The following is a 57,671-nucleotide window of genomic DNA, read 5'->3' as shown; positions in this document are numbered from 1 at the left end:
CTGGGTGGAGCCGGTCACCGACTTCGGCGACATCGACGCCGACACCCGCCTCCTGCTGGCCGACGCCCAGACCTCCGGCGGCCTCCTCGTCGCGGGGGAGATCCCCGGCCATCCGGTGATCGGCGAACTGGTCCCGCGCGGGGCCCACTCCGTCGTGCTGAGGTGAGCCCCGCGCCGGCCGCCGGTCAGAGCTGGGTTCCGGTGTGCTCGTCGATGCCCGCTCGCGCCTGGTAGGAGCGGACCAGCTCCACGGCGGCCGGGCCCCTGGGGCGGCGGCCCGGGCGGATGTCGACGCCGAACGCCTTGGCCTCCTGGATGTGGACGTTGGGGTCGAGGGAGAGGTGGAGCAGTTCGTTGGCCGCGTCGCCGGTGCTGTAGCCGTTCGGGCCCCAGTGGTAGGGCAGGCCCACCTGATGCAGGGTGCGGCCGTGCACGGTCAGCGGCGGCACCCGGTCGGTGACCAGCACCCGTGCCTCGATGACGGCCCGGGCACTGACGATCGTCGCCCAGCCGGTGTGCTCCAGACCGCGCTCGGCGGCCAGTTCCGGCGACACCTCGCAGAAGAACTCCGGTTGCAGCTCCGCCAGATACGGCAGCCACCGCGACATACCGCCCGCCGTGTGGTGCTCGGTGAGCCGGTAGGTGGTGGCCACGAACGGGAACACCTCCGAACCCGGCTCGCCGGCACTGGGCCCGTAGCGGTTGTCCGGGAGCGACCGCGTCACGAACCGCACCGGATTGCGCTGCTGCCCGTACAGCAGGTTCGGGAACGGCGACTCCTGCGGCTCGTAGTGGGTGGGCAGCGGGCCGTCGGTGAGCCCGGCCGGCACGTACAGCCACGCCTTGCCGTCGGCCTGCATCACGAACGGGTCGCCGCCCGACAGCGCCTGACCGCCGGTGGCGTCCGGCGGCGCCTGGTAGGACGGGGCCTTGTCCCTGGCGAAGTCGGCGATGTCGTGGCCGGTCCACTGCCCCTCGTCCTCGTCCCACCACACCAGCGCCTTGCGCTCGCTCCACGGCCTGCCGTCGGGGTCGGCCGAGGCCCGGTTGTACAGGACCCGGCGGTTGGCGGGCCAGGCCCAGCCCCACTGGTTGGCGACCCAGTTCTGCTCCCGGCCCGGCTTGCGGCGGGCGGCCTGATTGACACCGTCGGCGTACACACCGCAGTAGATCCAGCAGCCGCACGTGGTGGATCCGTCCGGTGCGAGCTGCTCGTAGGAGGCCAGCGGGTCGCCCTTGGCGTCGCGGCCGTTGATCTCGGCCAGGACGCTCTCCGCGTCCGGCTCGGCCTGCTCGCCCCTGGTGGGGTAGTCCCAGGTCAGGTCGAGGACCGGCCGGTCCATCGGGTCGGTGGACTCCGCGAGCCTCTGCCGGACGAGCCGACCGAGGTGGAAGGTGAACCACAGGTCGCTGCGCGCCTCGCCGGGCGGTTCGACGGCCTGGTGGTGCCACTGCAGCAGCCGCTGCGTGTTGGTGAAACTGCCGTCCTTCTCGGTGTGCGCGGCGGCCGGCAGGAAGAACACCTCGGTGCGGATGTCCTCCGTGCGCAGCTCCCCGGTCTCGATCTCCGGGCCGTCCTTCCACCAGGTGGCCGACTCGATGAGCGAGAAGTCGCGCACGACCAGCCAGTCCAGGTTGGCCATGCCCAGGCGCTGCATCTTGGCGTTGGCGGAGCCCACCGCGGGGTTCTCGCCCAGCAGGAAGTAGCCCTTGCAGACGCCTTCCCTCTGGGCCGTGACCGTCTCGTAGGTGGAGTGGGAGCCCGTCAGCCGCGGCAGATAGTCGAAGCAGAAGTCGTTCTCGGGCGTCGCCGCGTCACCCCAGTACGCCTTGAGCAGGCTCACCAGGTACGCGCGCATGTTGCCCCAGTAGCCCTTGGTCGCCGCCTCGCCCCGGACGAAGGAGTCCAGATCGTCGCCGTGGTGCGCGTGCGGCATCGGGATGTAGCCGGGCAGCAGGTCGAACAGGGTGGGGATGTCCGTCGACCCCTGGATGGAGGCGTGCCCGCGCAGGGCCATGATGCCGCCGCCCGGCCGACCGATGTTGCCGAGCAGGGTCTGGAGCACGGCGGCGGCGCGGATGTACTGCACGCCCACGGTGTGCTGGGTCCAGCCCACCGCGTAGGCGAACGCGGTGGTCCGCTCGCGCCCGGAGTTCTCGGTGACCAGCTCGCACACCTGGCGGAACAGGTCCTGCGGCACCCCGCAGATCCGCTCGACCATCTCCGGGGTGTAGCGGGCGTAGTGCCGCTTGAGCACCTGGAACACGCACCGCGGGTGGGTCATCGTCTCGTCGCGTTCGGGTTGGCCCGCGCCGATGCCGGGGCCGCCCGCCCCGTGGGCCTCGCCGCGCGCCGACTCGCTCACCCGGCTGCGGCCGGCGCGCCTCTCGTCGTCCTGGTCGCGCTGACCGGAGACGGCCCGCATCTCCATGCCCTCGTACTGCCAGCTGGTGATGTCGTACCTGCGGCTGTCGGGGTCGAGGCCGGAGAACACGCCGTCGAGGTCCTCGGCGTCCTGGAAGTCCTCCCGCAGTACCACGGGCCCGTTGGTGTAGGCCACGACGTACTCGCGGAAGTACTTGTCGTTGCTCAGGACGTAGTTGACGATCCCGCCGAGGAAGACGATGTCCGAGCCCGCGCGCAGCGGCACGTGCACGTCGGCCAGCGCGCTGGTCCGGGTGAACCGCGGGTCGACGTGGACCAGCTTGGCGCCACGGGCCTTGGCCTCCATCACCCACTGGAACCCGACCGGATGGCACTCGGCCATGTTCGAGCCCTGGATGACGATGCAGTCGGAGTTCTGGAGGTCCTGCTGGAAGGTGGTCGCGCCGCCGCGGCCGAACGAGGTTCCCAGACCGGGAACGGTGGAGGAGTGTCAAATACGGGCCTGGTTCTCGATCTGGATCGCGCCCAGCGCCGTGAAGAGCTTCTTGATCAGATAGTTCTCCTCGTTGTCCAGCGTCGCCCCGCCCAGGCTCGCGATGCCCATCGTGCGCCGGGTGCGGGTGCCGTCGACCTCCCACTCCCAGCCGGCGCGCCGGGACTCGATCACCCGGTCGGCGATCATGCCCATCGCCGTGTCGAGGTCGAGCCGCTCCCACCGGGTGCCGTACGGGCGCCGGTACAGCACCTGGTGCTCACGCGCGCCGCCGGTGGTCAGCTGAAGACTGGCCGCGCCCTTGGGACACAGCCGGCCGCGGGAGATGGGGGAGTCCGGGTCGCCCTCGATCTGCGTGACCCGCTCGTCCTGGACGTAGACGTTCTGGCCGCAGCCCACCGCGCAGTACGGGCAGATCGACTTCACCACCCGGTCCGCGGAGGCGACCCGGGGGCTGAGCCGCGCGCTGGGCCCGCTCTTGGCGGCCGCCCCGCGGCCCAGGGGATCGGTGCCCTTGAGCTGGCGGTAGACCGGCCAGGAGTCGATCCATGTGCGTACACCCATGAGATGGAGCCCTTTCGGTACTGCTGCTCGGTGTCCTCCGGTCGTCCGCGCGGCCCCTGACCGCCGCGTGTTCGCCGCGGGCGCCTCAGCCGGCGCGGCACGGTGTCACGAGTGCTCCTGCGACACATCCTCGCGCAGCCCGGCGGGGACGGCATCCCCGGTCCCGCCGACGGCAGGGCAGGGCAGGGGCCTGGCCTCCTTCCGTCCGGTCGTCCGGCACGGGGCCCGTCCGGTCACCCTGCTCGGGCCCGCAGTCGCTCCCTTTGCGGTACGACGGTGTATCTGGGATCCTCCGCGGAGGCCACCCCGGCGTGGAACACGCCGAACCTGAGTGCGGCGGAGCCGGCCAGCAGGGCGACCCCGGCGGCCACGGCCGGACCCCGGCCGCGCAGCCGCCCGGTGACCGCCGCCAGCGCCGCGCCGCCCACCGTGAGCGACTCCGCCGCCCTCAGCAGCCGGTTCGCCGTGCCCTGCTCGAACGGCTCGCCCGCCAGGCCCATCCGGCGCTTCATCAGCCGGAACCCGACCATCTCCAGCGCCGCGCCGAGCAGTGCCATACGGCGGGCCGGTCCCACCTGCGCCGCCGGCACACAGGCCAGCGCCAGCCCGGCGGCCGCACTGGCGCCGGAACCGGCGAACACGAAGGGCATCTCCCGGTAGCCCTCGTGCCACGAGGGCACCGCCGTGTCCGAGATCAGTACGGCGGTGTAGGTGGCGACCGCCGGGCCGAGGACGGCGGCGCCCGCGGTGGCGGCGGCGCCCGCGACGCGGTAGCGGCCCGCGACGTCGGCGGCCGCCGCGGCCATCGACAGGGGCGCGTACCCGGCCAGCAGCCAGGAACCCACGCTCATGGGCGAGGTGGGCTTGAAGACGCGCAGCATGTTGACGAAACGGGCCGGCCGGCCGAGGTCGTGCACGAGCGCGACCAGCGAGCCGGAGATCGCGCCCGCCGCGCCCAGCTTCGCCGTCCGGGCCAGCGCGGGCCGCCCCGTGGCCTGCGCCCCGGCCGCCAGCAGCGACGATGCCCCGGCGAGGCCGCCGAGGTAGAGGTAGCCGGCGATGTCGACGGACTTCCAGGTGGGCCTCTTCAGGACCGGCCGGCCGTAGTAGGAGGAGAACCGGGCCTCGGGCACCATCGACTCCTCGCCGCGTCCGCGGCGACGCCGGTGCCGTCCGCGCCCGGCTCCGGCACCGATCGGGGCGGCCCGGCCGGGCCGCGCCCCCTCGGCGCCGTCACGAGGGACGTCCGGTCCGGTCATCGGGGCCTCCCGACGAAAGAGGCGACGGCCAGTGCGGTGAGCGACACGGCGGCGGCCGCCGCGTGCTTCCACATCGCGGGCAGATCCCGGGTGGTGACCACCGGGTCGGGCGGCAGGCCGTACACCTCGGGCTCGTCGAGCAGCAGGAAGAACGCGCCGTCGCCGCCGACCCCGTCGTCCGGGCTCTCGCCGTACAGCCGGGCGTCGGTGACACCGGCAGCGTGGAGCCGCGCCACCCGGGCGGCCGCCCGTTCGCGCAGTTCGTCCAGCGGGCCGAACTGGATGGAGTCGGTGGGGCACGACTTGGCGCAGGCCGGTTCCATGCCGACGCCGAGCCGGTCGTAGCACAGGGTGCACTTCCAGACCCGGCCGTCCTCCTTGCGCTGGTCGATGACCCCGTACGGGCAGGCGGGCACGCAGTAGCCGCAGCCGTTGCACACGTCCTGCTGGACCACGACGGTGCCGAACTCGGTGCGGAACAGCGCCCCGGTGGGACATACGTCGAGGCAGGCCGCGTGGGTGCAGTGCTTGCACACGTCGGAGGACATCAGCCAGCGCAGTTCGGTCCGCCCGTCGGGCGACACGGGGGCGATCGTGCCGGCCGGCGCGCCCGCGGGGGACGGCTCCGGCGGGGGGACGGTGGCCCCCGGACCGGGGGAGGGTGCGCAGGGAGTGGAGCCGAGCTGCCGGGCGGCCTCGAACACGTCGAAACCGCCGTGGTCCACCCCCGGCTCCTGACCGCCCAGAAGCTTGCGCTGCTCGATGAAGGCCACGTGCCGCCAGGTGTCGGCGCCGAGCCCCTGGGTGTTGTCGTACGACATGCCGGTCAGCTCGAGGCCGTCCTCCGGCACCGAGTTCCACTCCTTGCACGCCACCTCGCAGGCCTTGCAGCCGATGCACACGGAGGTGTCGGTGAAGAAGCCCATGCGGGGCGGGGCGTCGGCGTATCCGGCAGCCTGGGCCACGTTCGGCTGCGGCCCGTACCACTGGTTCTCCCAGCGGGCGGTTCCGCCCGTGCCGGTCGCCGCCGTACCGGCTTCGGTCATGTCCTGACCTCCTCGCTGCGCCCTTCCGCCGCGTCCCGACCGCACCGTCCACAGCCGTTCCCAAGCCTGGCACGGGTGCCCGGAGGGCGCGCGCCCGAAACCGCGTGGTCGAGGGCACGGGACGTGCCGGGGGATCCGGAAGTGGAAGGCCCGCGTGTCAGCCGGCCAGGTGACGCTGGATCCAGTCGGCCGCGGCCCTGCGGAAGGCACGGCGGTTGTCCGCGCGCCGGAAGTCGTGGCCCTCGTCGCGCAGGACGAGGAGTTCCGCCTCCACCCCGCGCTCCCGGGCCGCCCACACGAACTGCTCGGACTCGCCGGGCGGCACGTTGGTGTCGTGTTCGCCGTGCACGGCCAGCACCGGCACGCGCAGCGCGTCGACGCGGCTCATCGGCGACAGCGCGTGCAGCAGCTCACGGTCGCGTTCCGGATGCCCGTACTTGTGCGCGGCCGACTGCGCCAGCCACGGCTCGGTGCCCGCGAAGAACGTCGTGAGGTCCGACATCCCGCACACCGGGACGCCGGTGCGGAACAGTTCCGGATGCCATACGAGGGACGCCATCGCCAGATAGCCGCCGTAGGAGTGGCCCATCACGGCCAGCCGGAGCGGGTCGGCCAGGCCCTCCAGCAGGACGTGCGCCGCGCAGTCGGCGACGTCGTCGATCGCGGCGAACCGGCCCCGGCCGAGATCCGCGTCGACGAAGGAACGGCCGTAACCGGAGGAGCCGCGCACATCGGGGGCGAAGACGTCCAGGCCCCTGCCCAGCAGCTCGTGGTAGAGCGGGTCGAACACCGGACGCTCCTGCTCCTCCGGACCGCCGTGCAGATGCAGGACGCAGGGGGCGGGCTCCCTCGGCGAGCGGCCCGGCGCACGGTAGTACCAGCCGCCGAGGCCCAGTCCGTCCCGGGCGACGGGGCGCACCGGCACCGGCCGTACCGGACGGTGGACGCCCGGGGCGACGACGTCCTCGTCGCGCGAGGACCACGGGGTGCGCAGCGCGGCGCCCTGGGGCAGCCACCACACACCGGGCCGCCGCAGCGATCCCGACAGCGCCACGACGGGCGCGTCCGGGTCCGCGGTGACGGCCACCCGGGTGACGACCTCGTGCGGGAGCCGCACGGCGCGGGACGGACCGAGGACCTTCCCGGGGACCGGGACCAGCGGGGCCACCTCCACCTCGCTGACCCCGCGCACGTTCCAGGAGAGCACGGCGCCGCGGCCGTCGCGGTCCACGGCCAGCAACTCCAGCCCGCTTCCGTCGCGTTGGGCGGCCACCGCCAGCCTGAGCCGCCGCCCCCGCCGGTCGAGGGCGACCGCGTACAGGGCGGCGTGCTCACGGTTGTGGTCGCTGCGAAGCCACAGCGTGCGGCCGTCCGGCGCGAACGTGCCGATCCACGGGTCGCCGTCGGCGACCGGCACCGCGCAGGTCACCCGCAGATCCCGGGTGCGCACCACCAGGGCCTCCCGCCGCGCCCGCGGTCCCCGGCGCACCAGCGCCAGCCGACCGTCCCGGCTGATGTCGCACACGCGCAGGGTGGCGGCCTCCCGTTCGCTCGCCAGCAGTACGGGGGCGACCGAGCCGTCGGGGTCGACGAGGTACGCCGACAGGGTCCTGGGCGTGGGTTCGGCCGGGGCCGCACCGGAGTCCGCGGCGGCGGAGACGCCGGTGACGCCGGTGACGCGGGTCGTCGGCGGCGCCGGGCGGGAAGGCGCGCCCAGGAGGGTGGCGCGGCCGTCCCGCACGGTCCAGCCTTCCGGGTGGACCGTGGCGGCGGCGTCGGAGGCGAGCGACACGGGGGAGGCGGCGCCCGCGCCGGGACCGAGCAACCCGCTCGGCCCGGCGTGTCCGGCGCCGGCCTCCGCACCGGCCGGGGGAAGGTGCGCGGGGGCCTCGGCGACCGTCACGGCGAGTGCCGAACCGTCGTGCGTCCAGCAGCCGAGGTACGCCGAACTCCCCGGCTCGCCACCCGCCAGGACCCGCCGCCCCGTGCCGTCGGGGCGTACGCACAGCACGCGCGTGTGCTCGCTGCCGCCCGGTGCGGTGGTGTACGCGATCCACCGTCCGTCGGGCGACCAGGCGACCTCGGTCACCGGATCCAGCTCGGTGTCCAGCAGATGCACGTCGTCGCCGTCGACCGGCCCCGCCCACAACTGCGGCACCCCGCCCCGGTCGCAGATGAACGCGACATACCGTCCCCCGGGGTCGGCCGAGGGGTACCAGCATCCGTGCGAGACGAGCACCCTCGGCACGGCGTCGAGCGGCAGGGCGGTGTCCGGCACCAGGACGACCTCGGGCGCCGCCTGCGCCACTCCGCTCCCCACCCGGCCGGGAACCGCGCGCTCCAGGCCCATATCCGACGGCGTTGCCGACGACTGCTCGGCCACGCCGCCTTCTGGCGGGTGTGGCTGTTGGACGGCGCCTTCTGGCGGGTGTGGCTGTTCCACGTCGCCTTCTGGCGGGTGCGGCCGTTTCACGCCGCTCTTCGACGGGTGCGGCCGGTCCGTGATGCTCGCGCCCCGGTGAGGTCGGCTCCCCGCCTGTCCTGCCGAGGGGGCGCGGACGGGTTCCGCGTTGTGTTCCGCCACGCTTCCCTCCCCAGCGGTGCGGGGCCGGTCCACCCCGGGCTCCGGCGGCTTCGCACGCGGCTCGTTCGCCGCGCCCACTGCCCGGACCGCCCGCCCACCGTCCGCCGCCACGGCCTGGCGGCCCAATGCGGAGTCCGCCGCCTCCCCGGCCCGGTCGCTCCACGGGAAGCCCGCCTCGCTCGCGCCGACCCGATCTCCCCGCGCAGGGCCCGCCCCGCCTTCCGCCCGATCACGCCGCTCGGGGCACGCCCGGACCCCGGCCGGGTCGGTCACGGCCCGGTCCGGCCGGGGTCGTTCGGGGGGCGGGCACCCCCGCGCGTCACTCGGCGAGGCGGCCCCCGTGCTCGGCAGGGCAGCCCGCGTACCCCCCGCGTCCCCGGCCGGGGGCGGTGGTGAGGATGGGCCGGTCAGCGGATTCCGTGGGTCTGCAGCCATATCTCCAGCAATGCAACCTGCCACAGCGCGTTCGCCCCGCGTTTGGTGCGGTGGGCGTCGGGCGCGGCGAGCAGCTCGTCGACGTAACTTTGGCGGAACAGCCCGCGGGCCCGCGCCTCGGGGGCGTAGAGGGCCTCGCGGACGCGTAGCAGCACCGGTGCGGCCATGTGCTTGATCGCCGGGACGGGGAAGTAGCCCTTGGGCCGGTCGACGACCTCCCGCGGCAGGACCGTGCGGCCCGCCGCCTTCAGGACGCCCTTCCCGCCGTCCGCGAGCTTGAGTCCGGGCGGGCAGGCGGCGGCCAGCTCGACCAGTTCGTGGTCGAGGAACGGCACGCGGGCCTCGAGCCCCCAGTCCATGGTCATGTTGTCGACCCGCTTGACCGGGTCGTCGACCATCATCACGTGGGTGTCCAGCCGCAGATCCGCGTCCAGCGCGGTCTCGGCTCCCGGCACGGCCATGTGCTCCCGCACGAAGTCGCCGCAGACGTCGTGGCCGGGCAGCACCGAGGGGTCCAGGATGCGTGCGAGGTCGGCGTGCGGCCGGTCGAAGTACGTCTCGGCGTACGCGTCGGCCGCGCGGTGCCGGGGCACGCGTGCCATCGCCGGGTACCAGTGGTAGCCGGCGAAGACCTCGTCGGCGCCCTGACCGCTCTGCACGACCTTGACCTCCTTGGCCACCTGCTCGGACAGCAGGTGGAAGGCGACCACGTCGTGGCTGGTCATGGGCTCGCTCATGGCCAGGACGGCACCCTCCAGGGCCCGCGAGACCCGGTCGGAGGGAACCATCAGCTGGTGGTGGTCGGTGCCGAAGTCCCGTGCCACCAGGTCGGAGTAGTGGAACTCGTCGCCCTCCTCGCCTCCTTCGGACTCGAAGCCGACGCTGAACGTGGCCAGGTCGCACTGCCCCTCGTCGGCCAGGAGCGCCACGATGAGGCTGGAGTCCAGGCCGCCCGACAGCAGCACGCCCACCGGGACATCGGCGACCATCCGGCGCCGCACGGCCGTGCGCAGCGCCTCCAGGACCGCGTCCGTCCAGTCCTCCGCACCCAGACCGGCGTACTCGGGGCGGCGCGTGTAGACGGGCTGCCAGTAGCAGTGGTCGCGGTACGTGCCGTCCGGCTCGACGACCCGGACGGTGGCGGGCGGCAGTTTGCGTACGCCGTTGAGGACGGTGCGGGGCGCGGGCACGGTCGCGTGCCAGCTGAGGTACTGGTGCAGCGCGACGGGGTCGATGGAGGTGTCCACCCCGCCGGCCGCCAGCAGCGCGGGCAGCGAGGAGGCGAAGCGGAGCCGTCCGGGCGACTCCGCGAGGTACAGCGGCTTGATGCCCAGCCGGTCGCGGGCCAGGACCATCCGCCCGCTGTCCTGCTCGACGATCACGAAGGCGAACATGCCGAGGAAGTGGTCGACACAGGAGGTGCCCCACTCCAGGTAGGCCTTCAGGACCACCTCGGTGTCGGACTCCGAGAAGAACTGATGGCCCCGCGAGGCCAGTTCGCGGCGCAGCTCGCGGTAGTTGTAGACGCACCCGTTGAACACGCCGACGACCCGTGCCCGGGGGTCTGCCATCGGCTGCGCGCCGCTGTCCGTCAGGTCGATGATCTTCAGCCGTCGGTGGCCGAGGGCGACGGGCCCCTGCGACCACAGCCCGCGGCCGTCGGGCCCGCGGGGCGCGAGCCGGTCGGTCATGCGTTCCACCGCGGCCAGATCCGGCTGCCGGCCGTCGAACCGGACCTCGCCGCTGAGCCCGCACATCAGACGGTCCTCCCTTCCGCGGCGGCCTTCTCGACGGCCGTGGGGGGTCTGCCGTCGGTGACGGACGCGTGCGGGGTCCGGACGGAGGCCGGGGCGGCCGGGCGGTCGGCGGTGGCTGCGGGGGCGGGGACCGGGACGGGGGACATGGCGACCACTCTCCTGGGACGGTCGTCGGGCACCGCAGACGGCGGTGGCAAGCGGGTGGGGCCGGGATGGGGACGGCCCGTCAGGCTCCGGCACCTCCGGCGATCGGGCTGGGACGGGCGGCACGGACGGGTCGGGCCGGCGCGACCGGGCGCGGGCCGGCGGCGCCGCGGGTCTCGGCGACCAGCAGGTCGACGCTGGCGAGCAGGTCCTCGTCCCCGGCCACCCGCCGCAGCCGGTGTGCGGCACTGCCGCAGGCCAGAGCCCGGGTGAGCAGTTCGTGCACGGCCTCCCGGTCGCCGGACGCCTCCAGCGCGGGGCGGAGCCGGGCCGCCATGCCGCGCAGCACCTCGGGGGCGGGGGCCGCGCGCCGGGTGACCGGGTCGACCAGCGTGCCCTCCAGTCCCGAGCGGGCTGCTCGCCAGGTGGCGGCCCGCAGCCACTCGTGGTGGCCGTCGCACCGGCCGCCGTCGCCGCGGGCCAGCCGGTCGCACGCGTCCCGGACCAGAGCCCGGAAGAGCCCCGCGACCAGCACGACCGTCTCCACGCGCGGACAGGCGTCGCAGATCCGCAGCTCCAGCGTGCGCTGGTGCGCGGAGGGCCGTACGTCGTGGTAGATCATGCCGGCGTCGCCGATGACGCCCGAGCGGATCAGCTCCTCCAGCGCCGCGTCGTACGCGGCGGCGTCGGCGTAGCAGCCGGGTGGCCCGGCGGTGGGCCAGCGCTGCCACAGCATCGTCCGCCAACTCGCGTAGCCGGTGTCCGCGCCGAGCCAGAACGGCGAACTGGCCGACAGCGCGAGCAGCGGCGGCAGCCACGGCGCGACCAGGCACATGGTGCGTACGGCGGTGTCCCGGTCCGGTATGTCGACGTGCACCTGCGCGCTGCAGATGAGCTGTTCGTCGGCGACCCTGCGGTACTCGTCGGCCATGTGCCGGAAACGGCGCCCGGCGGTGATGTTGCCGGAGCTCACGCGGGCCAGCGGCACGGTGCCGGCGGCCACTGTGACGAGGCCGAGCGACGAGGCCGCCGTGTCCAGCAGCCGCCGTGAACGGGCCAGGTCCGCGAGGAGGGCGTCGAGGGTGTCGTGCACCGCGCTGTTGGCCTCGACCACGGACTGCTGGAGCTCGGTGGTGAATCCGGGCCCGCGCAGCCGGTCCAGTACGGCGCGGGCGCGTGGCACCAGCCGGCCGCTCTCCACGTCCAGCACGTGAAACTCTTCCTCTGCCCCGATGCGCAGCGTCACGTCACGTTCTCCCCTGCCTGGGTGGTCACCCGGCCGTCGCGTCCGGGTCCCGCTGGGGACCACTGCGGCTCCGGGACCCCCGAGTGCCCAGACCGGGACCTTCACAAGCCTCCCGACCGCCTCCGATGTCGCACGGTCCTGTGCCGACCCGCGCGCCCCGCGCCCCCGTTCGGGGCAGCGCAGGGGAGGTCGGGCCGGGCCCGCGGGCGAAAAATCCGTGATGGTCCGGCGGGCGCGATGCTGCGGGACGCCTACCTGGAGCCGTGGACCGGCGCGGGCCGCAGCCGAGCGGAACTCACCCGCGCGGTGACCCTGGCCTGGCGGCTCGCCGCGCCGGCCCGTGCCTGTTCCTGGGGCCGTGTCTTCCCGTCCGTGTCCGGCGGCGCCACTCCGGGCAGCGCGGAGAGCGCGAGCTGGCTGCTGGAGCTCTCCCACGAGCCGCCTTTGTGCATCACGCCGGTGGGGCGGACGGATCAGTCCCAGAGGGGATAGGTCTGCACCTGCGGGTAGCCCTCCGGCCGCCCCGCCAGGAACTCCAGGCTCAGCCGGGTGAAGTGCCGTACCTCCGGGCGCTTCTTCCAGGGTTCCGGGCTGTCCAGGCGCACGATCACCGGATACTCGTGGAACCTTCCGGCCGCGCAGTAGGGCTTGCAGTCGTTGACGAGGTTGAAGCCCCTGGCCGTCGCGGACCGGTCGTTCCACTGCGACCAGTGCAGCGCGGACAGGACGCTGTTGCCGTCGCCGCACGCGAGGATGAAAGCGCCGGGTCGCTGCCGCGGCTTCCACAGACAGTCGACCAGCACCGGCCGCCCGTCCGTCCGCTTCACGGCGTGCGCCGAGGCGTTCCCGTGTGAGGCCGCCGGTGCGGCGGAGGCCGTACCCACGCCTGCCGTGAGCAGCCCCGCGGCGCAGAGCGCGACCGCTGTCCTCATTGTGTGTCTGCCCATGTCCGCTCCCGGCCGACGACGTCCTGGGTCCTTAACGACGCTACGGCCGAGTCGGGCGACATACCACTCGTGCGGGGTGATGCCGTGTCCGTGTCGAGTGGCGGGTCGTCGTCGTCCGCGTCCTGCTGGCAGGTGGCGCAGAGTTCGTGGTGACCGTCGGTGGTGACGACGGTTCCCCAGCCCAGGCACTGCTCGCAGTCGCGGGCGAGGCCCAGATCGGGGTGGGGAGGAGGGGCGGGGTTGGCGCTGTGGTGGGCTCCGTACGCCATACGGGGGCGGCTCCTCGAAGCGATGGTGGGGGGATGCACACCATTTTGTCCCATTTTTGAGATCTGTCCAGACTCTTTTCCTGTGCTTGGGTCCGCACAGGACGTAGCGGGCGCTGGATTTGGGGTTGACCCCGGGCCGGGCCGGGCCGGGTCGTGGCGCGGTGTCTCTACGAGCGCACCGAGTCGAGGGCGATGTTCAGATGGCGCGGGCCGCGCAGCACCGCGTTCTTCCGGTAGGGCGGCGGGTCCTCCACCAGGCGGGGGTTGTCCAGGCGGCGGGTCAGCTCGGCCAGTGCGAGCTGCGCCTCCCGCCGGGCCAGCGGCGCGCCGAAGCAGATGTGGATGCCGCTGCCGAAGCCGAGGTGCTCGATGTCCTCGCGGTCGGGGTCGAACCGGTCGGGATCCCGGAACCGCTCCGGGTCCCGGTTGCCCGCGGCGAGCATCAGCCAGATCCGCGAACCCTTGGGAATCGTGACCCCGCGCAGGTCGATGTCGGCGACACAGGTGCGCTGCGGCACCAGCTGCACGGGAGGCTCGTAACGCAGCAGCTCCTCCACGATCCTGACGGACAGTCCCGGATCCTCGCGCAGCCGTTGCAGGTACTCCGGGTGGCGCAGCAGTGTGAGCATGCCGTTGGTGATGAGGTTGACCGTCGTCTCGTGGCCCGCGATCAGCAGCAGCACCGCCGTGCTGAGCACCTCCATCATCGACATCGTCCCGTCAGCGCCGTGACTGGCCGCCAGGTCGGACAGCAGGTCGTCGCGGGGCTCCTTGGTGCGCTGCTCGACCAGACCGGCCAGGTACATGCCCAGCTGCATCCGGGCCTCCTGCGCGGCGCGCTGGAAGTCGTCGTCGGTGAGCTGCCGGGTCTCCGGGTCCAGGGCGGCGACGATCGGGTCCACCCAGGCGCGAAAGCGGGGCTCGTCCTCGCGCGGCACGCCGAGCAGCCGGCAGATCACCGTCACCGGGAAGGGGTAGGCGAACTGGTCGACGACGTCGATCTGCCGGGCGTCGCCGAAGCCGTCGACGAGCTCGGTGATGATCCCGCTGAGTTCCCCGCTCATGGAGTCGATCCGGTCGGGCCGGTGCGGCGGGCCGAAGGAGCTGTTGGCGATCCGCCGCAGCCGGTCGTGCTCGGGCGGGTCGAGCCTGATGAAGCTCGGCGGCAGCCCCGTCGCCTCCGGTCCCGACAGCTCGTCCGCGCCGGCGGCGGTGAGGTTGGTGGCGTCCGAGCTGACCCTCGGGTCGTGGAGCAGCCCGAGGATGTCGTAGTACGAGCTCACGACGTAGGGGCCGTCCTCCTCCTCGTGCAGCACCGGTGTCTTGCGCAGCTCCTCGTAGAGCGGATAAGGGTTGGCGCGGTTGGCGTAGTCGGTGATCCGGTGCAGGAGCGAGGCGTGCGTCATGTCGGGTCCTTGGGGCATGGAGGTCCGGGGCGGGAGGCGGGGCGGCGGTTCAGTGGCGGGCCGGCGTGAAGACCAGTTGCCGGTCGGTCGGCGAGTAGCCGCTGAGGGTCACGGTCGGGCCGTGCGTCGGCAGCGACGGGTCGGGGAAGTCGGCCGGCACCGGCTTGCGGCCCTCGGGCCGGCGGTCCACCGTGGTGAACTCGACCGGGAACGGAGCGCCCGTCTCGATCAGCCGCTGGTAGAACTCCAGCCACCGCGTGTTGTCGAAGCTCACGGCGGCGATCACGCGGCCCTGGTAGCCGTACACCCCGACGAACCGCCGCTCGGTCAGCGAACCCTGGGTGATCATGACCTCCTCGCCCATGGACGGTACGCCGACCGACTTGATGTTCACGCCGAACTGCGAGGACCAGAAGGCCGGCACCCACATGTGCGGGCGCCGGTCGGCGCCGGCGCTGATCATGTTGTGCGCGGCCACCTCGGCCTGGGCGACGGCGTTGCCCCAGTGCTCCAGGGACAGGAACTGGTAGCCGAACAGCGGATGCGGGGAGCGGGCGACGTCGCCGGCGACGTAGACGTCGTCGGTGACGATGCCCCGGAAGTCGAAGGCCCGGCAGCCCGCGTCGCAGGCGATGCCGCGCGGGCCGGCGCCCAGCCCCGAGCCCACCAGCCAGTCGGTGTTGCGGGTCGCGCCCAGCGAGACCACCACCACGTCCGTCTCGACGACACTGCCGTCGGACAGGTGCGCCGCCCGCACCCGGCCCGTCGCGTCGCCCTCCAGACCGGTGACCATGACCCCGGTGCGCAGGTCCACCCCGTTCTCCCGGTGCAGCTCCGCGGCCACCGCGCCGATCACCCCGCCGAGCGCGCCCACCAGGGGGGCGCCGGCCCGCTCCGCGACCGTGACCGCGATGCCCTGGTTCCGGCACGCCGAGGCGATCTCCGAACCGGTGAAGCCGGCCCCGATGATCAGCACCCGGCGCGGCGGGCCCTTCATCCGCCGGTGCAGACGGACCGCGTCGTCCCGGGTGCGCAGCACGAACACCCCGTCCAGCTGGGCCTCGTCCTCCTTCGGCCAGGGCCGGGCATGCACACCGGTCGCGATCAGCAGCCGGTCGTAGGGCACCTCCTCGCCGTCGGCCAGCCGCACCCGCCTGGCCGCCATGTCCAGGCCGGCCGCCGCGACCCCGAGCCGCCAGGTCGCGTCGATGTCCCGGCGCCGGGGCAGCTCGGTGTGGTCCGGGGACGCCATGCCGAGCAGCGCCGCCTTGGACAGCGGGGGGCGGTCGTACGGCTCGTAGGGCTCGTCACCGATCATGGTGAGTGGTCCGGCGAACCCTTCGGCACGCAGCGTCTCGGCGGCTCTGAGGCCCGCCAGCGAGGCACCCACGATCACGATCCGGCCTTCGCGTCTGAGCCACTCGTGGAACGCCTCAGCGGGCATCGGAGGCCTCCCGCCCGGCGCCGACCGGCTCCTCGTCCGCGTCGTCCAGCCCCTCAGCCGTGATCGCCTGCACCGGGCACGCCGCGACGGCACGCGCGACCCTCTCCCGCTGCTCCGTGCCGGGTCGCGGGTTGTAGACCAGCGACTCCTCGCCGTGCATCGTGAACACGCCCGGCGCGAAGAACGCGCACTGCGCGTATCCCTGGCACTTGTTGAGATCGACGACAAGCCTCATTGGCGACCCGCCCTTCCCGGCGGCCAGGCCCTCGGGAACCACCCGCTCGGCGGGCACCCTCGGACGGCGGTCATCCCACGTCAGGATCGAAGCCCCGCTGCCCTCCCCGCGCGTCAGGACCCGCCGATGGAGTGACGGGACGGCGCGGCGGAAGGAGCGGCGGGGCCGGGTGGCCGGGGGCCGAGTCAGACGGCCGGGGCGGGGCGGCCGCCGGCCATCAGGATGTACGTGCTGAGGACCAGCGACCATGCCGGGAACACCAGTTCGGCCCACGGCACGTTCGACGCGGCGAACAGCAGCACCAGGGCGGTGAGCAGACCCAGCAGCGTCAGCCACCGCGGCAGCACCCCCAGCCGGTGTCCCATCACCGACAGCGAGCACGCGAAGACGGCCGCCATCCGCATCGCGTACCCGGTCATCAGCGTGTACGCGAAGTCGCGGCCGAAGTCCCACGCGGCGGGCCCGGCGGAGGCGCCGGGCGGGTGCGCGACCGCGAGCACCGCATCGGCGGCCGCGGCCGCCCCGAACATGGCGGCCACGAAGACCAGTCCGCTGCCCAGGAAGACGGTCGCCAGGAACTTGTCCTCGGCGTCCCCGACATGGGCGCGTACCACGCCGGTGAACCACAGGAAGAAGATGCCGGCGAACGGCACGAGAGCCAGTGCCGCCCGCACCGCATCGTGCCGCGCGGAGTCGGTGGACCCCCGGAAGGCGATCGCTTCCGCGCCCTCGGGGATCCCCAGCCGGATCAGGACGATCACCGCCGCGAGCAGCAGCGCGAACAGCACCCCGGCCAGCCCGGCCGCGCGAGGCGTCCGCAGCGGCCGCTCGGGCACTTCGGTCACTTGAGGTAGCCGAGGATGGTCATCATCCCTGACTCGGAGTGGTACTGGTTGTGGCAGTGGAGCATCCACAGGCCCGGGTTGTCGGCGTAGAAGTCCACCACCAGCCTGTTCCCCGGCAACACGATGGCGGTGTCCTTGCGGGCTCCGCGGCCCTTCGGGCCGGTGATGGCGAAGGTGTGGCCGTGCAGGTGCAGCGGGTGCCACATGCCGGTGTGGTTGAGGAAGGTGATCCGGACCCGCTCGCCCCGGCGGATCGGATGGCGCTGCTCGACCGAGTACGGTCTGCGGTCGAAGCTCCAGTGGTACCACTTCATGTTGCCGGTCAGTTTGATCTGGATCTCGCGGTCCGGCTCGTCGTCGGAGAACGCCACCGAGTCGGCGGGGGCGAGCTCGTAGGCGGACAGGAAACGGCCGTCCAGCTCGTTGGGGCGGACGGAGGGCGCGGGCAGGTTCTTGGACTTTCCGGTGTTCAGTACGGCGAGGGCGCGCGCGTCCTTGCCCTCGGCCAGCGCGACCAGGGGGAACACCCCGTCCTTGGCGGTGATGACGACGTCGTAGCGCTCTGCCATGCCGATCACCAGCGCGTCCGTCGTACGGTGCTCGACCGGGTAGCCGTCCGTGTGCGTCACCGTCATCTCGTGGCCGCCCAGGGCCACTCGGAAGGCGGTGTCGGCACCCGCGTTGATGAACCGCACCCGGATGCGGTCGCCGGGGCGGGCCCGGAAGACCGACGGAGCGTGCGGGACACGGCCGTTGATCAGGTAATAGGGGTAGTCGACGTTGCCGCCCATGCCTTGCAGGATGCGGCTGAGACCGCCCCGCAGGATGCGGTCGGGGCCGTGGGACGAGCCCTGCGGGGCCGAATGCCCGCTGTGGCCGCCGCCGCCCATGTCCATGCCATGCATGCCCTTGGGAATGGGGCCCTTGACCTTCTGCAACTGCGCGAGCACGCCATCAGGAGTGGAGCCGGCCAGGCCGTCCACCCAGTCGTCCAGGACCACCACCCACTCCTTGTCGTACGACAAGGGCTCTTTGGGGTCGTCGATGATCAGTGGTGCGTACAGGCCGCGGTCGAGCTGCATGCCCTCGTGCGAATGCAGCAGGTACGTGCCGGGGTGGGACACGACGAAGCGGTAGTTGAACTCCGAGTCGGGCTTGATGGTCCTCTGGGTCAGTCCCGGCACGCCGTCCATGTCGCAGCGCAGGCGCACACCGTGCGAGTGCACCGTCGTCCCCACGGGCAGGCGGTTGACGAGCGTGAGGTCGAGGATGTCACCCGCGGTGGCCCGGACCGCCTCACCCGGGATCCTGTCGCTGTACGCCCAGGTCTTGACGGTCTTGCCGGCCAGGTCGAACGACGTCTCCCGGGCGGTGAACTTGTACTTGCGCACCCGCCCGGCCCCGCGCTTGCGCTCGGCGGCCAGGACCTCCGGGTCGGACGGGTTCACGTACCCCTTGGGCCCCTTGGGGATGAACGGGCGGAAGCCTTCGAGGGTCCCGGGGCCCAGCGCGGACCCCGAGCCCCGATCGGACCCCGAGAGGGAGCCGGCCCCGGAGCAGGCGGTCAGGAGTCCCGAAGCGGCAGCCGTGACCGAGGCGCTGAGCAAGGTGCGCCGCGTATATGTGTGCATGACTCGAATAACACACGTTTTGCGGCGATATGTGGGAGAACTGGCGCGGCGCGTCTGGTGATCTCGGCAACCATTGCCTTGGCGGAGGGGCGATACGGGGCATGGCCCGCGCGGCGACGTGCCGGGTCCGGCCATGTGCGCTATGCTGGATCTTGAGCGAGTCACTGGAACTCCCGGTGATCAGCTGTGCGTTGGTGGTCCAAGGAAAGACGCCCCGCTTCCTGCGGGGAGATGCAGGTGCAAGGCCTGCCCGGCGCTCGTGGACGAGCCCCACTCCCGTGATGGGAGTGGGGCTTTCGTCATGCCCGCCGAACGGGCGTTCGCACCACACGACGATCCACGAGGCGCTGACCGTCGCCGGACGTGCGATGCGGGGAATCCGCGGGGCGCTTGAACATCCCCGGGCCGAACTCCGTATGGGACGGGGGGATTCACATTCCTGGCAGGCCACGACGCGTAGGAGAAGTTCGGTGAGACGCAACACGCGCAGACGACCCACGGGCCCGCGGCGCGCCACGCTCGGCGCGATGGCGCTCATCCTGGGCGGAGGCGGGCTGATGGTCGCCAACGTGTATGCCTCCGCCACCGAAGACACATCGACGGTGCGGTCCGCCGGGGAATCGGACCGTGACCGGAGTCCGGCGGCGGGAGGCGCCACGATCGACTGCCCGGACGTCGGAGCCGGGCTGACCGCGGTGCCGCAGGAGGCGAAGGCGACCGTCGACGAGCAACTCGCGGTGCTGGACCAGCAGATCGCGAGCGCGTACCAGCAGATGCAGGACGCGGTTCAGGACGGGCGACTCGACGTCGGCGCCGTGGAGAACACGGTCGTGGCTCCGCTCAAGGAGCAGCGTGCCGCGACGATCGGGACCATCGCCGACGCGATCGAACGGGCCGGGGAGCGGCCCGAGGGACTCGACGACCTCGCGGCCTGCACCCTGCGCACCTCCGGTACCCAGGACGGCGGCGAGGAGACCGGTCAGGAGCAGGCCGGCCAGGAGCAGAGCCCGCAGGGGGACGGGCAGCAGGAACCCCAGCAGGACGCCGACGGCGGAGGCCGGGCCGGCAACGGCCCCGTGGCCGCGGACTACGCGGACATCACCACCGTGCAGAGCGATGCGCGAAAGCCCCGTGAGGCGGCGGACGCCGCACGCGGCAGCTTCGCCTCCAGTTGCGGAGTGAACGAGGGCGGTCTGTTCAACTCGGACAACGTGATCGTCGCCCCCGGCGTCACCAACGGAGCCCACCACTTCCACGACTACATCGGCAACCAGGCCAACAACGCCTTCGCCAGCGACCAGGACCTGGCGAACGGTGACACGAGCTGCGCCGACAAGGGCGACAAGTCCACCTACTACTGGCCCGTGCTGCGCCTGCAGGACGGCAGCCGGGAGCGGGACGCCGACGCCCCCGGCGGCGGGACCGAGGGCAACGCGGGCCGGATCGTGACGCCGAAGCAGGTGACGCTGTCCTTCGAGGGCAGTCCGCGCGGCAAGGTGACGGAGATGCCGCGCTTCCTGCGCATCATCACCGGAGACGCCAAGGCGTTCGTCAACGGCCCCGCCAACGCCAACGCGTCCTGGTCCTGCACCGGTTTCGAGGACCGGCAGCTGAAGGACAAGTACCCGCTCTGCCCCGGAGGCAGCGACGTGGTGCGCACCTTCAGGTTCCAGAGCTGCTGGGACGGCCGGAACGCCGACAGCGCCAACCACCGTACGCACGTGGCGTTCGCCGGCGCCGACGGCAACTGCCCGGACGGATTCCGGGCGATCCCGCAACTCGTGCAGCGCATCGTCTACGGCGTCGACGCCCCGAGCCTGGACGACGGGGGTGCGACCACCCCGCTGTTCGCGGTGGACTCCTTCCCCGAACAACTGCACAAGCCGGGCACGGACCACGGCGACTTCATCAACGTCTTCGACGACGACCTGATGCGCCGGATGGTCGACTGCATCAACAGCGGCCGTCAGTGCGGCGCCGGGGCCGATCAGGGCTCGGAGTCCGGCGAGCAGCCGGAGAAACCGCGGGAGCCGCAGGAGTCGCAGAAGCCGCAGGAGCCTGAAGGGAGGCCGACGCAGACCTCGGGCGCGCGGCCCGGAAGCGGCGCCGGCAAGGGCGCGGGTACGGGCGCGGGCCGGACCGACGACGGCGGCGCGACCGGGGCGGGCGTGGGCGACGCCGGGGGCGAGAAGTCCGCGGAGCCGACGGGCGGTGCGGTGGAGCCGAAGGCCGACACCTCGGACGCGGCCGAGCGGAGTGCCACGGGTGGCGCGTCCACGAGCGCGACCGGTACCGGGGGCGGCGGCGAGGTGGGCACGCCCGCCTACACGCCGGTTCCCGGCGGAAACGGCCAGGCGGCCGGTGCGCAGACCGAACCGCAGGCCGTCAGGGGCAGCCTGGCCGAGACCGGCGCCCGGTTGTGGCCCGCGGCCGCCGGGGCGGTGCTCGTGACCGCGGGCATCGTGCTGCTGCGCCGGATCAGGCACGGCGCCGTCTGACGGCGCCACCGGCCGTGAAGGGGGGCGGTGGTGGGACCGGTCTCGTGGTCCCACCACCGCCCCTCGGTGTCACTCGGCGCGGGCGAGCCCTCTTCGGGCGTTGTTGTAGATACGCATCAGGTGCTTGGCCACGGCGCACGGAATGGCGTGTGCATGACATTGTCGGCACGTCTGCATGTGCTGTTCGTAGTCGGAATGCGCTTGCTGCAGGGCAGGGTCTGGAGACGGCATGGGGATCCTTCGCACGGGGGCGTCGGGCGGCACGGTGCGCCCGACTTGACTGGAGAGAAAAGCCAGGAGCCAAAGTTGATCACGTTACTTCGGGTAGTGGAAAGCGCCATCGGGCCACCCGGTACGGCGGATCGGACGGCTGCCCGCCTCATGCGCTCCCGGGATTCTGCCGCCCGGAATAGGCCCACCAACGGCCCTCGTGCCGGTTCACCGCGATGGTGCGGCCGAAGCACGCGGTCAGCCACGGCCTGGTCAGCACGTCCTCGACGGGCCCCTGGGACAGGATGCGTCCCTCGCGCAGCAGCAGGGCGTGACTGACGGCGGGGGACAACTCCTCGAGGTGGTGGGTGACCGTCACCGTGGCGAGCCGCGGCCGTCCCGCCGCGAGCCGGTGCATGGCCTCGACCAGATCCTCGCGGGACGGCAGGTCAAGGGCGTTGAAGGGCTCGTCGAGGAGCAGCAGGGCGGGTTCGGCCATGAGGGCCCGGGCGATGAGGACGCGTGCCCGCTGCCCGCCCGAGCAGACTCCGTACGGCCGGTCGGCCAGGTCCTTGATCTCCAGCTCGGCCAGCAGTTCGTGGGCGCGCTGCCGCACCTCCTCGTCGTACATCCGCCACAGCGGCTGCACCGTGCCCGTGTGGCCGGTCAGCACGACGGTGTGGGCGTCGAGTTCCCCGGGCACGCGCTGCGCCGTGGTGACGTGCCCGATGCGCGCGCGCAGTTCCCGCACGTCGACGCGGCCCAGCAGCTCGCCGAGGACCTCGACGCTGCCGGTCGTGGGGTGCATCAGGGCGCCGAGCAGCCGCAGCAGCGTGGTCTTCCCGGCGCCGTTGGCGCCCAGCAGCGCCCAGTGCTGTCCCGCCCGCACCGTCCAGTCGACGCCGTCCAGGATCACCTGCCGGGTCGTGAAGCGGCGGACGCCCACCTCGTGGAGGGCGACGACGGTACCGGGCTCCCGCGTCGTGCGCTCCTCGGTGTCCTCGGCCATCCTGGGCTCCCCTCGATGTCGAGGCCGTCGCTCGACCGGCACCACGAACGGTAGATGCATCCGGCACCTTGTCGCCGAACTGTCCGGGTCGTGGACGCGGCGCGGCCGCCTCCGGGTTGCCGCCCGGTGGGCCGCGCCGGGCGATCGCCCCTGTGACGAAGCCGACACGAACGCCGCACGCGTGCCCGGCGGGAAGAGGGGTATGTGCACGCCGTGAACAGGGTGGTGAAGGCGATTGGGATGGAATCCGTCCTCCTCGGTGACGATGAGCCGGCGCCGGACACCGGCGTGATAGGCGTGGCGGCGGCCCTCGACGGCGACGCCGCGTGCATCGCCGAGGCCCGTCATCTCGCGGCCGAGTTCCTGGGCCGGGCGCGGACCGGCCATGGGCTGACGGTCTCGGACCGGGCCCTGGACCTGACCCAGCTCGTGGTCAGCGAACTGGTCACCAACGCCCGCAAGTACGCCTCCGGCCCCATCCTGATGGACCTGCGGATCGCCGGGGACGCCGTGGACATCGCGGTCTGGGACAGCGATCCGGTGCTGCCCGTGGCCCGGGCCGCCGACCCGGGGCGGGTGGGCCAGCACGGTCTGGAGATCGTGATGGCCGTGGTGGAGCGGTTCGAGGTGCGGCGCGAGCCGGTGGGCAAGCGCGTCATCGCCCGCATCAGCCTGCTCGACGCCGCGCGCCCGTGAGGCGGCACCGGCCGGCGGCCGCGCGGCGTCAGGCGTCGAGTTCCCCCGTGTCCCCCATGACCACGACCGGGTGCTGACGCGGATCGAGGGAGCGCAGCAGATACCGCATCGCCGACTTGGACAGGGTCACGCACGCGGACGTGCCGCTGCCGTGGTCCATGTGCAGCCAGATGCCGCCGCCCCTGGACTGTCCTTCGGGCCGGGTGGGGTCGTTGGGCGGCGTTCCCTTGACGCGGTTGAAGTCGACGGCGATGACGTAGTCGAAGTCGTGCCAGGCGTTCTTCGTCCAGTACCGGGGAGCCTGGAGCGCGGCGGACCGGGTGTACGGCAGTTTGGCCCCGGGGTCCTCGAGCACGCCGCCGGCGTCGCTCAGCGTGAACACCCCCACGGGGGTGCGCTGGTCGCCCTCGTGATGGTCCGTCGTCCAGCCCTTCCGGCCGTTGTGGGCCGGCCACGAAGCCGTCCGCTCCCAGCGTGAGCCGTGCTCGGTGAAGAGCGCGACTGTCGAGTCGGGGGAGTCCGGGCCCGCGCCGTAGACCGCGACCACCTGGCGGGACCCGGCCGGCACCCGATGCCACATCCGGTCACCGATGCCCGGCACCCGCCGCGGGGGCACGTCGCGTCCGGGTGCGTGCTCCGCCTGCCCGCCGTGGCCGGCCGCGCGCCGGTGACCCGGGTCGCCGCACGCCGTCAGCGACATCGCCAGCGCCCCACCGGCCGCCACCACGGCCGCCGTCCGCAACGCTCCGCCTTTTCGCATGGGCCCCATGATGGCACCGCCCCCGGCGCGTTTTTCACCTGAATGGCCGCCCGTGGCTGCGTGCGGATGGCCCAGTCGGTATCTCCTTGAGTGAGAGAGGCGTCCATCGAGGGAGTGGAGCCGATCATGTATGAGATGTGTGCAGGAGTAGAGAAGCCCGGTGGGGCTCTGGTCTGGCACGTCATGGCCAAGCGCACGACCACCACCCTGTGCGGCCAGAAACTGGGTCAGCACGTCGACGGCGCGAGCGCACAGCGGGCTGGACACTGTTCCACCTGCATGGCGTTGTTCGGGAAGCTGATGACCGCGCCACCCGCGGTCGGCTCTCCCGCCGCCACGGACCGGTAGGTCCTGGCATCCGGCTCCCGTCCTCCGCCGCGAGGACGGGAGCCGGGTGTTCGTCCTCCGTTCCGTCGAGGCCCGCGCGGTGCGGCCGGTAAACGCTTCGACCAATTTTTGGCAACGTGCCCCCATATCGCATTTCGGCACCGGTCGATGGGTAACACTGAGCGGCGGAGGGGGGAGACGCGCGGCGGTGCTCTGCCGGCGCGCACATCCCGAAGTGTCACGCCGGCCTTGGGGAAGGCGGCGAGGGGACCAGCGGGGGGATGCATGACGCAGTCGCTTCCGGGGCAGCGGCCTGCCCACGGGGGAGCGCAGCGGGGGCGCCGAGCGCTTCCGGTCGTGGTGGTCGGGGCGGGGCCCTACGGGCTGTCGGTCGCCGCGCACCTGCGCGGAGCGGGGGTCCCGGTGCGGGTCTTCGGGGAGGTCATGGGCAGTTGGCGGCACGCCATGGCGACCGGGATGTTCCTGAAGTCGACGCCGGACGCCGTCGATCTGTCCGCACCGGAGCCGGGCGGGCGGCTGGCGGACTTCCTCCAGGTGCACGGTGAGCCGGAGCTGACCGAGCTGACGCCCATCCCCTGCGAGGTGTTCGTACGCTACGGACAGTGGTTCCAGAAGCAGTACGTCGGTGAGGTGGAGCCGGCCCGCGTGGCGGCCGTCGACCTGGCCGCGTCCGGTTCGGGGTTCGCCGTACGGCTGGACGACGGACAGGAACTCGCCGCCGCCGCCGTGGTCGTGGCCACCGGCCTGAACGGACTGGCCCACATACCCGGCGAGTTGCGCGGCCTCGTGCCCGAAGGCCCGGGGCCCGACGCGCCGGTGTCGCACACCAGCCAGCACACCGACCTGTCCCGGTACGCCGGCCGCCGGGTCGCCGTGGTCGGCGGGGGCCAGTCCGCCCTGGAGAGCGCCGCACTGCTCCACGAGTCCGGTGCGCGGGCGCAGGTGCTGGTCCGGGAGAGCGATGTGCTGTGGGGGAACGCCCCGGAGCAGGCGCGGTCCTGGGTGCGGCGGATCGGCAGGCCCTCCTCGCCCCTGGGCACGGGCTGGATCCTGGCCGCGGTCTGCCGGGCCCCCGGCGCCGTACGGCGACTGCCGGCCGCGGCCCGACTGCTGCTGTTCCGGCGCGCGTTGCGGCCGTCGGGCGGCTGGTGGCTGCGGGACCGGGTCGAGGGCGTGGTGCCGGTGCGCACCTCGCGCCGGGTCGTACGGGCCGAGACCGCCGGGTCCGTCGTACGGCTGGACGTTGTTGGGCCGGGCGGCGTGGCGGAGGTGCTCGACGCCGACCACGTGCTGGCCGCCACCGGCTACCGTCTGGACCTGGACGCCGTTCCGTTCCTGTCGCCGGCGGTGCGCCGTGCGCTCAGGCTGGTGCCGGGTTCGAGGGCACCACGGCTGAGCCCGGGGTTCGAATCGTCGGTGCCGGGTCTGTACTTCACCGGATCGCTGGCCGCTCCGATGTTCGGGCCGATGATGCGCTTCGTCGCCGGCACCGGGTTCGCCGCGGCCCGGGTCGCCCGGGACAGGGTCCGGCGGGTGGCCGACGCCGGATGACCGCGCGCGCCGTTCGTTGACCACGTCCGCCGTTCGTTGACCACGTTCGCCGTCCTTTGACTGCGCGTGGCCCGTCGCCTCGCCGCAAAGGGGGTTCCGGCCGAGCCCGGCCGGAACCCCCTCGCCAGTGCGGGTCAGGCGGTGTGCAGGGTCAGTCCGTAGCGGTTGAGGATCTCGTTGACCGGCTGGAACCAGGTCTCCCCGCCGCCGGAGCAGTTGCCCCAGCCTCCGGAGGTGACGCCCTGGGCCTGGTCACCGCTGATGAACGAGCCGCCGGAGTCGCCCGGTTCGGCGCACACGCTGGTCTTCGTCAGCTGGTGCACGGCGCCCTGGCTGTAGTTGACCGTCTCGTTGAGCGCCAGCACGGTGCCGCAGTGCCAGTGCGTCGTCGAGCCGGAGCGGCAGACCGAGGCGCCCACGGGTGCCACGGCGGAGCCGCGCACCAACTGGTCCGGGACGGTGCCCCAGCCGAGGACCACCGGAACCGTCCACCAGCCGCTGCCGACGCTGACCCAGGCGTAGTCGTTGTCGGGGAACGAGGACCCCTGGAAGGTGCCGATGTACGAGCCGTCCCAGCCACTCACCCCGGCGCCCGGCTGGCCGCAGTGTCCGGCGGTGACGAAGCCGCCGTACACCGAGAAGCCGATGGAGCAGCGGACGTTGCCGGTGTAGTAGGGGTCGCCGCCGACGGTGCCCGCCGCGAAGGTCTGCGGCGGTGCGGAGACCGTCCGGACGGTGACGGGGCCGGCCGCGCGGGCCTGGGCGAGGAAGCGTTGGACATCGTTGTCGGAGCGCGCTGCGCGGACGACGTCCACGACCACCGTGTTGGCCTTCGGGTCCACCCGCCAGCCGCTCACGCCCTGGGGTGCCGACGTGCTGTCGAGGCGGGCCTTGGCCGTGTCCAGCTGCCGTGCGCTGTGCTGGACGGTGCGGACCGTGGCGCCGGTGGTGCGGACGGCGCGCAGGGTCGACTCGGAGGCGCCGGAGGTGACGGCCACGGTGAGCCGGCCGGTCTCGTCGTCGAACCACGAGCCGCCGTAGGCGGATCCTGCGGCCCCGCGGGCCTTCGGTTCCGCTGCCGTCGCGATGCGTTCCGCCGCCAGCCGCGCCTCGGCCTGCTGCGCCGAGAGTCCCAGGTCCCGCTGCATCGCCTGGAGCAGGCCGGGGGAGGTGGTGGGTGCGGTGGCGGGGGTCGCCGCACCGGCCGTCGGGGTGCCCGCCACGGCCCAGCTGCCGAGCAGTACGAGTGCGGCCACGGCCACGCGGTGGAGTCTGGTGCGTCTCACAGGGGTGCCCTTCGTCGTTCCAGCGAGGTGGGGGTGGAACAACCGCGACCTGAGAGCGCTCTCACCCGGGTCGGGGAGCAGCTTAGCGGGACTGGGTAATCAGGTCCATGCCAAGTTGGGGATTCGCGCGGGGCCCGCCCGTCGTCCCGTTTGCCTAATGGGCTTAGGCAGATATTCAATAGCTTCAGGTTCTTGGAGGCTCGGGTGGGAGGAGCGGCATGGCGCGTGCGGGGTTGACCACGGAACGCCTGGTCAGGGCGGGGGCGGAGCTGGCGGACGAGGTCGGCTTCGAGCACGTGACCGTCTCGGCCCTCGCCCGGCGGTTCGACGTCAAGGCCGCGAGCCTGTACTCGCACCTGAAGAACTCCCAGGACCTCAAGACGCGGATCGCCCTGCTCGCCCTGGAGGAACTCGCGGACCGGGCCGCCGACGCGCTGGCCGGGCGGGCCGGCAAGGACGCCCTCGCCGCCTTCGCGAACGTCTACCGCGCATACGCCCGGGAGCATCCCGGCCGCTACGCGGCGGCGCGGCTCCGGCTGGACCCGGAGACCGCCGCCGCGAGCGCCGGGGGCAGGCACGCGCAGATGACCCGCGCGATCCTGCGCGGCTACGACCTGGCCGAGCCGGACGAGACCCACGCCGTCCGGCTCCTGGGCAGCGTCTTCCACGGCTACGTCAGCCTGGAACTGGCCGGCGGCTTCGCCCACAGCGCCCCGGCCCCGCAGGAAACCTGGACCTGGATCCTCGACCGCCTCGACACGATGCTGCGCACCTGGCCGCCAGGGTGAGCGCCCGCGCCGCGACACGCGTGGGCCACTGAGCGCACGGACGGCACGCGCCCGGCGGCGAGACGTACGGCTGCGGCACGTGCCCGTCTGCGTGCCGGCGCGTGTATGCAAGGCATCCACGTCGGTTGTGCGGGGCCGCGGCTCGTGTGGAGCTGACGCCCGCGCCACCTGCCCGGGGATGTGGCTCGTGTGGGGCTGGCGGGCCCTGATGGCAGCCCGGGTTGTGCGGTGCGGTGAGTCGGACTGTCCGTGCACGGCTCCGGCGTCTCCACGTCGGCTGCGGGTTGTCCCGCGGCCTGGGTCGCCTGTCGGGCTATGGCGTCCGCAGGCCCCCGTGCGGGTGGGTGCGCCTCTGGTGGCAGCCGTGCGGTGGAGCGGTGCGTGAGCCCGCCCCAGTGCGGATGCGGCCGTGCATCCCGATGTGCCCGCACGCTGCCGTGCTGCAACGCGACCGTGCCGACTGACCGGTCGTGGGGCCCACGTGGGCCGCGGGCGGAGGAACGCGCGTCTGGTGGCTGCCGTGCCTGCGGTCGCGCGTGGTGCGGTGAGTCCGCGTGTCCGCGCGCGGGTGTGGCGCGCATGGTGTGAGCGTTCGGGGTGCCGCGCGGCGGTCTGCCTTGTGCGTGACGCCGCGTTCGGTGCTCGCCCGCGATGGCCCGAGTGCGCCCCCGGTCCCAGCTTGCCGGACGGCTGCGGTTCTGGGCCGTGGGCGGCCCCGCTGAGCCGGCGCTCCGGCCTCTGCGCCGGTCCCCAGGCGCAGCGTGCCTCCTCACGCATCGGACCATCGGCGACGGTGCCGGCGTCGGCCACGCGGCCGGTGCCGTCCACGGCGCCCGGCTGCCCGGCTGCCCGGCTGCCCGGCCGGTCGGCGAGGGAGCGCGGTCGCTACGCTCCGTGGCCGCAAGCGGACGTTCCGCACCCCGGTGCCGAGGTCCACCGTCGCGTCGGCGACCGCCCCGCCGAATTCGTCCTCGCTGTCGCGGACAGCGCTTTCACCCGCCGCAACGCTTGGGATTCGGGGTTCCCCGCACGGTTCGCGCAGGGCTCCCGCTGAACGATCAATCGTGGAAGTCGTGACGATGGGGGAGGGCGGATGTTACAAATGCCGGATGGTCGACCGTTTTACCCGTCTTCGACGCATATCGCTGCGCTCGCTGCTGGGAAAGAGCCCGCGAAGCGTCGCCGGACAGGTGTTCGTTCTGCAGGTGGCGCTGGTGGCGCTGCTTGTGGCTTTCGCCGTCTTCTCCCTCGTCCTTCAGTCGCAGCGGGACGTCAACGCCGAGGCCAAGCGCCGTTCCGTGGCGGTGGCGCAGACCTTCGCGCACTCCCCGGGTGTCGTGAGCGCACTGCGGACGCCCGGCCCGTCGAAGGTGCTCCAGCCCCTCACGGAGGCGGCGCGCAGGTCCGCGGGGGTCGACTTCATCGTCGTCATGGACACGAACGGCATCCGCTACACCCACCCCCTGCCGGACCGCATCGGCCACCGTTTCGTCGGCGCCATCGAGCCGTCGCTGGCCGGCAAGGTCTACACCGAGACCGTCCACGGGCCGCTCGGCGACGAGGTACAGGCCACCGTTCCCATCAGGGACGGCAGCCGCGTGGTGGCGCTGGTCTCCGCAGGCCTCCAGGTCAAGCACGTGACCAGCCAGGTGAACCGGCAGATCCCGATCATCCTGGGCGCCGGGGCGGCGGCGCTGGGCCTGGCCACCGGCGTGACGGCGCTGGTCGGCAGGCGGCTGCGGCGGCAGACCCACAGCCTCGCCCCGGACGAGATGACCCGCATGTACGACCACCACGACGCGGTGCTGCACTCCGTACGCGAAGGAGTGCTCATCGTCGGTGACGACGGGCGGCTGCTGCTGGCGAACGACGAGGCCAAGCGGCTGCTGGAGCTGCCGTCGGACGCCGAGGGCAGGCAGGTGGCGCAGTTCCCGACGCTGGAACCGGAAACGGTCGAACTGCTCACCTCGGGCCGCATGGCCACCGACGAGGTGCACCTCGCCGGATCCCGGCTGCTGGCGGTCAACCAGCGGCCCACGCACAGCGACGGAGGCGGGCGGCGAACAGTGGTGACGCTCCGCGACTCCACCGAACTCCAAGCCATCTCCGGCCGGGCCCAGGTGGCCCGGGAACGGCTCGAACTGCTCTACGACGCCGGCCTGGGCATCGGCACCACCCTCGACGTCTCCCGCACCGTCGACGAACTCGCCCAGGTCGCCGTCCCCCGCTTCGCCGACTACGTCTCCGTGGACCTCGCCGAGGGCGTACTGCGGGGCGAGGAGCCCGCCGGCACGGCGACGGGCCTGCGCCGCATCGCCGTACGCGGTGTCCAGGACGACGCGCCGCTCTACGAGAAGGGCCGGCTGATCGACTTCCTGCCGTCCACGCCCCAGGCCCGCAGCTACGACACCGGCCACGTGGAACTGGTGACGGACCTGTCGTCGGCGTACGGCTGGCAGGCGCAGGATCCGGAGCGCACCAAGGCGATCGTCGACTACGGCATCCACTCGCTGATCTCGGCCCCGATCCAGGCCCGCGGTGTCGTGCTGGGCATGGCCAACTTCTGGCGCCGCAAGGAGCGCGGCCCGTTCGACGAGGAGGAGCTGTCCCTGGCCGAGGAACTGGTGGCCCGGGCCGCGGTCAGCATCGACAACGCCCGCCGCTACGCCCGCGAGCACGCGCTCGCGGTCACCCTCCAGCGCAGCCTGCTACCACGGGCCCTGCCCGAGCTGAGCGCGCTGGAGGTCGGCTACCGCTATCTGCCCGCCCAGTCGGGTGTGAGCGGTGACTGGTTCGACGTGATCCCGCTGCCCGGCGGACGGGTCGCCCTGGTCGTCGGGGACGTGGTCGGGCACGGCCTGCACGCCGCCGCCACCATGGGACGGCTGCGGACCGCGGTGCACAACTTCTCCACGCTCGACCTGCCCCCCGACGAGCTGCTGAGCCACCTGGACGACCTCGTCGGCCGCATCGACCAGGACGAGGCCTCCACCGGCGCCGCCGCGGCCGTCGTCGGAGCCACCTGTCTGTACGCGATCTACGATCCCGTGACGCGCCGCTGCGCCATGGCGCGCGCCGGTCATCTCGCGCCCGCGCTGGTCAGCCCGGACGGCGACGTCACCTTCCCGGATCTGCCGCACGGGCCGCCGCTCGGCCTGGGCGGCATGCCGTTCCGGACGGCCGAGCTGGAGCTCCCCGAAGGCACCCAGCTCGCCCTGTACACCGACGGTCTCATCGAGGACCGCCGGCGAGACCTGGACGTCGGCATGGAACTGCTGCGCCAGGCCCTCGCGGGCCACCCCGACCGCTCGCCGGAGCAGAGCTGCCAGGCGGTGCTGGACACGCTGCTGCCCGCGCGTCCCAAGGACGACGTCGCCCTGCTGATCGCCCGGACCCGGGCGCTGCCCTGCGACCGGGTCGCCGAGTGGGACGTGCCGCCCGACCCGGCCGCCGTCGCCCGGGTCCGCGTCGCGGCCGCCCGCACACTCGACGAGTGGGGCCTGTCCGAGCTCGGCTTCAGCATGGAACTCGTGCTGAGCGAACTCGTCACCAACGCCATCCGCTACGGCGGTGCGCCGATCCACGTCCGGCTGATCCGCGACCGCACGCTGATCTGCGAGGTCTCCGACGGCACCAGCACCTCGCCGCACCTGCGCTACGCCGCGACGACCGAGGAGGGCGGCCGCGGTCTGTTCCTGGTGTCGCAGATGACCGAGCACTGGGGCACCCGCTACTCCCCGCACGGAAAGGTGATCTGGGCCGAACTCGCCCTGCCCGAGGGCGGCGAGGACCCGGGTACGACCGTGTCCGGGACGATCGCGTCTCCCGTCGACGGCTGGCCCACCGTCCCGCGGACACCGGTGTTCCCCGGCCAGACGACGGGCGACCGGGCGGGATGACAGGTGACCCCCGCCCCGCCCCGGCGTCCGGCGTCATGCGCACAGGCGCGGTCGGTCGGCCGGCCTCGAAGCGGTGACGGCGCGGGCCCGCCCGGTGGGCGGTCCCGCGCCGTCGCAAAGGGTGACCGGACGCGTCAGGCGGTGACCCCGGCGGCCTCCGGCCGCGGAGCGTGCCGCGGCAGGGTCAGCACGGCCAGGAAGCCGAGTACCGCGACCACGGCGAAGAAGTAGAAGCCCCACGGGTGGCCGATGCCGGAGGCGACCAGGGCCCCGGTGATCGTCGGGCCGACGATCGAGCCGATCCGGCCGATGCCGGAGGCCGAGCCGAGGGCGGTCCCGCGCACCGCGGCCGGGTAGAAGTGCGTCACGTAGGCGTAGACGAGCACCATGGCGGAGAAGACGAACACGCCGGTGAGGAAGACGACGACGTTCAGCAGGAGGTTGCTGTTCATCTTGATGCTCAGGCAACCGAGCATGACCACGGACACCGCGAACCAGCCGAGTATGGTCCCCTTGATGCCCCGCCGGTCGGCCACGAAGCCGCCGACGATCAGGCCGACGACGCCGCCGACGTTGAGCACCAGGAGCTGGGTGACGGCCGTGGGGACGGGGTAACCGGCGTCGTTCATCAGCTTGGGCAACCAGGTGTTCAGGCCGTAGACCAGCAGCAGCCCCATGAACGAGGCGACCCAGATGCCTATGCCCGCGCGCAGGTAGGCCGGCTTGAGCAGCTCGGTGAACGGGACCCGCTGCGCCCCGGCCGCCTGCTTGGCCCGCATGAAGGCCTCCGACTCCGGCAGCCGGAACCACTGGATGACGGCGACGACGAGCCCGGCCACGCCGAGGACGTAGAACAGGATCTGCCAGTTGTCGGTCACCTGGAGGGCCAGCAGGGAAGTGATCACGGCACCGGTGTGATAGCCGGTCATGGTCAGGGTGCTGGCCCGGGCACGCCGGCTGGCCGGCATGTGCTCGGCCATCATCGTGAGCGACACCGGCATGCAGGCGCCCAGGCCCAGACCGGCGATGAGCCGGAGGACGGCGAACATCGTCACGGAGCCGGCCAGCGGCACCACGATGGTGAACACCGAGAACACCACCACCGACGCGATGAGCAGCAGGCGGCGCCCCAGCCGGTCGGCCAGCGGGCCGACGCAGACGGCGCCGATGGCGACGCCGACGAGCGACAGCGTCGCGATCATGGTGGCGTCGCCCGCGGTCATGCCGAGGTGACGGGTCTTGAGCAGGGTCGGGATGATGGCGCCGAGGACGACGAGGTCGTAGCCCTCCAGCATGACGGTGATCCAGCACAGGACCACGGTCCAGGTGCTTCTCCCGGCGGTGCCGGACTGCGCGGTCGTCGGGGACGAGACGGCGGATGACATAGGGACGTTCCCCCCTGGGGACGGGAGCGGACGGGCGAGGACGGGCGGATCAGAACGGGTAGTCGGCGATGTCGGGCCGGACGGTGACCCACTGGGTCTCGGTGAAGGCCTCGACGTTGGCGGCGGCGCCCCCGAACCGGGACCCGGTGCCGGAGGCCTTGACCCCGCCGAAGGGGGCGTTGGGCTCGTCGCTGACGGTCTGCTCGTTGATGTGGACCTTGCCGGAGTCGATCCGGTCGGCGAGCTTCATCGCCGTCCCCACGTCGCCGAGGATCCCCACGGACAGCCCGTACTCGCAGTCGTTGACGATCCGCGCGGCCTCCTCCAGCGTCGAGAAGCCGATGACGGGCGCGACGGGCCCGAAGATCTCCTCGCGCCAGGCCGGCATGTCGGTCGTCAGGCCGCTCAGCACAGTGGCCCGGTAGCCCGCGCCGACGATCTCGCCGCCCGCGGCGAGGGTCGCCCCCGCGGCGACGCTGTCGGTGACGATGCCGTGCACCCGTTCGAGCTGGCGCCGGTCGATGATCGGGCCGAGCGCGACGTCCTCGCGGGCCGGATCGCCGACCGGCAGGGCCGCGGCCTTCGCGGCGAGCGCCGCGGTGTACTCCTCCAGCAGCGACTCGTGGACGATGTGGCGGCCGGTCGTCATGCAGATCTGGCCCTGGTGCAGATAGGAGCCGAAGGCGCCGGCCGAGGCCGCCTTCGGCACGTCCGCCCCGGGCAGCACGACCAGCGCGTTGTTCCCGCCCAGCTCCAGGTGGGCCCGCTTGAGCAGGCGCCCGGCCTGCTCGCCGATCGCCCGCCCGACCGGAGTCGAGCCGGTGAAGGAGACCACCCGGACCTCGGGCGCCTCGACGACGGCCCGGCCGACCGAGCCGTCGCCCGGCAGCAGGTGCAGCACCCCGGTCGGCAGGCCCGCCTTCTCGAAGACGCGCGCGATGACGACACCACCGCTCACCGCGGTGCGCGGGTCCGGCTTGAGCAGCACCGCGTTGCCCAGGGCGAGCGCCGGCGCCACCGAGCGCAGGCCCAGGACGAGCGGGAAGTTGAAGGGCGCGATGACACTGACGACACCGGCCGGGCGGCGCCGGGAGAGGGACCAGCGGGCGTCCTCGGAGGTGAGCACCTCGCCCTGCGGGTGCGTCGGCAGGCCCGCGCACTCGAAGCACTCGCCCACGGCGAGCCGCGCCTCGAAGGCCGCCTTGGCCCGTACGGACCCGGCCTCGCGCACCAGCCAGTCCTCGATCTCGGCTGCGTGCTCGGCCAGCAGCTCGCCCGCCCGGCGCAGTACGGCGGCCCGCCGCTGCGGGGAGGTCGCCGCCCAGTCGCGCTGCGCCTCGGCCGCGCGGGCGGACGCACGCCGTACGTCCTCGGCGGTGGCCAGGCCCGCCGTCGCGAGCTGTTCGCCGGTCGCGGGTTCGACGACCGGCTGCTCGCCGGAGGCGTCCCTCCAGCCGTCGCTGAAGAACTTCTTGGCCCAGACGTCGCTGTCCAGGAGTGCCATCGCGTTTCCTCTCTTGTGCACAGGGGCGGATCAGGACGGGGTGGTGAGCGCGGTGTCCACCTGGAGCAGCCGCGGGTGGTCCGGGCGCTCGGCGAGGGCGGCCCGCAGCTCCTCGGCGTCGCCGACGTGCCGGGCCCGGACGCCGTATCCCTCGGCGATACGGGTGAAGTCCAGGCCGGGGATGTCCAGGCCGGGGGCGTCCGGCACGCCCAGCAGGCCGCCGAACCAGCGCAGTGCCCCGTACGTGCCGTTGCGCAGCAGGACGACGGTCAGCGGGAGGCGGTGCTGGGCGGCCGTCCACAGGGCGGTGATGCCGTAGTTGGCCGAGCCGTCCCCGATGACGCCGACCACCGGCCGGCCCGGCTGCCCCATGGCGACCCCGACCGCGCCGGGCAGCCCGAACCCGAGTCCGCCGGCCGCCGGGAAGTAGTAGGAGCCGGGTCGGCGCAGGTCCATCTGGCGCCACCAGGAGGCGTTCGTCGACGTCGACTCAACCACGTAGGCGGTGTCCTCGGGCAGTTCGTCGCGCAGCGCGGCGAAGACCTGCTCGGGGTGCAGCCGGGAGCCGTCGCCCGTGGGCGGTTCGGGCGCGGGCCGGAAGGCGCCTGCGGGTGCCTCGCGGCCGTCGAGCAGCTTCAGGAGCAGGCCGATGACCGCTCCGGGGTCGGCGACCAGGGCCTCGCCCATCGGCGCCCGCGCGGCGGCGGAGGCGTCCTCGGTCACCTGGATCAGCCGGGTGCCCTCGGGCAGGTACCGGCCGGGGAGGTGCTCGTGGTAGCGGAACACCGGCGCGCCGAGCACCAGGACCAGGTCGTGGCCCTCGAACGCCTCGCTGACCGGCGCGATCCCGGCGGGCAGTACCCCGCGGAAGAGGGGGTGCCGGTTGGGGAAGGGCAGCCGGAACTGCGAGGGGGCCGCCCACACCGGGCCGCCCAGGCGCTCGGCCAGCCGGACGGCGTCGTCGAACAGGCCGGCCGAGTCGATGTCCCCGCCCAGCACGAGCGCGGGCCGCCGGGCGGAGGCGACCTGCTCGGCCAGCCGGCGGCCCTGCTCCCCGTCGGGGACGGAAGCGCGGCCGACCCGCCGGTCGAGGACCGCCAGGGCGTTGTCGCCGGCGTCGGCCGCCCAGTCGTCGTAGGGGACGGACAGATACGTCGGACGCCGCTGGAGCTGCGCCTCGAAGACGGCCTGCGCGAGGGCGCGCGGCACGTCCTGGGCGCATGCCGGCTCGGCCGCCCAGCCGACCAGCGGCCTCATCAGCGCCGGGGCGTCCACGTTGGACAGGTTGGCCTCCGGACCGACGGCGGAGCGCACCTGCTGGCCGGCGACGATCACGAGCGGGGTGCGGGAGGCCACGGCGTTCGTCAGCGCGCCCATCGCGTTCCCGGAGCCGGACGCCGCGTGCAGATTGACCAGGACGGGCCGGCCGGTCGCCTGCGCGTACCCGTCGGCCATGCCGACGACGGCGCCCTCGTGCAGGCCCAGGACATAGCGGAAGCCGGCGGGGAGTTCGGCGAGGAAGGGCAGCTCGTTGGAGCCGGGGTTGCCGAACACGGTGGTGAGGCCCTGGCGCTCCAGGAACTCGTGGGAGAGGCGGCGTACGGAAGGCACAGACGTTCCTTTCGGAGTGACGCACGCCACGCTAGGCAAGCGCCGACATGAGCACCAATAAATCTTTTACCTTCGCGATATAGACTGCTTCGATATGAGGACCTTCGACCTCAACCTCGCCCGCGTCTTCGTGCTGCTGTACGAGACCGGCAGCGTCACGGTCACCGCCGACACGCTCCACGTCACCCAGCCCACCGTCAGCTACAGCCTGGGCAAGCTGCGCCGGCACTTCGGCGACGAGCTGTTCCGGCGCACCGGACGCGGGCTGACGCCCACCGCCGGAGCCCTCCGGCTGTACGAGCCGTTGCAGCGCGCGCTGGCCGACATCGACAGCACGGTCCGCCAGGCCGACGTCTTCGATCCCGGGGTCATGTGCGGGCGGTTCACGCTGGCCCTGTCCGACCTGGGCGAGGTGACCCTGCTGCCGCGTCTGCTGGCCGCGGCCCGTGAACGGGCGCCCGGGGTGTCCTTCACCGTGCGGCCGCTGGACGTCGACGAGGCGGAGCACCAGCTGCGCCGCGGCGACCTCGACGCGTTCGTGGCCACCCCGGTGCTGACCTCCCACCGGACCGTGCGGATCCCGCTCTTCCACGAGCGCTACGTCGGCATGGTCGCCGCCGACCACCCGCGGGTGCGGGGCGAGTCGGTCACCCTGGCCGAGCTCGCGGCCGAATCCCACGCCACCGTCTTCGGCCCCAGCGGGCACGTCGTCCCGCGTGCCGTGCTCGCCGCGCACGGGCTGCTGGACCGGGTGGTGGTGGACGCCACCCGCTTCTCGATGCTGCCCTACCTGCTGGAGCAGACCGACCTGATCGCCATCGTCCCCGAGTACGTCGGCGAGGTCTTCGCCTCCTCCCACCAACTGCGCATGGTCCGGCTCCCGTTCGACACCGAGCCGATCGAGGTGGCGCTGTACGCCCGGCACGAGTCCTCGCGCAGCCCCTCCCAGCGGTGGCTGGTGCAGTTCATGTCCGAGGTCCTGGGGGAGCGGGTGAGCCCGGCCCAGCTGCCCCCGTCCGCCGCCCCGTAGGCCGCGTCGCGCACCGTGCCCGCCATCGGCGTGAGGCGCGTAGGCCAACCGGGTGCAATACGCCGGGCGTTACTCCGTCTCGGCGACGGCTGCCTCCGCTTCGGAGGCGGCAGGCGGAAGGATGGAGGCCGGGCCCTGCGGGACACCGCGTGGACCTTCACGTATCCATCTCCTGAGAGAAAGCGTGTCACGGGCCGCATGACAGACGTCCAGCACACCACGCGGGAAACCGCCGCTCCCCGTCGTCACCTGCGGCCCGGTGCCGTGGTGGTGAAGTGGGCGACGACGACCGATCACAAGACGATCGGTTCGCTGTATCTGATCACTTCCTTCACGTTCTTCCTGATCGGCGGCATCATGGCGCTGCTGATGCGCGCCGAGCTGGCCCGGCCGGGCCTGCAGATCCTGACGAACGAACAGTTCAACCAGATGTTCACGATGCACGGCACGATCATGCTGCTGATGTTCGCGACGCCGCTGTTCGCCGGGTTCACGAACTGGATCATGCCGCTGCAGATCGGCGCCCCGGACGTGGCCTTCCCGCGGCTGAACATGTTCGCCTACTGGCTGTACCTGTTCGGCTCGCTGATCGCGGTCGCAGGCTTCCTCACCCCGCAGGGCGCGGCCGACTTCGGCTGGTTCGCCTATGCCCCGCTGAACGACATCATCCACACTCCGGGCCTGGGCGGGGACCTGTGGATCCTAGGCCTGGCCATGTCCGGATTCGGTACCATCCTCGGCTCGGTCAACTTCATCACCACGATCATCTGCATGCGCGCCCCGGGCATGACCATGTTCCGCATGCCGATCTTCACCTGGAACGTGCTGCTCACCAGCGTCCTGGTGCTGCTGGCCTTCCCGGTCCTGGCGGCCGCGCTGCTCAGCCTGGAGGTGGACCGCAAGTGGGGTGCCCACGTCTTCGAGGCCGCCAACGGCGGTTCGCTGCTGTGGCAGCACCTGTTCTGGTTCTTCGGGCATCCCGAGGTGTACATCATCGCGCTGCCGTTCTTCGGCATCGTCAGTGAGATCATCCCGGTCTTCTCCCGCAAGCCGATCTTCGGCTACATGGGCCTGGTCGGCGCGACGATCTCGATCGCAGGTCTGTCCGTGACGGTGTGGGCGCACCACATGTTCGTCACCGGTGGTGTGCTGCTGCCGTTCTTCGCCTTCATGACCTTCCTGATCGCGGTCCCGACCGGTGTGAAGTTCTTCAACTGGGTCGGTACCATGTGGAGCGGTTCGCTGTCGTTCGAGACGCCGATGCTGTGGTCGACCGGCTTCCTGGTCACCTTCCTCTTCGGTGGTCTGACCGGTGTCATCCTGGCCTCGCCGCCACTGGACTTCGAGGTTTCCGACAGCTACTTCGTGGTGGCGCACTTCCACTACGTCGTCTTCGGCACGGTGGTCTTCGCGATGTTCGCCGGCTTCCACTTCTGGTGGCCCAAGTGGACCGGCAAGATGCTCGACGAGCGCCTGGGGAAGATGACCTTCTGGACGTTGTTCGTCGGCTTCCACACTACGTTCCTGGTGCAGCACTGGCTGGGCGCGGAGGGCATGCCGCGCCGGTACGCCGACTATCTCGCCGCCGATGGCTTCACGACGCTCAACGAGATCTCCAGCATCGGGTCGTTCCTGCTGGGGCTGTCGATGCTGCCGTTCTTCTACAACGTCTGGAAGACGGCCAAGTACGGCCAGAAGGTCGAGACCGACGACCCCTGGGGCTACGGCCGCTCCCTGGAGTGGGCGACCTCCTGCCCGCCGCCGCGGCACAACTTCGTCACCCTGCCCGTGATCCGCAGTGAGTCCCCGGCCTTCGACCTGCACCACCCGGAGGTCTCGGTCACGGACAAGCGGGAGAACCTGGGCCTGCCCGGATGACCGACGCGGCGAAACGCCCGGAGGGACCCGCCGGACTGGTCGAGCAGGTCGAGGGCTATCTGCTGTGGCAGGCCCGCGTGGCCGAGGCCGAGCAGCGCGCCCGTGCCTTCACCGAGCCCATGCAGTGGCTGACCACGGCGCAGCGCGAGGAGATCGAGGAGCACTACGTCTCCGACTGCCTGCTGCGGGCCCGGGCGGACCTCCAGCGGGTCGCCGAGCGGTGCCGGGCGCTGCGCGGCGAGTACGAGGCGCGCTACCGCCAGTTGCGGGCGCGGTGCTTCGCGTTCGTCCTCACCGCCCTCGCGGTGCTCGCCGGGGCGGCGGTCCTGGCCCTGGCCCTCGTACGGCCCTGAGACCCCGGATCCGTCCCGCCCGGCCCGTGCCGAACCGAATCGGGCCGCCCTCCTCGCGGGGGCGGCCCGAACTCGTCGCACCGGCCCACCGGGCCGGCGGTCGTGATCACGGGAGCGTCACTGCGGCGGCTGGTCCTGGCCCGGGTCCGGTCGGCCGAGCTGCTCCTTGAGCTTGTCCTGACCGGTGTCGACCTGGCTCCGGTACTTTCCCTGGGTCCGCTCGTCGGTGTAGTCACCGGCTTTGTCGATGCCCTTGCCGGCCTGCTCCTCGTGACCTTTCAGCAGTCCCTTGAGCTTGTCCAGCATGCTCATCGCATACTCCTTAACGCCGTGGTTCCTCCCAGGATGGCCGACGGCGACAGGGACTGCATCCGCAACCGGAAGGGCCGGGATCACCCGCGGAAACCCCGGTTCACCGTCAGCGCGCGCACAGATTCTCGGCCGGTGGCACGCCGTCGAGCAGCCGGCGGCCGTCCCGCTCGGTGATGTACCAGGCCGTGCACACGGAGTCGCCCTGCGCGGAGCGCAGCAGCAGGAAGTCGTGGCCGTCACGGTGCTCCACCCGGGCTTGCAACTGGGGGGCGTGCTCTCCCAGCCGGTCCAGGTAGTGGGCGGCGTAGTCGTCGGAGACGGTGTCCTCGTCGAACAAGGTCTGGAAGCCGTCCGCGTCCCGGTCGGCGGCGGCCTTCTGGACCCGGTCGGTCAGCGCGGCCACGCTCGGCGCGCCGGGCGGGGCCTCCGTCGCGATCGAATAGCAGACATAGCCCAGCCAGGTGCCCAGACCGACGATCAGCGCGATCACCGCGAGACGCGACTTGCTCGAACGCTTCGGGCGCCCTTCCGGCACTGCTCTTCCTCCCGACATGCCTTGTGCAGTAGGGGACCACTCTCCCATGGCGGACGACCCGGGTGAGCACGAGGCCCTGGGTCCTGTCGTCACATTCCCGTCGTCCGCCCGAAGGGCGGGCCGCGCGGCCTCCGGTGCGTGCGATCACAAGGCGCCGGAGCGTCCTCGTGGCGGAGCCACGTCTGCGGAGAACCGGCTCCGGGTGCGTGTGGGAGTGGCTGCCCCGAACGGCGTTCTTCACGCTTGCGACCACAGACCACAGACCACAGACCACAGACCACAGACCACAGACCACAGACCACCGGCCCACGACCGGGGACCGGCGCGAGCCCGACTCGCGTCCCGCGTACGGGGGAAGATGACATCGCGAGCGGACAGCGGACGCACGACGACGCGGAGGAGCGTGGGTGCCATGCAGCACGAGCGAGCGGGCAAGCCGGCCGGACCCGAGGATCTGATCGACGTCGCCCGGCTGGTGACGGCGTACTACGCGCTGCACCCCGACCCGGCCGAGGTGGGACAGCGCGTGGCGTTCGGAACCTCTGGGCACCGCGGATCGTCACTGGCGACGGCGTTCAACGAGGACCACATCGCCGCGACCAGCCAGGCCATCTGCGAATACCGCGCACGACAGGGCACCGACGGCCCCCTCTTCCTGGGCGCGGACACCCACGCCCTCTCCGAGCCCGCGCGGATCACCGCGCTGGAGGTCTTCGCCGCCAACGACGTCACCGTCCTGATCGACACGGCGGACGGCTACACCCCCACCCCGGCCGTCTCCCACGCGATCCTGACGCACAACCGCTCCCACCCCTCGGGCCCCGCCGACGGTGTCGTCGTGACCCCGTCGCACAACCCGCCCGGCGACGGCGGCTTCAAGTACAACCCGCCCAGCGGCGGCCCGGCGGGCTCCGAGGCGACGTCCTGGATCCAGGACCGGGCCAACGAGATCATCGCGGGCGGCCTCAAGGACGTACGGCGCGTCCCGTACACCCGCGCACTGGCCGCGCCCGGCACCGGTCGTCACGACTTCCTCGGCGCCTACGTCACCGATCTGCCGAGCGTGCTCGACCTCGACGCGGTCCGGGACGCCGGCGTGCGGATCGGCGCCGACCCGCTGGGCGGAGCCTCCGTCGCCTACTGGGGCCGCATCGCCGAGCAGCACCGGCTCGACCTGACCGTGGTCAATCCGCTCACCGACCCCACCTGGCGCTTCATGACGCTGGACTGGGACGGCAAGATCCGTATGGACTGCTCCTCGCCGTACGCGATGGCCTCGCTCATCGGGCAGCGCGACCGCTTCCGGATCGCCACGGGCAACGACGCCGACGCCGACCGGCACGGCATCGTCACCCCGGACGCCGGGCTGATGAACCCCAACCACTACCTCGCCGTGGCCATCTCCTACCTCTACGCCCACCGCACCCGGTGGCCCGCCGAGGCGGGCGTGGGCAAGACGCTGGTCTCCTCCGGCATGATCGACCGGGTCGCCGCCGACCTCGGCCGCCGGCTGGTCGAAGTGCCCGTGGGCTTCAAGTGGTTCGTGGACGGGCTGATCGACTCCTCGCTCGGTTTCGGTGGCGAGGAGTCCGCCGGGGCGTCGTTCCTGCGCCGGGACGGCTCGGTGTGGACCACCGACAAGGACGGCATCGTCCTGGCCCTGCTCGCCTCCGAGATCACCGCCGTCACCGACCGGACGCCGTCCCAGCACTACGCGGAACTCACCGCCCGCTTCGGCGAACCCGCCTACGCCCGCGTCGACGCGCCGGCCTCCCGAGAGGAGAAGGCCCGCTTGGCCAAGCTGTCCCCGGCCCAGGTCACCGCCGACACCCTCGCCGGGGAGCCGGTCACCGCCGTCCTCACCGAAGCGCCTGGCAACGGCGCGCCCATCGGCGGCATCAAGGTGACCACCGAGAACGCCTGGTTCGCGGCCCGCCCCTCGGGCACCGAGGACGTCTACAAGATCTACGCCGAGTCGTTCCGGGGCCCCGACCACCTCTCCCAGGTCCAGGAGGAGGCCGAACGCGTCGTCCACGCGGCACTCGGCGGTTGACGACGGAACCACGACAGAGGCGGGAGCGCGGGAGACAATCGGGATGAGTGGCCCGGCTCACATGGCATGACGAGGACATGCCCGACACCATGGTCCTTTCACCGGCAGGCCGAAGGGATAGAGCATGTTCCGCAAGGTGCTGGTCGCCAACCGCGGCGAGATCGCCATCCGCGCGTTCCGCGCCGGCTACGAACTGGGCGCGCGAACCGTGGCCGTCTTCCCGTACGAGGACCGCAACTCGCTGCACCGGCTGAAAGCCGACGAGGCCTACCAGATCGGCCAGCCGGGGCACCCGGTCCGCGCCTACCTCTCCGTCGAGGAGATCGTCCGCGCGGCACGCCGGGCGGGCGCGGACGCCGTCTACCCCGGCTACGGTTTCCTGTCCGAGAATCCCGAACTCGCCCGCGCCTGCCAGGAGTCGGGCATCACCTTCGTCGGACCGGACGCCGGCACGCTGGAACTGACGGGCAACAAGGCCCGCGCGGTGGCGGCCGCCCGCGCCGCCGGCGTGCCGGTGCTCGGCTCCTCCGCGCCCTCCACCGACGTCGACGAACTGGTGCGCGCCGCCGGGGACATCGGCTTCCCCCTCTTCGTCAAGGCGGTCGCGGGCGGCGGAGGGCGCGGCATGCGCCGGGTGGAGGACCCTGCCGCGCTGCGCGAGTCCATCGAGGCGGCGTCCCGGGAGGCGACCTCCGCATTCGGCGACCCCACCGTCTTCCTGGAGAAGGCCGTCGTCGACCCCCGCCACATCGAGGTGCAGATCCTCGCCGACGGCCAGGGCGACGTCATCCACCTGTTCGAGCGCGACTGCTCGCTCCAGCGCCGCCACCAGAAGGTCATCGAACTCGCCCCCGCGCCGAACCTCGACCCCGCGCTGCGCGAGCGCATCTGCGCCGACGCGGTCCGCTTCGCCCGGGAGATCGGCTACCGCAACGCGGGCACCGTGGAGTTCCTGCTCGACCGCGACGGCAACCACGTCTTCATCGAGATGAACCCGCGCATCCAGGTCGAGCACACGGTGACGGAGGAGGTCACCGACGTCGACCTGGTCCAGGCCCAGCTCCGCATCGCCGCCGGCGAGACCCTGGCCGACCTCGGACTCTCCCAGGACACCATCACCCTGCGCGGCGCCGCCCTCCAGTGCCGGATCACCACCGAGGACCCGGCCAACGGCTTCCGCCCGGACACCGGCCGCATCAGCGCCTACCGCTCCCCGGGCGGCTCAGGCATCCGCCTCGACGGCGGAACCACCCACGCGGGTACCGAGATCAGCGCGCACTTCGACTCCATGCTCGTCAAACTCACCTGCCGGGGAAGGGACTTCAAGGCCGCGATCGGCCGGGCCCGGCGCGCCGTGGCCGAGTTCCGCATCCGCGGGGTCGCCACGAACATCCCGTTCCTCCAAGCCGTACTGGACGACCCCGACTTCCAGGCCGGCCGGGTCACGACGTCGTTCATCGAAGAGCGCCCGCACCTGCTCACCGCGCGCTCCTCCGCCGACCGCGGCACCAAGCTGCTCACCTACCTCGCCGACGTCACCGTGAACAAGCCCCACGGCGAACGGCCCGAGGTGATCGACCCCGTCACCAAACTGCCGCCGCTGCCCTCGGGCGAGCCGCCCGCCGGCTCCCGGCAGAAGCTCGTCGAACTCGGCCCGGACGGCTTCGCCCGCCTCCTGCGCGAGTCGCCGACCATCGGCGTCACCGACACCACCTTCCGCGACGCGCACCAGTCGCTGCTCGCCACCCGGGTGCGCACCAAGGACCTCCTCGCCGCCGCCCCGGTCGTGGCGCGGACCCTGCCCCAGCTGCTGTCCCTGGAGTGCTGGGGCGGCGCCACCTACGACGTCGCGCTGCGCTTCCTCGCCGAGGACCCCTGGGAGCGCCTGGCCGCCCTGCGCGAGGCGGTGCCCAACATCTGCCTCCAGATGCTGCTGCGCGGCCGCAACACCGTGGGCTACACCCCGTACCCGACCGAGGTGACCGACGCCTTCGTCCAGGAGGCCGCCGCCACCGGCATCGACATCTTCCGCGTCTTCGACGCGCTGAACGACGTGGGCCAGATGCGGCCGGCCATCGACGCCGTACGCGAGACCGGGACGGCGATCGCCGAGGTCGCCCTGTGCTACACGGGGGACCTGTCCGACCCCGCCGAGCGCCTGTACACCCTGGACTACTACCTGCGCCTGGCCGAGCAGATCGTGGCCGCCGGAGCACACGTCCTGGCCGTGAAGGACATGGCCGGGCTGCTGCGGGCGCCCGCCGCGGCCAGGCTCGTCTCGGCACTGCGCCGCGAGTTCGACCTGCCGGTCCACCTGCACACCCACGACACCGCCGGCGGTCAGCTCGCCACCTACCTCGCCGCCGTGCAGGCCGGCGCCGACGCCGTGGACGGCGCGGTCGCCTCCATGGCCGGCACCACCTCCCAGCCGTCGCTGTCGGCGATCGTCGCCGCCACCGACCACTCCGACCGGCCCACCGGCCTGGACCTGAAGGCGGTCGGCGACCTGGAGCCGTACTGGGAGAGCGTCCGCAAGATCTACGCCCCCTTCGAGGCGGGACTGGCCTCGCCGACCGGACGCGTCTACCACCACGAGATCCCCGGCGGTCAGCTGTCCAACCTGCGCACCCAGGCGGTCGCGCTCGGCCTCGGCGACCGCTTCGAGGACATCGAGGCGATGTACGCCGCCGCCGATCGCATCCTGGGCCGCCTGGTCAAGGTCACCCCCTCGTCCAAGGTGGTCGGCGACCTCGCTCTGCACCTGGTCGGCGCCGGTGTGGCGCCGGAGGACTTCGAGGCGGCGCCGGACCGGTTCGACATCCCCGACTCCGTGATCGGCTTTCTGCGCGGTGAGCTGGGCACCCCGCCCGGCGGCTGGCCGGAGCCGTTCCGCACCAAGGCGCTCAACGGCCGCGCGCAGGCCAAGCCCCTCACCGAGCTCACCGCCGAGGATCACGCCGGCCTGGAGAAGTCCCGCCGCTCCACCCTCAACCGGCTGCTGTTCCCCGGCCCGACCCGGGAGTTCGAGGCCCACCGTCAGGCCTACGGCGACACCAGCGTGCTGAACAGCAAGGACTTCTTCTACGGGCTGCGCCCCGCCGACGAGTACGCCGTCGACCTGGAACCCGGCGTACGGCTCCTCATCGAACTCCAGGCCATCGGCGAGGCGGACGAACGCGGTATGCGCACCGTGATGTCCACGCTGAACGGCCAGTTGCGCCCGATCCAGGTGCGCGACGCCGCGGCGGCCTCCGACATTCCCGTGACCGAGAAGGCCGACCGGGCCAACCCCGGCCATGTGGCGGCGCCGTTCGCCGGTGTGGTGACCCTCGCGGTCGCCGAGGGCGACGAGGTGGCGGTCGGCGCGACCGTGGCCACCATCGAGGCGATGAAGATGGAGGCCGCCATCACGGCCCCCAGGGCGGGCCGGGTGACCAGGCTGGCCATCAACCGCATCCAGCAGGTGGAGGGCGGCGACCTGCTCGTCGAGGTGGGCTGAGCCGACCCGCCGCGTCGACCCCGCACCACCGGCCCCAAGCCGCCGGCGGCGCGGCGCGGTGCGGGCGGTGCGGGGCCGGCGCACCACCGGCCCGGCCGGGTTCCCACGCCCGGCGCCCGGGCGGAAGGCCGCCGCCCGGCGCCGGGCGGCGGCCGGTATGGGCGACTGAGTACCGGGCGCCGGGACCGGCACCTTGTCGGCCTCAGGCGTGGGTGGTTGTGCATCGGGCGTCGGGACCGGCGCTGGGGGTGTCGGGCACGGTCGGCTGAGCACCGCGCGCTGGGGTCGGCACTGGATGGCGGCCGACGTGGGCGGCGTAAGTGGTTGTGCACGGGGCGTCCGGAGCGGGGCTGGGTGGTGTCGAGCGCGGTCGGCTGAGCACCGCGTGCCTGGACCGGCACCTGGTGGCTGAGTACCGGGCGTCGGGACGGGCACCTTGTCGACGTCGCGCGGGCGGCAGAGCACCGCGTGCGCGGACCTCGGCAGAGCATCGCGTGCGCGCACCGCGTGCTGGGACCGTGCGTGCGTCCCGGCCGTGTGCTCGGACCGCGTGTCCGGACCGCGTGCTCGGGCCGCGTGCTCGGGCCGGGCGTCCCGGCCGTGCGGCCGGGGTGGTGTCGGCCGTTCGTCGTGCCGGGATCGGCTAGGGGCCGACCGTCACCGGTCGTCTGCGGCGGAGGGCGTCCGCGTGGGCGTCCGCGCGGGAGGGCTGTGCGACACGGGCGGACTGGGGTCGTGGCATGCCGCGCGGGTGAGCGGTGGTGCCGGAACGGGCCAGCCACTCCTGGTAGGCCGGCGCCTGATGGGCCGCCTCCCAGTAGGCCTCCTCCAACTCCGCGTAGACATGGTCGAGTTCGGACTCGGTGCGGGCCGCGAGCAGGAGCCGTACCCCTATCGGGTCACCCTCCAACGGGCGGATGGCGAGTTCGGCGCGCGGGCGCGCGGTGGGTTGACTGACCGTCACCACCTCGCCGGTGGCGGCCAGTGAGTACGCGGTGAGGTAGTCGCCGTGCAGCATGTCGGCGTCGAGTCCCGCCTCGCGCAGCACGCGGCACAGGGCGTCCCATTCCCCGTCGACCGTGGAATCCACCATCCATCGGTCGCCCGCGAGGTCGGCGAGCCGCACCTCGGGCAGCGCGGCGGCCGGATGGTCGGCGGCGAGGGAGACGAACTGCGGTTCGCGCTCGACCAGTACGCGCAGACAGAGCCCGGGCGGGATGCGCAGCGGACTGCCCTCGACCTCGTGCACGAAGGCCATGTCCAGCCGCCCCGCGGCGACCAGGCGCAGCAGGCAGTTCGCGGACGCGTCCATCTGGAGGGTGGGTTCGGTCCGCGGCACGCGGGTGCGCAGCAGGCGTAGCCAGCCCGGCAGAGCCCGGCTCGCGGTGGCGCCGATGCGCAGCCGTGTGCCGCCGGCGGCCCGGGCCGCGGCCGCCCGCGCCTCGGTGACGAGGGCGGTCAGTTCGGCGACGAGGGGTCTGGCCCGGCCCAGTACCGCGTGTCCCAGCGGTGTGGGGCGGCAGCCCGCACGGGTGCGCAGGAAGAGCTGCCCGCCGAGCGCGCGCTCGATGCGGCGCAGCTGGGTGCTCAACGAAGGCTGCGCCATACCGAGTTGCCGAGCCGCCTGGTGCAGACTGCCGTGGTCGGCGATGGCGCACAGCACACGCAGGTGCCTCACCTCGAGCTCCATGGGAGGGAGCGTAGGGGGGCCCGTGACGCCGCACCAGACGTTCAAATCCCAACGGAACCAGCGGAATCGTACGAGTCGGCCCCGATAGCTCGGCGCTATCCCCGGTTGCCATCATCCGCAGACCCGTTGGTGTGCCCGAAACTCCTGCGTGACCGATCGTTCACCACCCCACACGAACGAGTAGGAGCCCCCCACATGAAGGCGTCCCGCATGGCCTCCACGTCCACGAAGACCTCCAGGAGGCTGCTGGCCCTCGCGCTCGGCCTGGGTCTGGCCTCCGCCGCCCTGGGCACCGCCGGCCCGGCGAGCGCCCGGACCGACGACTCCGCGCCGTCCGCCTCCGCCTCCGCAGCCGCGTACGCGCGCTACGCCGGTTCGGCGGAGAGCGCCGCCAACAACAAGGCGTTCTTCGACGCCGTGCTGAAGTCGGTCGCCGAGAAGCAGGCCGCCCATCCGACCCTCCAGGCGGTGACCGTCTCCTACAACGCGTCCCAGGCGCCGAGTTTCGCCTCGCAGATATCGAACGCGGCTTCCATATGGAACAGTTCCGTGTCCAACGTCAAGCTCCAGGCGACCTCGGGCAGCGCCGACTTCGCGTACTACGAGGGCAACGACTCGCGGGGCTCCTACGCCTCCACGAACGGCCACGGCAAGGGCTACATCTTCCTCGACTACGCGCAGAACCGGCAGTACGACTCGATCCGCGTCACCGCCCACGAGACCGGCCACGTGCTGGGCCTGCCGGACCACTACAGCGGCCCGTGCAGCGAGCTGATGTCGGGCGGCGGTCCCGGCACGTCCTGCACCAACCGCTACCCGGACGCCAACGAGCGCGCCCGCGTCAACCAGCTGTGGGCCAACGGCCTCGCGAAGGCCCTGAAGGAGCTGGCCAAGACGAACTGACGTCCCGCCCCCCACTGATGCGGGCCGCCCACCCCACAGGGCGGCCCGCATCGCGGGATCAGGCCGCCGCCCTGCTCCGGCGGGCGGCCATCACCGCGTAGACGAGAACGCCCGCGAACAGGAACAGCACGCCCTGGTAGACCGCCGCGTACCCGGCGCCCGCGACGAGCCACAGTGAGAAGGCGGCCGCGCCGCCCGCCACCACGGCGTCGCGCACCAGCCGTGCCCGGTCGACCCGTTCGCGCCGCCCGGAGACGAGGTGGAAGATCTGCGCGGCGGTGGCCAGCAGGTACGGCACGGTCGCGGTGAACGTGGTGACGAGGACCAGGACCTCGAAGACCTTGGCCGAGCCCGACGTGTAGTTGTAGACGGTGAGCAGCGAGGCGAGGACGACGGTGACGGCGACGCCGAAGGTCGGGACGCCGCGCCGCCGGCGCGCGAACGCGGCGGGGAACAGTCCGTCCCGGGCCGCGGCGTACGGGGTCTGCGCGCTCAGCAGGGTCCAGCCGTTGAGGCAGCCGGTCATCGACACCAGCGCGGCGAGCGCGACGGCCCATCCGCCCCAGGAACCGCCGAACATGGCGTTCACGGCGTCCGAGAAGGGCGCGGTGGACTTCACCAGGCGATCGTGCGCCACCGTGCCGAACACTGAAAGCGTGCCCAGCAGATAGACGAGTGCCGCGCCCGTGGTCCCGATGACGGTGGCCCGTCCCACGTTGCGCCGCGCGTCCTTGACCTCGCCCGCGCTGACGGCCGCGGACTCCACGCCGAGATAGGAGAAGAGCAGGATCGCGGCGGCGGCGGACACCGCGCCGATCGTGCTGCCGCCGCCCTCGTGGAACGGTCCGAGGTTGCGCGGGTCGAAGAAGAACAGCCCGCCGACGGCGACGAGCAGCAGCGGCACGAACTTCAGCACGGTGGCGACGACCTGTACGGCGCCCACGTACCGGGTGCCCGCGAAGTTGGCGAGCGCGGGCAGCCACTGCAGGGCGAGCGCGGCCAGACATGCCGTCCAGCGGTGTCCGTTCACCGGGATCAGCACGTCGAGGTAGCCGACGGCCGCGACGGCGAGCGCCGCGTTCGACACCCAGGTGGTGATCCAGTACGCCCACGCGGCGAGGAAGCCGGCGAAGTCGCCGAAGGCCTCGCGAGCGTAGACGTAGGGTCCGCCGGTGCTCGGGTTGCGCTCCGCGAGGCGGCCGAAGACCAGCGCCAGGGCGATGGCGCCGAGGGTCAGGACACCGAAGGCGACCAGGCTGACCGTGCCGTACGGGGCGACGGAGGCCGGGAGCAGGAAGATCCCGCCGCCGATGATGTTGCCCATGACCAGGGCGGTGGCGACGGGCAGCCCGAAGCGCCGGGTGTGCCGGCCGGAGTTCCCGGTGGGGTCTTCGGCGGGGGTGTGAGCCGCGGGGGTCTCCCGCGGTGCCGGAGCCGACGGGGGGACGGTTCCGGTGACGTGCATGGGGTGGTGCGCCTCTCTTCGAACTGGTGCCCGGGGTGGCCGGGACGGACCCCATGGTCGGCCATGGTCCGACATGGCTCCAAATCGCACGCTTTTGTCCTGTATCGACCGGTGCGGCACCGCAAAAGATGAGCCACCGTGCGCCCCCGGCCGCCAATCGTCCCGCGCCGTCCCCGCCCTCCGGCGGAACCGCCGCCGCCTGTCCGGCCGGACCGCGGACCCCCTGCCCATGGCCGCCGCTTCAACTGACCGTCACGATCCCATCACAGAGCCGACATCACATCCGCCATTGTTGTTAACCGGCCAGATGATGTTGTTTCCAGCCCCACGACATGTCCAAGGGGGATCATGCGCATCCGTGTGACCGCCGTTGCGGCCGCAGTCTTCGGTTGTCTCGCCCTGACCGGCTGCACCGACGGCACCGGCACCGCCGACCGCAAAACCACCGACAACGCCGAGTCCGCCACCACCCAGGGCGACGACGACTCGACCGGCTACATCACCGAACGGACCATCACCCCCTGGCCGTTCACCGTCGCCTCCGGCAACCTCGCCTGTGCCGGCCAGGCCGTCACCTTCATCACCGCCGAAGGTACCTACGGTCTCAACAGCCGCGCCCGGCAGAAGCACCCCGGCCCCGACCCCATCTGGGCCGGTGACCCCAACAACCCCGGCAAGAACATCTCCCTGGACGCGGTCATCAGCCGCGGCCTGGAGCTCTGCAAGTAGTCCGGCCCCGCCGTCCGCTCCGGGCGCCCCACCCCTGGCGTCCGTGGCGGCGGCCCGGGCTCGCCGGCCCCTGCCGTGCGGGCCGGCCGGAGTCCGGGCGGATCACCCCACGACGACCGTCACCCCGGCCCGGGTGAGGGCGGTGCGCAGATCCGCCGGGCAGGGCTGGTCGGTGATGAGGGTGTCGAAGCCGTCCAACTCGCACACGCGATGGGCGGCCGTGCGGCCGAACTTGCTCGAGTCGGCCAGCACATAGCGGTGGGAGGCGTTGGCGAGCATGGCCCGCTTGGTGGCGACCTCGTCGAGGTGGAAGTCCGTGAGGCCGTAGGGGGCTATCCCGCCGGACCCGAGGAAGACGGCGTCCGCGCGCAGGTTGCCGAAGAACTCCACCGCCTGGGCGTTGGAGCAGGCGAGGTCGCCCGCCCTGAGGCGACCGCCGCTGACCAGGACCTCCACCCGGGGGCGTGTGCTGACCTCCGCGGCCACGAGCAGGGACGGGGTGGCGATGACCCCGGCGTGGTCGGCGGGCAGTGCGCGGGCCACCTCCAGGGCCGTGGTGCCGACGTCGATGACGACGGTCTGGTTCGGCTCGATGAGCGCCGCCGCCGTCCGGCCGATGGTCTCCTTCTCCAGGGCGAGGCTGCCGCTGCGTTCGCTGAAGGGCGCCTCCTCCCCGACCGGTGCCTGGGTGCTGGTGGCGCCGCCGTGAACCCGGGAGAGCTCACCGCGCCGCTCGAGCAGGGCGAGGTCCCTGCGGACCGTTTCGTGGGAGACGCCGAGCAGCGTGGTCAGGTCGTCGGTGGTGACGAACTTGAGCCGGGCGATCTCGGCGACGATTCTGCGGTGACGCTCGGCGGCGAGCACGTCCCACCTCCTTGGGCGAGTGACCGTTTCTGTGGATCTGTGACTGCATTCTACGGGCGGCAGGCGCCGGGCCGAGCCAAGCTCCCTCGCCTGCGTGCACGTCCCCGCTGTCTCTGTGCACGGTGAACAACCCTTGACGACAGACGGGCAAGGGTCCACACTTCCGGTAACACCCGGTCAATGATCCACAGAAACGGTCATGCGGTGGGTTGCCGAGACCGCTTCGGCCACGGCCCTGTGCACCATCGCGGGCCCCGCCGCCGCACAGCGGACAGGCCCCGGCAGACCCCGCGCGGGGCGTGTCCGCACAGCCGACCGAGTTCGGTTGCTCACGTTCACTGGCTCTCGCACTCCACGGCGGGGCACTCTGAAGCAGGGAAAAGAGTCATGGCACACGCAGAATCAGGTCCCCACAGATCAGGAACAGGCGCCCGGGCCGCGGGTGAGCCCAAGCCTCGGATGGCGCGGGAGCTCGGCTGGTACGCCTCGTTCTCCGTGGCCTTCGGGTTCGTCTCCATCGCCACCGGCATCTTCACCACCTACGGCTCGGTGCTCGCGACCTCCGGCCCGCGGGGCATCTGGGCCTGGCCGATCTCCGTGGTCGGCCAGCTCTCCATCGCCCTGGTCTTCGGCGCCCTCGCCGCACGCATCCCGATCAGCGGCTACTCGTACCAGTGGGTTTCACGGATCGTGGGCCCGGTATGGGGCTGGATCATGGGATGGATCTCGTTCGCCTTCCTGGGCGTGGTGCTGGTCGCCGTCGACTACACGATCGCCTCCACCATCCTTCCGGAGCTGTTCCGCTACGTCGGCACCACACAGAACGCCTGGGTGATCACCGCCGTCGTCGTACTGCTCCAGGCCCTCCTCGTCGCCGCCTCCACCCGCACCACCCACCGGGTCAACAGCGTGGCGGTGACGGTACAGCTCGTCGGCATGATCGCCTTGACCGTGCTGCTCTTCGCGGTGGGCGCCTTCACCGGCAAGCTCGACTTCGGGCACCTCTTCGACACCGGGACCGTCCCCGAGAGCGGCTACTACGCCCTGGGCGGCGGCACCACGGCCGGACCGTTCGCCCTGGCCTTCCTGCTCGGCGCGTTCACCATCGTCGGCTTCGAGTCGGCGGCCAACCTCGCCGAGGAGACCAAGGACCCGGCCCGGGTCATCCCCAAGGCCATGGTCCAGGCTGTGCTCTCGCTGGGCGTGCTCGGCTTCCTGTTCCTGGTCGCGGTCACCGCGGCGGCCGGCCGGGTCGACGGTGTCGGCGCGTCGGCCACTCCCGTGGCCACCGTCATCACCGCCGTGCTCGGCTCGGTCGTCGGCAAGATCCTCCTGGTCCTGGTCGTCGTGTCGATCTTCTCCTGCGGACTGGTGATCACCCTCAGCGGCACCCGGCTGGTCTACGCGATGTCCCGCGACGAGCGCTTCCCCGGCTGGCGGCTGCTGCGGCGCCTCGACCGGCGCACCGCCACGCCCCTGAACGCCTCGCTGTTCATGATGCTCATCGCGCAGATCATCCTCGCGGTCTTCTCCCGCTCCACCGACGCGCTGTTCCAGCTGTTCTCCGCCGGAACCCTGCTGCCCGCCCTCATCTACGCCGGAACCGTCGCGATGTACGCCATCAAGCGCCGTTCCCTGCCCGCGTCCCAGGGCTTCTCGCTGGGCCGCTGGGAAGTGCCGGTACTGGTCGTCGCGGGCATCTGGCTGGTGTACGAGCTGCTGATCTTCCGGGATGCTTCCTTCCGTGCCCCATGGACCTACGTTCTCGTGCTGTTCGCGATCGGTGCCGTCTACTTCACCGGTCTGCTGATGCGGCGCGGGCGGGACGGGCTGACCATGCCGGACATGGCCGACGTCGACCGCGCCCTGGACGCCGCCGACGGCACGTCCGCGGACGCCGCCGCGGAAGGGAGCGCACGATGACCGCGATCCTCGCCATCGACCAGGGCACCTCGGGCACGAAGGCCATCGTGGTCGACCCCGAGGAGGGCACCGTCGCCATCGCCGAGGAGACCGTCCGCCCCACCTATCTGAACGGCGGCGGGGTCGAGCAGAACCCGCACGAACTGCTCGACTCCGTCCTCAACGCCGGCCGCCGCGCGGTGAGCGCGGCCGGCCGTCCGATCGCCTGCGTGGCCCTCGCCAACCAGGGCGAGACGGTCCTGGCCTGGGACCCGGCCACCGGAACACCCCTGACCCAGGCGCTCGTGTGGCAGGACCGGCGCGCGCAGACCGTCTGCGACGAACTGGCCGAGCACGCCGAGAGCGTCGCCCGGCGCACCGGCCTCGTCCTCGACCCGTACTTCTCCGCGCCCAAGATGGCCTGGCTGCGGCGCAACCTCACCCGCGACGGGGTGGTGACGACCACCGACACCTGGCTGGTGCACCACCTCACGGGGGAGTTCGTCACCGACGCCTCCACCGCGAGCCGCTCACTCGTCCTCGACCTGGACACCGCCGCCTGGGACGAGGGACTCCTGGACCTGTTCGGCCTCGGCGGCGAACGGCTGCCCCGCATCGCCGCCTGCGACGAGGTCGTCGGCACCACCCGGGCCTTCGGCCAGGAGGTGCCGGTGGCCGGGCTGATCGTCGACCAGCAGGCGGCCCTGGTCGCGGAGCGCTGCCTGGAGCCGGGCACCGCGAAATGCACGTACGGCACCGGCGCGTTCCTGCTGGCGAACACCGGCCTGAACCCGGTGCGCTCCAGCGCCGGACTGACCACCTCGGTGGCCTGGCGGGCGGCCGGACGGACGCCGTACTGCGTGGACGGCCAGGTCTACACCGTCGCCTCGGCGGTGCGCTGGCTCCAGGACCTCGGCCTCATCCAGTCCGCGACCGACCTGGACACGCTGGCGGCGGCCGACGCCGAAGGGGTGCTGTGCGTGCCCGCGTTCGCCGGCCTCGCCGCCCCCTGGTGGGCACCGGAGGCCACCGCCTCCTTCACCGGCATGACCTTGGCCAGCCGACGCGAACACCTCGTCCTCGCCGTGCTCCAGGGAATCGCCGCGCAGGTCGCCGAGCTGGGCACCCTGGTCGCCCAGGACCTCGGCCGGCCCCTGACCCGGCTGCGCGCGGACGGCGGACTGACCAACTCCGCCGTGCTCATGCAGGCCCAGGCCGACATCGCGCAGACGCCGGTCGACATCTACCCCCACGCCCACGCCACCCCCCTGGGGGCGGCCGCACTGGCCCGCTGCGCCCTCGATCCGGCGCTCGGGCTCGAAGAAGCCGTCGGCGACTGGCAGCCGACCACCGTTTACGAACCCCGCTGGTCCGCCGACCGGGCCGAGGAGTTCCGCACCGCATGGGCGCAGGCCGCGACGGCCCGCGCCACCGAGGGAGACCATTCATGACCGCCACCCCGCACCGCCCCCACGACGACGTCTTCGACGTCGCGGTGATCGGCGGAGGCATCGTCGGCGCGGCGATCGCACGCGAACTGTCCGGCTACGACGTCCGCGTCGCGCTGCTCGACGCCCGCGACGACGTCGGCGACGCCACCAGCAAGGCGAACACCGCGATCCTGCACACCGGCTTCGACGCCAAGCCCGGCACGCTCGAATCCCGCCTGGTCGCCCGCGGCTACCACCTGCTGAGCGCCTACGCGGAAGCCACCGGCATCCCCGTCGAACACACCGGTGCCGTCCTGGTGGCCTGGACCGACGAAGAACTCGGCGCGCTGCCCGGACTGAAGGAGAAGGCCGAGGCCAACGGCTACACCCACTGCCGGATCGTCGACGCCGACGACGTCTACCGGCTGATCCCCGACCTCGGCGAGGGAGTCCTGGGCGGGCTGACCGTGCCGGACGAGTCCATCATCTGCACCTGGACCACGAACCTCGCCCTGGCCACCGACGCCCGGCAGCGCGGCACCACGATCCTGCTCGAACACGCCGTGACCGGCGTCGACGAAGGGGACGAGGCGACCACCCTGCGCACCTCGGCCGGTGACGTACGGACCCGCTGGGTGGTGAACGCCGCCGGTCTCGGCGCCGACCACGTCGACCGGCTCTTCGGCCACGACCGCTTCACCGTCACCCCCCGCCGCGGTGAACTCTTCGTCTTCGACAAGCTCACCCGCCCCATGGTGAACAAGATCGTGCTCCCGGTGCCCACCTCCCGGGGCAAGGGCGTACTGATCTCCCCGACCATCTACGGCAACGTCATGCTCGGCCCCACCGCCGAGGACCTCACCGACCGCACCGACACCGCCACCTCCGAGGACGGCTTCGACTTCCTGCTCACCAAGGGCGAACGCCTCATGCCGCGCCTGCTGGCCGAAGAGGTCACCGCCAGCTACGCCGGGCTGCGCGCCGCGATCGACCACCCCGACTACCTCATCGAGGCCACCCCCCGGCAGCGCTACCTCCTCGTCGGCGGGATCCGCTCCACCGGCCTGACCGCCGGCATCGCCATCGCCGAACACGCCCGCACCCTGCTGGAGGAGGCCGGCCTGGCCCTGCGCCCGCGCGCCGACCTGCCCGAGCCGCCGCGGATGCCCAACATCGGCGAAGCCACCCAGCGCCCCTACCAGGACGCCGGCCTCATCGCCCGCGACCCCGCCTACGGCACCATCGTCTGCTTCTGCGAGCGGGTCACCGAGGGCGAGATCCGCGACGCCTGCCACGCCCCGGTACCCGCCCGCAGCCTGGAGGGACTGCGCCGCCGCACCCGCGCGACGAACGGCCGCTGCCAGGGCTTCTTCTGCGGCGCGGCCGTCGCCGCCCTGCGCGAGAAGCACCACACCCACGACGGCTGCCGCAGCCAGCACAAGGACAACCGATGACCCACCAGCCGCCCCTGACCACGCCCGACGTCCTCATCATCGGTGGCGGGCCCGCGGGCCTGACCGCCGCGGCCGAACTGGCCGGACGCCGGGCCGGCCGTGTCCTCGTCGTCGACCGGGAGCAGGACGCCGGCGGCATCCCCCGGCACAGCGACCACACCGGCTACGGCCTGCGCGACCTGCGCCGCGTGATGACCGGACCCGCCTACGCCCGCCACCTCGTGCGGCAGGCCACCCTGGCCGGAGCGGAGGTCCGCACCCGCACCATGGTCACCGGCTGGGCCGACGAGGACACCGTCGACGTCACCAGCCCCGACGGCCGCTACCGCATCCGGCCGAGGGCCATCGTGCTGGCCACCGGCGCCCGCGAACGGCCCCGCACCGCACGCCGCATCCCCGGCGACCGCCCCCACGGCGTCTACACCACCGGCCAGTTGCAGAACCTCGTCCACCTGCACCACCAGCCCGTCGGCGAGCGGGCCGTCATCGTCGGCGGCGAACTCGTCAGCTGGTCCGCGGCCGTCACCCTGCGCGAGGCCGGCTGCACCCCCGTCCTCATGGTCAGCCAGTACCCGAAGGCGGAGTCCTACGCCGCCTTCAACGCGGCCGGACGCACCGTGCTGCGCGTCCCCGTCGCCACCCGCACCCGTGTCACCCGCGTCATCGGCAAGGGCCGCTGCCAGGCCGTGGAGATCGAGCACCTCGACACCGGCCGGCGCCGCACGGTCGCCTGCGACACCGTCGTCTTCACCGGCGACTGGATCCCCGACCACGAACTCGCCCGCTCCGCCGGCATCACCCTCGACGAAGGCACCCTCGGCCCGCTCACCGACACGGCGCTGCGCACCAGCCGCCCCGGCGTCTTCGCCGCCGGCAATCTGCTGCACCCCGTCGACACCGCCGACGTCGCCGCTCTCGACGGCAGGCACGTCGCCCAGCAGGTCGTCCACCACCTGAACGGCGAGGACCGGCCGGCCGAGGGCGTCCGGCTGACCGCCGACGCCCCCTTCCGCTGGGTCGCCCCGCAGATCCTGCGGCCGAACGACCCCGCACCCGCCCGGGGGCGCCTGCTGCTGTGGACCGACGAGTTCGTCCGCTTCCCCAAGGTGACCGTCCGTCAGGACGGACGAACCCTCACCCGCCGAACCCTCGCCTGGCCGGCCGCCCCCGGCCGCGTCTTCCGCGTCCCCGCCGGCCTGCTCGACGACGTCTCGCCCACCGGAGGCCCGGTCCACATCGGTCTGCACTAGTAGGGCTTGGTCATCTTCACTCGTGAGTGGCGTGTCTGTTGGTCGGCGGGTGGGGTTGGCATGGTGTGACACCTGAGGAGATGGTCGG

43 protein-coding genes (1 of these 43 running past the window's edge) are annotated in these 57,671 nt (G+C 72.5%); 19 read left to right on the top strand and 24 right to left on the bottom strand.

From position 1 onward, the window contains the following. Positions 1-166, top strand: partial view of a selenide, water dikinase SelD gene (gene selD / locus ACIQMV_RS37155; protein WP_402597498.1) — the 3' end only. The gene continues 857 nt to the left of window position 1, outside the view; 166 of the gene's 1,023 nt are visible here — the last part of the coding sequence; the start codon falls outside the window, past its left edge; the stop codon is at positions 164-166. A gap of 19 nt (positions 167-185) precedes the next feature. Here selD and fdh read toward each other — a convergent pair whose 3' ends face one another. From fdh to ACIQMV_RS37120, 7 genes are all read right to left on the bottom strand, one after another. Then, positions 186-3,443 (bottom strand): formate dehydrogenase, encoded by a 3,258-nt coding sequence (gene fdh / locus ACIQMV_RS37150; RefSeq protein WP_402597497.1) that lies wholly within the window; start codon positions 3,441-3,443, stop codon positions 186-188. A 233-nt stretch (positions 3,444-3,676) separates the two neighbouring features. After that, complete coding sequence (gene nrfD, locus ACIQMV_RS37145; protein ID WP_402597496.1) at positions 3,677-4,702, bottom strand: NrfD/PsrC family molybdoenzyme membrane anchor subunit; 1,026 nt, start codon at positions 4,700-4,702, stop codon at positions 3,677-3,679. Next, positions 4,699-5,748 (bottom strand): 4Fe-4S dicluster domain-containing protein, encoded by a 1,050-nt coding sequence (locus tag ACIQMV_RS37140; RefSeq protein ID WP_402597495.1) that lies wholly within the window; start codon positions 5,746-5,748, stop codon positions 4,699-4,701. The genes nrfD and ACIQMV_RS37140 overlap by 4 nt, the downstream gene beginning before the upstream one ends. Positions 5,749-5,905: 157 nt before the next feature. Then, positions 5,906-8,098: a S9 family peptidase gene (locus tag ACIQMV_RS37135; RefSeq protein WP_402597500.1), complete on the bottom strand. Its 2,193-nt coding sequence runs from the start codon at positions 8,096-8,098 to the stop codon at positions 5,906-5,908. A 641-nt stretch (positions 8,099-8,739) separates the two neighbouring features. Next, positions 8,740-10,524 (bottom strand): N-acetylglutaminylglutamine amidotransferase, encoded by a 1,785-nt coding sequence (locus tag ACIQMV_RS37130; RefSeq protein ID WP_402597494.1) that lies wholly within the window; start codon positions 10,522-10,524, stop codon positions 8,740-8,742. After that, positions 10,524-10,670 carry a hypothetical protein gene (locus ACIQMV_RS37125; protein WP_402597492.1) on the bottom strand — a complete coding sequence of 49 codons (147 nt, stop codon included), beginning with the start codon at positions 10,668-10,670 and terminating at the stop codon, positions 10,524-10,526. The genes ACIQMV_RS37130 and ACIQMV_RS37125 overlap by 1 nt, the downstream gene beginning before the upstream one ends. A gap of 80 nt (positions 10,671-10,750) precedes the next feature. Continuing rightward, positions 10,751-11,914, bottom strand: a complete 1,164-nt coding sequence (locus ACIQMV_RS37120; RefSeq protein WP_402597491.1) for a glutamate--cysteine ligase — start codon at positions 11,912-11,914, stop codon at positions 10,751-10,753. A gap of 237 nt (positions 11,915-12,151) precedes the next feature. Between ACIQMV_RS37120 and ACIQMV_RS37115 the strand changes: the two genes are divergently transcribed. Beyond that, positions 12,152-12,406: a hypothetical protein gene (locus ACIQMV_RS37115; RefSeq protein WP_402597489.1), complete on the top strand. Its 255-nt coding sequence runs from the start codon at positions 12,152-12,154 to the stop codon at positions 12,404-12,406. Here the strand turns inward: ACIQMV_RS37115 and ACIQMV_RS37110 are convergent. From ACIQMV_RS37110 to ACIQMV_RS37085, 6 genes are all read right to left on the bottom strand, one after another. Beyond that, positions 12,388-12,861, bottom strand: coding sequence for a hypothetical protein (locus tag ACIQMV_RS37110; RefSeq protein ID WP_402597488.1), 474 nt, complete (start codon positions 12,859-12,861; stop codon positions 12,388-12,390). The genes ACIQMV_RS37115 and ACIQMV_RS37110 overlap by 19 nt on opposite strands. A 436-nt stretch (positions 12,862-13,297) precedes the next feature. Continuing rightward, positions 13,298-14,536, bottom strand: coding sequence for a cytochrome P450 (locus ACIQMV_RS37105; protein ID WP_402597487.1), 1,239 nt, complete (start codon positions 14,534-14,536; stop codon positions 13,298-13,300). A gap of 49 nt (positions 14,537-14,585) precedes the next feature. Beyond that, complete coding sequence (locus tag ACIQMV_RS37100) at positions 14,586-15,980, bottom strand: NAD(P)/FAD-dependent oxidoreductase (protein WP_402597486.1); 1,395 nt, start codon at positions 15,978-15,980, stop codon at positions 14,586-14,588. Continuing rightward, positions 15,970-16,215 (bottom strand): ferredoxin, encoded by a 246-nt coding sequence (locus ACIQMV_RS37095; protein WP_402597484.1) that lies wholly within the window; start codon positions 16,213-16,215, stop codon positions 15,970-15,972. The genes ACIQMV_RS37100 and ACIQMV_RS37095 overlap by 11 nt, the downstream gene beginning before the upstream one ends. A gap of 185 nt (positions 16,216-16,400) precedes the next feature. Then, complete coding sequence (locus ACIQMV_RS37090; RefSeq protein WP_402597483.1) at positions 16,401-17,060, bottom strand: hypothetical protein; 660 nt, start codon at positions 17,058-17,060, stop codon at positions 16,401-16,403. Further along, on the bottom strand, positions 17,057-18,691 hold the full coding sequence (locus ACIQMV_RS37085) for a multicopper oxidase family protein (RefSeq protein WP_402597481.1): 1,635 nt from the start codon (positions 18,689-18,691) through the stop codon (positions 17,057-17,059). The genes ACIQMV_RS37090 and ACIQMV_RS37085 overlap by 4 nt, the downstream gene beginning before the upstream one ends. Positions 18,692-19,161: 470 nt before the next feature. On the opposite strand from ACIQMV_RS37085, the gene ACIQMV_RS37080 reads away from it, so the two are divergent. After that, positions 19,162-21,189, top strand: a complete 2,028-nt coding sequence (locus ACIQMV_RS37080; RefSeq protein ID WP_402597479.1) for a DUF1996 domain-containing protein — start codon at positions 19,162-19,164, stop codon at positions 21,187-21,189. Positions 21,190-21,568: 379 nt separating this feature from the next. On the opposite strand, the gene ACIQMV_RS37075 is transcribed toward ACIQMV_RS37080, so the two are convergent. Further along, the gene (locus ACIQMV_RS37075) at positions 21,569-22,408 is read right to left on the bottom strand and encodes an ABC transporter ATP-binding protein (protein ID WP_402597477.1); all 840 of its coding nucleotides are present in this window, start codon (positions 22,406-22,408) and stop codon (positions 21,569-21,571) included. A 240-nt stretch (positions 22,409-22,648) separates the two neighbouring features. Here ACIQMV_RS37075 and ACIQMV_RS37070 point away from each other — a divergent pair, with 240 nt between their 5' ends. Next, positions 22,649-23,104 carry an ATP-binding protein gene (locus ACIQMV_RS37070; RefSeq protein WP_141364729.1) on the top strand — a complete coding sequence of 152 codons (456 nt, stop codon included), beginning with the start codon at positions 22,649-22,651 and terminating at the stop codon, positions 23,102-23,104. Positions 23,105-23,132: 28 nt separating this feature from the next. On the opposite strand, the gene ACIQMV_RS37065 is transcribed toward ACIQMV_RS37070, so the two are convergent. Then, positions 23,133-23,864: a L,D-transpeptidase family protein gene (locus tag ACIQMV_RS37065; RefSeq protein WP_402597475.1), complete on the bottom strand. Its 732-nt coding sequence runs from the start codon at positions 23,862-23,864 to the stop codon at positions 23,133-23,135. Positions 23,865-23,999: 135 nt separating this feature from the next. Between ACIQMV_RS37065 and ACIQMV_RS37060 the strand changes: the two genes are divergently transcribed. Together ACIQMV_RS37060 and ACIQMV_RS37055 are read left to right on the top strand one after the other, a co-directional pair. Further along, complete coding sequence (locus ACIQMV_RS37060; RefSeq protein WP_401778013.1) at positions 24,000-24,212, top strand: hypothetical protein; 213 nt, start codon at positions 24,000-24,002, stop codon at positions 24,210-24,212. A 339-nt stretch (positions 24,213-24,551) separates the two neighbouring features. Continuing rightward, positions 24,552-25,763, top strand: a complete 1,212-nt coding sequence (locus ACIQMV_RS37055) for an FAD-dependent oxidoreductase (RefSeq protein ID WP_402597499.1) — start codon at positions 24,552-24,554, stop codon at positions 25,761-25,763. Between the two features lie 134 nt (positions 25,764-25,897). On the opposite strand, the gene ACIQMV_RS37050 is transcribed toward ACIQMV_RS37055, so the two are convergent. After that, complete coding sequence (locus ACIQMV_RS37050) at positions 25,898-27,049, bottom strand: alpha-lytic protease prodomain-containing protein (RefSeq protein ID WP_402597473.1); 1,152 nt, start codon at positions 27,047-27,049, stop codon at positions 25,898-25,900. Positions 27,050-27,267: 218 nt separating this feature from the next. On the opposite strand from ACIQMV_RS37050, the gene ACIQMV_RS37045 reads away from it, so the two are divergent. Both ACIQMV_RS37045 and ACIQMV_RS37040 read left to right on the top strand, forming a co-directional pair. After that, entirely contained in the window at positions 27,268-27,837 is a 570-nt protein-coding gene (locus ACIQMV_RS37045; RefSeq protein ID WP_141364737.1) for a TetR/AcrR family transcriptional regulator, read from the top strand. Positions 27,838-28,946: 1,109 nt separating this feature from the next. Continuing rightward, a complete protein-coding gene (locus ACIQMV_RS37040; protein ID WP_402597472.1) occupies positions 28,947-31,736 on the top strand; it encodes a SpoIIE family protein phosphatase in 2,790 nt (929 codons plus the stop codon). 134 nt (positions 31,737-31,870) lie between these two features. Here the strand turns inward: ACIQMV_RS37040 and ACIQMV_RS37035 are convergent, their stop codons facing one another. Genes ACIQMV_RS37035 through mdlC form a run of 3 tightly spaced genes read right to left on the bottom strand, consistent with a single transcriptional unit; the run spans position 31,871 to position 36,236 of the window. Next, the gene (locus tag ACIQMV_RS37035; RefSeq protein WP_402597471.1) at positions 31,871-33,121 is read right to left on the bottom strand and encodes an MFS transporter; all 1,251 of its coding nucleotides are present in this window, start codon (positions 33,119-33,121) and stop codon (positions 31,871-31,873) included. A gap of 49 nt (positions 33,122-33,170) precedes the next feature. After that, positions 33,171-34,625 carry a benzaldehyde dehydrogenase gene (locus tag ACIQMV_RS37030; protein ID WP_402597470.1) on the bottom strand — a complete coding sequence of 485 codons (1,455 nt, stop codon included), beginning with the start codon at positions 34,623-34,625 and terminating at the stop codon, positions 33,171-33,173. A 30-nt stretch (positions 34,626-34,655) separates the two neighbouring features. Further along, the gene (mdlC, locus tag ACIQMV_RS37025; protein WP_402597469.1) at positions 34,656-36,236 is read right to left on the bottom strand and encodes a benzoylformate decarboxylase; all 1,581 of its coding nucleotides are present in this window, start codon (positions 36,234-36,236) and stop codon (positions 34,656-34,658) included. Positions 36,237-36,330: 94 nt separating this feature from the next. Here mdlC and ACIQMV_RS37020 point away from each other — a divergent pair, with 94 nt between their 5' ends. The 3 genes from ACIQMV_RS37020 to ACIQMV_RS37010 all read left to right on the top strand — a co-directional run bounded on the left by ACIQMV_RS37020 (position 36,331) and on the right by ACIQMV_RS37010 (position 39,497). Then, a complete protein-coding gene (locus ACIQMV_RS37020; protein WP_141364748.1) occupies positions 36,331-37,266 on the top strand; it encodes a LysR family transcriptional regulator in 936 nt (311 codons plus the stop codon). A 198-nt stretch (positions 37,267-37,464) separates the two neighbouring features. Next, entirely contained in the window at positions 37,465-39,144 is a 1,680-nt protein-coding gene (ctaD, locus tag ACIQMV_RS37015; RefSeq protein WP_402597468.1) for a cytochrome c oxidase subunit I, read from the top strand. After that, the gene (locus ACIQMV_RS37010) at positions 39,141-39,497 is read left to right on the top strand and encodes a cytochrome C oxidase subunit I (RefSeq protein ID WP_402597467.1); all 357 of its coding nucleotides are present in this window, start codon (positions 39,141-39,143) and stop codon (positions 39,495-39,497) included. The genes ctaD and ACIQMV_RS37010 overlap by 4 nt, the downstream gene beginning before the upstream one ends. 117 nt (positions 39,498-39,614) lie before the next feature. On the opposite strand, the gene ACIQMV_RS37005 is transcribed toward ACIQMV_RS37010, so the two are convergent. Both ACIQMV_RS37005 and ACIQMV_RS37000 read right to left on the bottom strand, forming a co-directional pair. Then, the gene (locus ACIQMV_RS37005) at positions 39,615-39,809 is read right to left on the bottom strand and encodes an antitoxin (RefSeq protein WP_141364754.1); all 195 of its coding nucleotides are present in this window, start codon (positions 39,807-39,809) and stop codon (positions 39,615-39,617) included. Between the two features lie 106 nt (positions 39,810-39,915). Then, complete coding sequence (locus tag ACIQMV_RS37000; RefSeq protein ID WP_402597466.1) at positions 39,916-40,344, bottom strand: hypothetical protein; 429 nt, start codon at positions 40,342-40,344, stop codon at positions 39,916-39,918. 412 nt (positions 40,345-40,756) lie between these two features. On the opposite strand from ACIQMV_RS37000, the gene pgm reads away from it, so the two are divergent. Together pgm and ACIQMV_RS36990 are read left to right on the top strand one after the other, a co-directional pair. Beyond that, complete coding sequence (gene pgm / locus ACIQMV_RS36995; RefSeq protein WP_402597465.1) at positions 40,757-42,397, top strand: phosphoglucomutase (alpha-D-glucose-1,6-bisphosphate-dependent); 1,641 nt, start codon at positions 40,757-40,759, stop codon at positions 42,395-42,397. A gap of 124 nt (positions 42,398-42,521) precedes the next feature. Then, positions 42,522-45,896, top strand: a complete 3,375-nt coding sequence (locus ACIQMV_RS36990) for a pyruvate carboxylase (protein ID WP_402597464.1) — start codon at positions 42,522-42,524, stop codon at positions 45,894-45,896. A gap of 643 nt (positions 45,897-46,539) precedes the next feature. On the opposite strand, the gene ACIQMV_RS36985 is transcribed toward ACIQMV_RS36990, so the two are convergent. Beyond that, positions 46,540-47,586 carry a LysR family transcriptional regulator gene (locus ACIQMV_RS36985; protein WP_402597463.1) on the bottom strand — a complete coding sequence of 349 codons (1,047 nt, stop codon included), beginning with the start codon at positions 47,584-47,586 and terminating at the stop codon, positions 46,540-46,542. Positions 47,587-47,781: 195 nt separating this feature from the next. On the opposite strand from ACIQMV_RS36985, the gene snpA reads away from it, so the two are divergent. Further along, entirely contained in the window at positions 47,782-48,489 is a 708-nt protein-coding gene (gene snpA / locus ACIQMV_RS36980) for a snapalysin (protein ID WP_141364764.1), read from the top strand. 58 nt (positions 48,490-48,547) lie between these two features. Here the strand turns inward: snpA and ACIQMV_RS36975 are convergent, their stop codons facing one another. Then, positions 48,548-49,954: an amino acid permease gene (locus ACIQMV_RS36975; protein WP_402597462.1), complete on the bottom strand. Its 1,407-nt coding sequence runs from the start codon at positions 49,952-49,954 to the stop codon at positions 48,548-48,550. Positions 49,955-50,302: 348 nt separating this feature from the next. Here ACIQMV_RS36975 and ACIQMV_RS36970 point away from each other — a divergent pair, with 348 nt between their 5' ends. Further along, positions 50,303-50,683 carry a DUF2511 domain-containing protein gene (locus ACIQMV_RS36970; protein ID WP_141364767.1) on the top strand — a complete coding sequence of 127 codons (381 nt, stop codon included), beginning with the start codon at positions 50,303-50,305 and terminating at the stop codon, positions 50,681-50,683. 102 nt (positions 50,684-50,785) lie between these two features. Here the strand turns inward: ACIQMV_RS36970 and ACIQMV_RS36965 are convergent, their stop codons facing one another. Next, the gene (locus ACIQMV_RS36965) at positions 50,786-51,547 is read right to left on the bottom strand and encodes a DeoR/GlpR family DNA-binding transcription regulator (RefSeq protein WP_402597461.1); all 762 of its coding nucleotides are present in this window, start codon (positions 51,545-51,547) and stop codon (positions 50,786-50,788) included. 459 nt (positions 51,548-52,006) lie between these two features. Between ACIQMV_RS36965 and ACIQMV_RS36960 the strand changes: the two genes are divergently transcribed. Genes ACIQMV_RS36960 through ACIQMV_RS36945 form a run of 4 tightly spaced genes read left to right on the top strand, consistent with a single transcriptional unit; the run spans position 52,007 to position 57,583 of the window. Then, the gene (locus tag ACIQMV_RS36960; RefSeq protein WP_402597460.1) at positions 52,007-53,470 is read left to right on the top strand and encodes an APC family permease; all 1,464 of its coding nucleotides are present in this window, start codon (positions 52,007-52,009) and stop codon (positions 53,468-53,470) included. Continuing rightward, positions 53,467-54,900 (top strand): FGGY family carbohydrate kinase, encoded by a 1,434-nt coding sequence (locus ACIQMV_RS36955; RefSeq protein ID WP_141364773.1) that lies wholly within the window; start codon positions 53,467-53,469, stop codon positions 54,898-54,900. Before ACIQMV_RS36960 ends, ACIQMV_RS36955 begins: the two co-directional genes overlap by 4 nt. Then, positions 54,897-56,333 carry an NAD(P)/FAD-dependent oxidoreductase gene (locus tag ACIQMV_RS36950; protein ID WP_402597459.1) on the top strand — a complete coding sequence of 479 codons (1,437 nt, stop codon included), beginning with the start codon at positions 54,897-54,899 and terminating at the stop codon, positions 56,331-56,333. Before ACIQMV_RS36955 ends, ACIQMV_RS36950 begins: the two co-directional genes overlap by 4 nt. Then, positions 56,330-57,583: an NAD(P)/FAD-dependent oxidoreductase gene (locus ACIQMV_RS36945; protein ID WP_402597458.1), complete on the top strand. Its 1,254-nt coding sequence runs from the start codon at positions 56,330-56,332 to the stop codon at positions 57,581-57,583. Before ACIQMV_RS36950 ends, ACIQMV_RS36945 begins: the two co-directional genes overlap by 4 nt. Positions 57,584-57,671 lie beyond the last annotated feature (88 nt).

The sequence above is a fragment of the Streptomyces sp. NPDC091412 genome (genome assembly GCF_044756885.1).
Taxonomy (GTDB): Bacteria; Actinomycetota; Actinomycetes; order Streptomycetales; family Streptomycetaceae; genus Streptomyces.
The sequence above is the reverse complement of the archived record's forward strand: the minus strand, read 5'-3'. Positions and strand labels throughout refer to the sequence as shown.

Coding starts and splice junctions, on each gene's coding strand:
- nrfD (WP_402597496.1), bottom strand. CDS start 4,702: ATGACCGGACCGGACGTCCCTCGTGACGGCGCCGAGGGGGCGCGGCCC.
- ACIQMV_RS37140 (WP_402597495.1), bottom strand. CDS start 5,748: ATGACCGAAGCCGGTACGGCGGCGACCGGCACGGGCGGAACCGCCCGC.
- ACIQMV_RS37135 (WP_402597500.1), bottom strand. CDS start 8,098: ATGGGCCTGGAGCGCGCGGTTCCCGGCCGGGTGGGGAGCGGAGTGGCG.
- ACIQMV_RS37130 (WP_402597494.1), bottom strand. CDS start 10,524: ATGTGCGGGCTCAGCGGCGAGGTCCGGTTCGACGGCCGGCAGCCGGAT.
- ACIQMV_RS37125 (WP_402597492.1), bottom strand. CDS start 10,670: ATGTCCCCCGTCCCGGTCCCCGCCCCCGCAGCCACCGCCGACCGCCCG.
- ACIQMV_RS37115 (WP_402597489.1), top strand. CDS start 12,152: ATGCTGCGGGACGCCTACCTGGAGCCGTGGACCGGCGCGGGCCGCAGC.
- ACIQMV_RS37110 (WP_402597488.1), bottom strand. CDS start 12,861: ATGGGCAGACACACAATGAGGACAGCGGTCGCGCTCTGCGCCGCGGGG.
- ACIQMV_RS37105 (WP_402597487.1), bottom strand. CDS start 14,536: ATGACGCACGCCTCGCTCCTGCACCGGATCACCGACTACGCCAACCGC.
- ACIQMV_RS37100 (WP_402597486.1), bottom strand. CDS start 15,980: ATGCCCGCTGAGGCGTTCCACGAGTGGCTCAGACGCGAAGGCCGGATC.
- ACIQMV_RS37095 (WP_402597484.1), bottom strand. CDS start 16,215: ATGAGGCTTGTCGTCGATCTCAACAAGTGCCAGGGATACGCGCAGTGC.
- ACIQMV_RS37085 (WP_402597481.1), bottom strand. CDS start 18,691: ATGCACACATATACGCGGCGCACCTTGCTCAGCGCCTCGGTCACGGCT.
- ACIQMV_RS37075 (WP_402597477.1), bottom strand. CDS start 22,408: ATGGCCGAGGACACCGAGGAGCGCACGACGCGGGAGCCCGGTACCGTC.
- ACIQMV_RS37070 (WP_141364729.1), top strand. CDS start 22,649: ATGGAATCCGTCCTCCTCGGTGACGATGAGCCGGCGCCGGACACCGGC.
- ACIQMV_RS37065 (WP_402597475.1), bottom strand. CDS start 23,864: ATGCGAAAAGGCGGAGCGTTGCGGACGGCGGCCGTGGTGGCGGCCGGT.
- ACIQMV_RS37060 (WP_401778013.1), top strand. CDS start 24,000: ATGTGTGCAGGAGTAGAGAAGCCCGGTGGGGCTCTGGTCTGGCACGTC.
- ACIQMV_RS37045 (WP_141364737.1), top strand. CDS start 27,268: ATGGCGCGTGCGGGGTTGACCACGGAACGCCTGGTCAGGGCGGGGGCG.
- ACIQMV_RS37040 (WP_402597472.1), top strand. CDS start 28,947: ATGGTCGACCGTTTTACCCGTCTTCGACGCATATCGCTGCGCTCGCTG.
- ACIQMV_RS37035 (WP_402597471.1), bottom strand. CDS start 33,121: ATGTCATCCGCCGTCTCGTCCCCGACGACCGCGCAGTCCGGCACCGCC.
- ACIQMV_RS37030 (WP_402597470.1), bottom strand. CDS start 34,625: ATGGCACTCCTGGACAGCGACGTCTGGGCCAAGAAGTTCTTCAGCGAC.
- ACIQMV_RS37020 (WP_141364748.1), top strand. CDS start 36,331: ATGAGGACCTTCGACCTCAACCTCGCCCGCGTCTTCGTGCTGCTGTAC.
- ctaD (WP_402597468.1), top strand. CDS start 37,465: ATGACAGACGTCCAGCACACCACGCGGGAAACCGCCGCTCCCCGTCGT.
- ACIQMV_RS37010 (WP_402597467.1), top strand. CDS start 39,141: ATGACCGACGCGGCGAAACGCCCGGAGGGACCCGCCGGACTGGTCGAG.
- ACIQMV_RS37005 (WP_141364754.1), bottom strand. CDS start 39,809: ATGAGCATGCTGGACAAGCTCAAGGGACTGCTGAAAGGTCACGAGGAG.
- pgm (WP_402597465.1), top strand. CDS start 40,757: ATGCAGCACGAGCGAGCGGGCAAGCCGGCCGGACCCGAGGATCTGATC.
- ACIQMV_RS36990 (WP_402597464.1), top strand. CDS start 42,522: ATGTTCCGCAAGGTGCTGGTCGCCAACCGCGGCGAGATCGCCATCCGC.
- ACIQMV_RS36985 (WP_402597463.1), bottom strand. CDS start 47,586: ATGGAGCTCGAGGTGAGGCACCTGCGTGTGCTGTGCGCCATCGCCGAC.
- snpA (WP_141364764.1), top strand. CDS start 47,782: ATGAAGGCGTCCCGCATGGCCTCCACGTCCACGAAGACCTCCAGGAGG.
- ACIQMV_RS36975 (WP_402597462.1), bottom strand. CDS start 49,954: ATGCACGTCACCGGAACCGTCCCCCCGTCGGCTCCGGCACCGCGGGAG.
- ACIQMV_RS36970 (WP_141364767.1), top strand. CDS start 50,303: ATGCGCATCCGTGTGACCGCCGTTGCGGCCGCAGTCTTCGGTTGTCTC.
- ACIQMV_RS36960 (WP_402597460.1), top strand. CDS start 52,007: ATGGCGCGGGAGCTCGGCTGGTACGCCTCGTTCTCCGTGGCCTTCGGG.
- ACIQMV_RS36955 (WP_141364773.1), top strand. CDS start 53,467: ATGACCGCGATCCTCGCCATCGACCAGGGCACCTCGGGCACGAAGGCC.
- ACIQMV_RS36950 (WP_402597459.1), top strand. CDS start 54,897: ATGACCGCCACCCCGCACCGCCCCCACGACGACGTCTTCGACGTCGCG.
- ACIQMV_RS36945 (WP_402597458.1), top strand. CDS start 56,330: ATGACCCACCAGCCGCCCCTGACCACGCCCGACGTCCTCATCATCGGT.